This is a genomic window from Leucobacter allii, from assembly GCF_022919155.1.
Lineage (GTDB): Bacteria > Actinomycetota > Actinomycetes > Actinomycetales > Microbacteriaceae > Leucobacter > Leucobacter allii.
Genome location: NZ_CP095045.1, coordinates 679,864 through 735,692, shown reverse-complemented (window position 1 = coordinate 735,692; position 55,829 = coordinate 679,864). Strand labels below are relative to the sequence as shown.

56 protein-coding genes and 2 pseudogenes (2 of these 58 only partly in view) are annotated in these 55,829 nt (G+C 67.4%); 18 read left to right on the top strand and 40 right to left on the bottom strand.

The window, feature by feature from the left end:
- From MUN78_RS03240 to glpK, 8 genes are all read right to left on the bottom strand, one after another.
- A protein-coding gene (locus MUN78_RS03240; protein WP_244728773.1) for an ABC transporter permease crosses the window boundary here: on the bottom strand, positions 1-50 show its beginning. Its footprint begins 958 nt before the window's first position; the window shows 50 of its 1,008 coding nt (coding positions 1-50); its start codon is at positions 48-50; the stop codon falls past the left edge of the window.
- Positions 47-1,603: a sugar ABC transporter ATP-binding protein gene (locus MUN78_RS03235; RefSeq protein ID WP_244728771.1), complete on the bottom strand. Its 1,557-nt coding sequence runs from the start codon at positions 1,601-1,603 to the stop codon at positions 47-49. Before MUN78_RS03235 ends, MUN78_RS03240 begins: the two co-directional genes overlap by 4 nt.
- Before the next feature lie 221 nt (positions 1,604-1,824).
- A complete protein-coding gene (locus tag MUN78_RS03230; protein WP_244728770.1) occupies positions 1,825-2,139 on the bottom strand; it encodes a putative quinol monooxygenase in 315 nt (104 codons plus the stop codon).
- 18 nt (positions 2,140-2,157) lie between these two features.
- On the bottom strand, positions 2,158-3,087 hold the full coding sequence (locus MUN78_RS03225; RefSeq protein WP_244728768.1) for an ABC transporter permease subunit: 930 nt from the start codon (positions 3,085-3,087) through the stop codon (positions 2,158-2,160).
- Positions 3,088-3,152: 65 nt separating this feature from the next.
- A complete protein-coding gene (locus MUN78_RS03220; protein WP_244693125.1) occupies positions 3,153-4,691 on the bottom strand; it encodes a sugar ABC transporter ATP-binding protein in 1,539 nt (512 codons plus the stop codon).
- Between the two features lie 7 nt (positions 4,692-4,698).
- The gene (locus MUN78_RS03215) at positions 4,699-5,646 is read right to left on the bottom strand and encodes a substrate-binding domain-containing protein (RefSeq protein ID WP_244728766.1); all 948 of its coding nucleotides are present in this window, start codon (positions 5,644-5,646) and stop codon (positions 4,699-4,701) included.
- Positions 5,647-5,711: 65 nt separating this feature from the next.
- A complete protein-coding gene (locus MUN78_RS03210; RefSeq protein WP_244728764.1) occupies positions 5,712-6,758 on the bottom strand; it encodes a zinc-dependent alcohol dehydrogenase family protein in 1,047 nt (348 codons plus the stop codon).
- A 128-nt stretch (positions 6,759-6,886) separates the two neighbouring features.
- The gene (gene glpK, locus MUN78_RS03205; RefSeq protein ID WP_244728762.1) at positions 6,887-8,386 is read right to left on the bottom strand and encodes a glycerol kinase GlpK; all 1,500 of its coding nucleotides are present in this window, start codon (positions 8,384-8,386) and stop codon (positions 6,887-6,889) included.
- 289 nt (positions 8,387-8,675) lie between these two features.
- Here glpK and MUN78_RS03200 point away from each other — a divergent pair, with 289 nt between their 5' ends.
- The 5 genes from MUN78_RS03200 to MUN78_RS03180 all read left to right on the top strand — a co-directional run bounded on the left by MUN78_RS03200 (position 8,676) and on the right by MUN78_RS03180 (position 13,843).
- Complete coding sequence (locus MUN78_RS03200; RefSeq protein ID WP_244693119.1) at positions 8,676-9,512, top strand: SDR family oxidoreductase; 837 nt, start codon at positions 8,676-8,678, stop codon at positions 9,510-9,512.
- Positions 9,513-9,514: 2 nt separating this feature from the next.
- The gene (locus MUN78_RS03195; RefSeq protein WP_244728760.1) at positions 9,515-10,615 is read left to right on the top strand and encodes a galactitol-1-phosphate 5-dehydrogenase; all 1,101 of its coding nucleotides are present in this window, start codon (positions 9,515-9,517) and stop codon (positions 10,613-10,615) included.
- Positions 10,612-11,673, top strand: a complete 1,062-nt coding sequence (locus tag MUN78_RS03190; RefSeq protein WP_244728758.1) for a zinc-dependent dehydrogenase — start codon at positions 10,612-10,614, stop codon at positions 11,671-11,673. The genes MUN78_RS03195 and MUN78_RS03190 overlap by 4 nt, the downstream gene beginning before the upstream one ends.
- A 29-nt stretch (positions 11,674-11,702) precedes the next feature.
- Positions 11,703-12,614, top strand: coding sequence for a MurR/RpiR family transcriptional regulator (locus MUN78_RS03185; RefSeq protein WP_244693979.1), 912 nt, complete (start codon positions 11,703-11,705; stop codon positions 12,612-12,614).
- Between the two features lie 188 nt (positions 12,615-12,802).
- Positions 12,803-13,843 carry an alcohol dehydrogenase catalytic domain-containing protein gene (locus MUN78_RS03180; RefSeq protein ID WP_244728756.1) on the top strand — a complete coding sequence of 347 codons (1,041 nt, stop codon included), beginning with the start codon at positions 12,803-12,805 and terminating at the stop codon, positions 13,841-13,843.
- 77 nt (positions 13,844-13,920) lie between these two features.
- On the opposite strand, the pseudogene MUN78_RS03175 reads toward MUN78_RS03180, so the two are convergent.
- The 3 genes and pseudogenes from MUN78_RS03175 to MUN78_RS03165 form a co-directional block, all read right to left on the bottom strand.
- A pseudogene (locus tag MUN78_RS03175) lies at positions 13,921-15,308 on the bottom strand (aldehyde dehydrogenase family protein).
- 246 nt (positions 15,309-15,554) lie between these two features.
- Positions 15,555-16,298, bottom strand: a complete 744-nt coding sequence (locus MUN78_RS03170) for an IclR family transcriptional regulator (RefSeq protein ID WP_244728755.1) — start codon at positions 16,296-16,298, stop codon at positions 15,555-15,557.
- Positions 16,295-17,194, bottom strand: a complete 900-nt coding sequence (locus MUN78_RS03165; RefSeq protein WP_244693109.1) for an IclR family transcriptional regulator — start codon at positions 17,192-17,194, stop codon at positions 16,295-16,297. The genes MUN78_RS03170 and MUN78_RS03165 overlap by 4 nt, the downstream gene beginning before the upstream one ends.
- 76 nt (positions 17,195-17,270) lie before the next feature.
- Here MUN78_RS03165 and MUN78_RS03160 point away from each other — a divergent pair, with 76 nt between their 5' ends.
- The 3 genes from MUN78_RS03160 to MUN78_RS03150 are packed head-to-tail and all read left to right on the top strand — an operon-like array spanning position 17,271 to position 19,924.
- Entirely contained in the window at positions 17,271-18,182 is a 912-nt protein-coding gene (locus tag MUN78_RS03160) for a transketolase (protein WP_244728753.1), read from the top strand.
- A complete protein-coding gene (locus MUN78_RS03155) occupies positions 18,179-19,108 on the top strand; it encodes a transketolase family protein (RefSeq protein WP_244728751.1) in 930 nt (309 codons plus the stop codon). The genes MUN78_RS03160 and MUN78_RS03155 overlap by 4 nt, the downstream gene beginning before the upstream one ends.
- Positions 19,109-19,162: 54 nt before the next feature.
- Positions 19,163-19,924, top strand: a complete 762-nt coding sequence (locus MUN78_RS03150; RefSeq protein WP_244728749.1) for an SDR family NAD(P)-dependent oxidoreductase — start codon at positions 19,163-19,165, stop codon at positions 19,922-19,924.
- Between the two features lie 286 nt (positions 19,925-20,210).
- On the opposite strand, the gene MUN78_RS03145 is transcribed toward MUN78_RS03150, so the two are convergent.
- The 9 genes from MUN78_RS03145 to MUN78_RS03105 all read right to left on the bottom strand — a co-directional run bounded on the left by MUN78_RS03145 (position 20,211) and on the right by MUN78_RS03105 (position 28,906).
- On the bottom strand, positions 20,211-21,236 hold the full coding sequence (locus tag MUN78_RS03145; protein WP_244693103.1) for a LacI family DNA-binding transcriptional regulator: 1,026 nt from the start codon (positions 21,234-21,236) through the stop codon (positions 20,211-20,213).
- 5 nt (positions 21,237-21,241) lie between these two features.
- Complete coding sequence (locus MUN78_RS03140) at positions 21,242-21,538, bottom strand: muconolactone Delta-isomerase (protein WP_244693101.1); 297 nt, start codon at positions 21,536-21,538, stop codon at positions 21,242-21,244.
- Positions 21,535-23,106: a phytoene desaturase family protein gene (locus MUN78_RS03135; RefSeq protein WP_244728747.1), complete on the bottom strand. Its 1,572-nt coding sequence runs from the start codon at positions 23,104-23,106 to the stop codon at positions 21,535-21,537. Before MUN78_RS03135 ends, MUN78_RS03140 begins: the two co-directional genes overlap by 4 nt.
- Complete coding sequence (locus tag MUN78_RS03130) at positions 23,103-24,119, bottom strand: membrane dipeptidase (protein WP_244728745.1); 1,017 nt, start codon at positions 24,117-24,119, stop codon at positions 23,103-23,105. Before MUN78_RS03130 ends, MUN78_RS03135 begins: the two co-directional genes overlap by 4 nt.
- 29 nt (positions 24,120-24,148) lie before the next feature.
- Positions 24,149-25,666 (bottom strand): aldehyde dehydrogenase family protein, encoded by a 1,518-nt coding sequence (locus MUN78_RS03125; RefSeq protein WP_244728743.1) that lies wholly within the window; start codon positions 25,664-25,666, stop codon positions 24,149-24,151.
- 62 nt (positions 25,667-25,728) lie between these two features.
- Entirely contained in the window at positions 25,729-26,562 is an 834-nt protein-coding gene (locus tag MUN78_RS03120; RefSeq protein WP_244728741.1) for an ABC transporter permease, read from the bottom strand.
- On the bottom strand, positions 26,546-27,355 hold the full coding sequence (locus tag MUN78_RS03115) for an ABC transporter ATP-binding protein (protein ID WP_244693094.1): 810 nt from the start codon (positions 27,353-27,355) through the stop codon (positions 26,546-26,548). Before MUN78_RS03115 ends, MUN78_RS03120 begins: the two co-directional genes overlap by 17 nt.
- 7 nt (positions 27,356-27,362) lie before the next feature.
- Positions 27,363-28,403 (bottom strand): ABC transporter substrate-binding protein, encoded by a 1,041-nt coding sequence (locus MUN78_RS03110; protein WP_244728739.1) that lies wholly within the window; start codon positions 28,401-28,403, stop codon positions 27,363-27,365.
- 173 nt (positions 28,404-28,576) lie between these two features.
- On the bottom strand, positions 28,577-28,906 hold the full coding sequence (locus MUN78_RS03105) for a hypothetical protein (protein ID WP_244728738.1): 330 nt from the start codon (positions 28,904-28,906) through the stop codon (positions 28,577-28,579).
- Positions 28,907-29,125: 219 nt separating this feature from the next.
- Between MUN78_RS03105 and MUN78_RS03100 the strand changes: the two genes are divergently transcribed.
- Together MUN78_RS03100 and MUN78_RS03095 are read left to right on the top strand one after the other, a co-directional pair.
- Positions 29,126-31,735, top strand: coding sequence for an Ig-like domain-containing protein (locus tag MUN78_RS03100; protein ID WP_244728736.1), 2,610 nt, complete (start codon positions 29,126-29,128; stop codon positions 31,733-31,735).
- Between the two features lie 316 nt (positions 31,736-32,051).
- Positions 32,052-32,216, top strand: a complete 165-nt coding sequence (locus MUN78_RS03095) for a hypothetical protein (RefSeq protein WP_244728734.1) — start codon at positions 32,052-32,054, stop codon at positions 32,214-32,216.
- 88 nt (positions 32,217-32,304) lie between these two features.
- On the opposite strand, the gene MUN78_RS03090 is transcribed toward MUN78_RS03095, so the two are convergent.
- From MUN78_RS03090 to MUN78_RS03025, 14 genes and pseudogenes are all read right to left on the bottom strand, one after another.
- Entirely contained in the window at positions 32,305-33,237 is a 933-nt protein-coding gene (locus MUN78_RS03090) for a diacylglycerol/lipid kinase family protein (RefSeq protein WP_244728732.1), read from the bottom strand.
- Positions 33,238-33,296: 59 nt separating this feature from the next.
- Positions 33,297-34,403, bottom strand: coding sequence for a fatty acid desaturase family protein (locus MUN78_RS03085; protein WP_244728730.1), 1,107 nt, complete (start codon positions 34,401-34,403; stop codon positions 33,297-33,299).
- Between the two features lie 30 nt (positions 34,404-34,433).
- Positions 34,434-34,979, bottom strand: a complete 546-nt coding sequence (locus tag MUN78_RS03080) for a hypothetical protein (RefSeq protein ID WP_244728728.1) — start codon at positions 34,977-34,979, stop codon at positions 34,434-34,436.
- 272 nt (positions 34,980-35,251) lie between these two features.
- Positions 35,252-36,426 (bottom strand): IS3 family transposase gene (locus tag MUN78_RS03075; protein ID WP_244726688.1). Its coding sequence is split into 2 segments (ribosomal slippage): positions 35,252-36,147 and positions 36,147-36,426, totalling 1,176 coding nucleotides; the frame shifts between segments, so codons are not numbered across the junction.
- A 58-nt stretch (positions 36,427-36,484) separates the two neighbouring features.
- Positions 36,485-36,787, bottom strand: a pseudogene (locus tag MUN78_RS16845) (formylglycine-generating enzyme family protein); the annotation flags it as partial.
- 233 nt (positions 36,788-37,020) lie between these two features.
- Positions 37,021-39,234, bottom strand: a complete 2,214-nt coding sequence (locus MUN78_RS03065) for an arylsulfatase (RefSeq protein ID WP_244728726.1) — start codon at positions 39,232-39,234, stop codon at positions 37,021-37,023.
- Positions 39,235-39,585: 351 nt separating this feature from the next.
- Positions 39,586-40,380, bottom strand: coding sequence for a tyrosine-protein phosphatase (locus tag MUN78_RS03060; protein WP_244728725.1), 795 nt, complete (start codon positions 40,378-40,380; stop codon positions 39,586-39,588).
- Positions 40,377-41,741 carry a hypothetical protein gene (locus tag MUN78_RS03055; RefSeq protein ID WP_244728723.1) on the bottom strand — a complete coding sequence of 455 codons (1,365 nt, stop codon included), beginning with the start codon at positions 41,739-41,741 and terminating at the stop codon, positions 40,377-40,379. Before MUN78_RS03055 ends, MUN78_RS03060 begins: the two co-directional genes overlap by 4 nt.
- A 70-nt stretch (positions 41,742-41,811) precedes the next feature.
- Positions 41,812-42,756, bottom strand: coding sequence for a DUF1214 domain-containing protein (locus MUN78_RS03050; RefSeq protein ID WP_244728721.1), 945 nt, complete (start codon positions 42,754-42,756; stop codon positions 41,812-41,814).
- Between the two features lie 31 nt (positions 42,757-42,787).
- Positions 42,788-43,105 (bottom strand): SHOCT domain-containing protein, encoded by a 318-nt coding sequence (locus MUN78_RS03045; protein WP_244728719.1) that lies wholly within the window; start codon positions 43,103-43,105, stop codon positions 42,788-42,790.
- 1 nt (position 43,106) lies between these two features.
- Positions 43,107-43,331: a DUF6325 family protein gene (locus MUN78_RS03040; protein WP_244728717.1), complete on the bottom strand. Its 225-nt coding sequence runs from the start codon at positions 43,329-43,331 to the stop codon at positions 43,107-43,109.
- Positions 43,328-43,714: a PLDc N-terminal domain-containing protein gene (locus MUN78_RS03035; RefSeq protein ID WP_244728715.1), complete on the bottom strand. Its 387-nt coding sequence runs from the start codon at positions 43,712-43,714 to the stop codon at positions 43,328-43,330. Before MUN78_RS03035 ends, MUN78_RS03040 begins: the two co-directional genes overlap by 4 nt.
- A 61-nt stretch (positions 43,715-43,775) precedes the next feature.
- Positions 43,776-44,453: a GAP family protein gene (locus MUN78_RS03030; RefSeq protein WP_244728713.1), complete on the bottom strand. Its 678-nt coding sequence runs from the start codon at positions 44,451-44,453 to the stop codon at positions 43,776-43,778.
- A complete protein-coding gene (locus MUN78_RS03025) occupies positions 44,453-46,129 on the bottom strand; it encodes a SulP family inorganic anion transporter (protein ID WP_244728711.1) in 1,677 nt (558 codons plus the stop codon). Before MUN78_RS03025 ends, MUN78_RS03030 begins: the two co-directional genes overlap by 1 nt.
- 108 nt (positions 46,130-46,237) lie before the next feature.
- Between MUN78_RS03025 and MUN78_RS03020 the strand changes: the two genes are divergently transcribed.
- Both MUN78_RS03020 and MUN78_RS03015 read left to right on the top strand, forming a co-directional pair.
- Entirely contained in the window at positions 46,238-47,713 is a 1,476-nt protein-coding gene (locus tag MUN78_RS03020) for a LuxR family transcriptional regulator (protein WP_244728709.1), read from the top strand.
- 46 nt (positions 47,714-47,759) lie between these two features.
- Positions 47,760-48,170, top strand: a complete 411-nt coding sequence (locus MUN78_RS03015; protein ID WP_244728707.1) for a phage holin family protein — start codon at positions 47,760-47,762, stop codon at positions 48,168-48,170.
- A 1,172-nt stretch (positions 48,171-49,342) separates the two neighbouring features.
- On the opposite strand, the gene MUN78_RS03010 is transcribed toward MUN78_RS03015, so the two are convergent.
- Positions 49,343-50,305, bottom strand: a complete 963-nt coding sequence (locus tag MUN78_RS03010; protein ID WP_244730001.1) for an aminotransferase-like domain-containing protein — start codon at positions 50,303-50,305, stop codon at positions 49,343-49,345.
- The gene (locus MUN78_RS16795; RefSeq protein ID WP_429952317.1) at positions 50,239-50,661 is read right to left on the bottom strand and encodes a GntR family transcriptional regulator; all 423 of its coding nucleotides are present in this window, start codon (positions 50,659-50,661) and stop codon (positions 50,239-50,241) included. The genes MUN78_RS03010 and MUN78_RS16795 overlap by 67 nt, the downstream gene beginning before the upstream one ends.
- 131 nt (positions 50,662-50,792) lie before the next feature.
- On the opposite strand from MUN78_RS16795, the gene MUN78_RS03005 reads away from it, so the two are divergent.
- The 6 genes from MUN78_RS03005 (at position 50,793) to MUN78_RS02980 (ending at position 53,364) form a co-directional block, all read left to right on the top strand.
- On the top strand, positions 50,793-51,053 hold the full coding sequence (locus MUN78_RS03005) for a benzoate/H(+) symporter BenE family transporter (protein WP_244728705.1): 261 nt from the start codon (positions 50,793-50,795) through the stop codon (positions 51,051-51,053).
- Positions 51,054-51,114: 61 nt separating this feature from the next.
- Positions 51,115-51,576: a GNAT family N-acetyltransferase gene (locus MUN78_RS03000; protein WP_244728703.1), complete on the top strand. Its 462-nt coding sequence runs from the start codon at positions 51,115-51,117 to the stop codon at positions 51,574-51,576.
- Between the two features lie 138 nt (positions 51,577-51,714).
- Positions 51,715-51,939, top strand: coding sequence for a hypothetical protein (locus tag MUN78_RS02995; RefSeq protein WP_244728702.1), 225 nt, complete (start codon positions 51,715-51,717; stop codon positions 51,937-51,939).
- A 41-nt stretch (positions 51,940-51,980) separates the two neighbouring features.
- Positions 51,981-52,211 carry a hypothetical protein gene (locus tag MUN78_RS02990; RefSeq protein WP_244728700.1) on the top strand — a complete coding sequence of 77 codons (231 nt, stop codon included), beginning with the start codon at positions 51,981-51,983 and terminating at the stop codon, positions 52,209-52,211.
- Between the two features lie 38 nt (positions 52,212-52,249).
- Complete coding sequence (locus MUN78_RS02985) at positions 52,250-52,777, top strand: hypothetical protein (protein ID WP_244728699.1); 528 nt, start codon at positions 52,250-52,252, stop codon at positions 52,775-52,777.
- A 50-nt stretch (positions 52,778-52,827) separates the two neighbouring features.
- Entirely contained in the window at positions 52,828-53,364 is a 537-nt protein-coding gene (locus MUN78_RS02980) for an Imm44 family immunity protein (RefSeq protein ID WP_244728697.1), read from the top strand.
- Here the strand turns inward: MUN78_RS02980 and MUN78_RS02975 are convergent.
- The 4 genes from MUN78_RS02975 to MUN78_RS02960 all read right to left on the bottom strand — a co-directional run.
- Positions 53,361-53,522 (bottom strand): hypothetical protein, encoded by a 162-nt coding sequence (locus tag MUN78_RS02975; protein ID WP_244728695.1) that lies wholly within the window; start codon positions 53,520-53,522, stop codon positions 53,361-53,363. The two genes, MUN78_RS02980 and MUN78_RS02975, sit on opposite strands and share 4 nt — an antisense overlap.
- A 379-nt stretch (positions 53,523-53,901) precedes the next feature.
- Complete coding sequence (locus tag MUN78_RS02970; protein ID WP_244728693.1) at positions 53,902-54,531, bottom strand: superoxide dismutase; 630 nt, start codon at positions 54,529-54,531, stop codon at positions 53,902-53,904.
- Between the two features lie 23 nt (positions 54,532-54,554).
- Positions 54,555-55,064 carry a flavin reductase family protein gene (locus tag MUN78_RS02965; RefSeq protein ID WP_244728692.1) on the bottom strand — a complete coding sequence of 170 codons (510 nt, stop codon included), beginning with the start codon at positions 55,062-55,064 and terminating at the stop codon, positions 54,555-54,557.
- Positions 55,061-55,829, bottom strand: the 3' portion of a protein-coding gene (locus MUN78_RS02960) for an FAD-dependent oxidoreductase (protein WP_244728691.1). Its footprint extends 602 nt past the window's final position; 769 of the gene's 1,371 nt are visible here — the last part of the coding sequence; its start codon lies beyond the right edge, outside the window — the gene reads right to left on this strand; its stop codon occupies positions 55,061-55,063. The genes MUN78_RS02965 and MUN78_RS02960 overlap by 4 nt, the downstream gene beginning before the upstream one ends.

Sequence of the window (55,829 nt, the reverse complement as noted above, 5' to 3'; positions counted from 1 at the left end):
CGGTCGGCCCTCGGCTGGGGACGTGTCGGATGCGTTGCGATGTCAGTCATGCGGTCTCTCCCCCGAGCGAGGCTCGGATCAAATCATCGGTCGTGGCGTCGGCCGTCGAGTACTCGGCGACCAGTGCTCCATCGCGCAGCACCGCGACGCGATTGCAGAGCATCAGCGCCTCTTCGGCCTCGCTGGTGATCACCAGCACGGACTTCCCCTGCGCCGCGAGATCTCGGATGATCTCGTAGATGTTCATGCGGGCGCCGACGTCGATGCCCTTCGTGGGCTCGTCGAGCACCACCAGGTCCGGCTCGGTCTCCATCCATTTGGCGATGCAGACCTTCTGCTGGTTGCCGCCCGAAAGCGATCGCGTGAGCGTGGCGCCCCCGCCCTTCACCTGGTACTTGGCGATCAGCTCGCGCACCCGCGCCCGCTCTCGCGACGGGCTCAGTACCCCGCCCCGGCTGTTCTTGCCGAGCGTCGCGAGCGTCAGGTTCTGCCCGTTGGAGAAGTCGGGGATGAACCCCTCCTTCTTCCGATCCTCGGGCACGTAGACGATTCCGGCCCGCAGGGCGCGCTTCACCGAATCCGGTCTCAAGGTCGCTCCGCCGAGTCTCATCGCGCCGCCGGACGACGGCTGATGGCCCGAGAGCGAGCGGGCGACCGAGCTGCGACCGCTGCCGACGAGTCCGTAGATGCCGAGCACCTCGCCCGCGCCGATCTCGAAGGAGATGTCGCGGGCCGATCCCGCGTTCCAGCCGGAAACCTCGACGAGCGGCGGCGCGCCCTCGGGGGGCTCGTACCTCGGCGGCTCGAGCGCGGCGACGGCCTCGCCGATCATGAGCGAGAGGACTTCGTCCTGGTCGGTCTCCCGCGCATCGACCACATCGATGAGCCTCCCACCGCGCAGCACGGCGATGTCGTCGGCGAGCGCGAAGACCTCGGGCATGCGGTGGGAGACGAACACGACGGCGACGCCCGCCGCCTTCTCACGCTCGACGAGGGCCTGGACGTCCTTGAAATGCTCCTCGGTGCTCGACGCGGTGGTCTCGTCGAGCAGCAGCACCCGGTGCGGCTGGATCACTGCTCGACTCAACGCGAGCATCTGCCGTTGACCGGGCCCGAGCGAGCCGGCCAGGCAGGTCAACGGCACGTCTTCCATCCCCACGGCGGCGAGCGCCTCGCGCACCTTCGCGCGATCGGGCTTCTGCACCGTCCGCCAGGCCCGGTTTCCGTCGGCGCCCGAGAGGCCGCGCAGCATCACGTTCTCCTCGATGGTGAACGTGTCGATCAGCACGGGCTCCTGGTGCATGAGCAGCACGCCCGCATCGAATGCCGAGGCCGGTGAATCGATCTCGACGTCCGCGCCCACGACCCGCACGCTGCCGGAACTCGGAGTCTCGATCCCGGCGAGAATCTTCGCGAGGGTCGACTTGCCCGCGCCGTTGGCACCGCAGATCGCGAGCACCTTGCCCCCGTGCCCGCTCAGGGTCACTCCGTCGAGGGCCTGCACTCCCGGATAGCTCCGGCTGACCGCGCGGGCCTCGAAGACGATCTGCCCGCCAGATCCCGGAGCTCCGTCGACCCTCTGCGGATGGTCCTGCTGCGTCATTGCTCCCCGCCCCTTCGCGGCTCTCGTGAACCGTACGAAGACAATTAACCATATTTTGGACGACATGTCCATTTAACAATAAATTAACGCGCCATTCTCAATTTCTGCACCCAAACGAGGCAGGGGAATCCCGAAAATCGGGAAGTCGAGCGGGCGCGCCGAAGCGCTGGTGCCATCGACCTCGATCGACGGCACCAGCGCTTCGGCGTCTCGGCCCAGGGTCAGATGAGCGACTTCTCCGGGTCGCCGATCTCGAGCGGGAGCAGATCCCAGACGTCCGCGGGGTGCGCGAGCAGCGGCGCGAGCGCGGCGTTGAGGCGCGCGTTCTCGGGCTGCGCGAGATGCTCCTCCCAGATCTCGCGGCTCTCCCACCGCTCGACGACCATGAACGCGTCGTCATCGCGGTGCAGGGCGAATTTCTCGCAGCCCCGCTCCAGGAAGACGCCGGGCGAGAACCGACGGAAGACGTCGAGCAGCTCGTCCTCAGCGCCAGCGCGGGGTCGGAGCCGCACGATGACGATCAGCGGAGTCGGCATGTCGGGTGTTCCTTTCGTTCAGGACTTGGCGCCCTTGCGGCGCAGGGTGTCGATGAGCACGGCGAGCAGGATCACGATGCCCTTGATGATCTGCTGGTAGAAGGACTCGACGTTGAGCAATGTCATGCCGTTGGACAGCACGGCGATGAACAGGGCGCCGATGAGGGTGCCGACGAGCGACCCCCGTCCGCCCATGAGCGACGTGCCTCCGAGCACGATCGCCGCGATCGCGTCGAGCTCGTACCCGGTGCCGAGATCGGGAACCGCGCTTTCGAGGCGCGCCGAGACGATCAGCCCCGCGATTCCGGCGCACAGGCCCGCGATGATGTAGACGGTGAAGATCACGCGCCGGACGGGGATGCCGCTGAGTCGCGCGGCCTCTTCGTTGCCGCCGATGGTGTAGACGTGGCGGCCGAAGACGGTCCGCTCGAGCAGGAACCAGCCGACGATGTAGACCGCGAGCATGACGAGTGCGGCGACGGGGATGCCGAGGAGGTGCCCTTGGCCGATCCAGGCGAAGTCGACCGATGGCGGCACCAGGGTCGTCCCCCCGGTGCCCACGTAGACGATGCCGCGCAGATACGTCAGCGCGGCCAGCGTCACGATGAAGGCCGGAAGCGCGAAACGAGCGATGAACACGCCGTTGATGGCCCCGATGGCGGCTCCCGCCGCGAGCGCCACGACGACGGAGACGAACCACGGCGCCCCGCTGTTCGCCGTGACGATGGCGGCCATCGCGGTCACTCCGAGGGCGGACCCCACCGACAGATCGATGCCCGCCGTCAGGATGACGAACGTGCCGCCTGCCGCGAGGATGGCGATGGCGGAGACCTGGCGCACGACTTCGAGGAGGTTGCGGGTCGTACCGAAGTAGGGGGCGATGATGGCCATGACGACGATCAATGCGATGAGCGCGACCAGGATGCCCAGGACGCCGCTGCGGGTCAATGAGCTGAACCTCGACGGCGCGCGATCGGCGGACCGTGGAGCGGTCTCGGGTGTGGTGGTGAGAGTCATGGGGCTACTTCCGTGAGTGAGTGATTCGTCTCGGGCGCCAGGCCGAAGGCGTGCGCCATGATGGTTTCCTCGCTGAGATGCTCGGCGGGCAGTTCCGCCACGAGCTTGCCGTCGCGCATCACATGCACGCGGTCGCTGAGGCCGATGAGTTCGGGGAGCTCGGACGAGACGACGAGGACCGCGACGCCCTCCTTCGCGCACTCGTCGATGATGCGGTAGATATCGGCCTTCGCGCCGACATCCACGCCCCGGGTCGGCTCATCAAGGATGAGCACGCGCGGCTTCGTCTCCAGCCACTTCGCGAACAGCACCTTCTGCTGGTTGCCGCCCGAGAGCGCGACGACGTTCTGCTGCAGCGACGCGTTCTTGATCTTGAGCCGGTCCCTCGCCTTCGCCGCGACCCTCCGCATGGTCGTCGGCAGGATGATGCCGCCCGTCGCCATACCCGGGAGCTCGGCGACGACGACGTTCGACGTGATCGACTGCTCGAGCACGAGACCCTGGGTCTTCCGGCTCTCGGGGAGCATGGCGACCCCCGCTCGAATCGCCGCGCTCGGCGACCCCCGCTTGAGCTCCGCGCCGTCGACCGTCACGGTGCCGGTGACGGCGCGGTCCGCCCCGAAGATCAGACGCAGGAACTCGCTGCGACCCGATCCGATCAGGCCGCCGATGCCGACGACCTCGCCGGCCCGCACCTCGAGGTCGATCGGTCCGATCTCCCGGCCGTCGCCGAGCGATTCCACGCGCAGGACGGTCTCGCCAGGCTCGCGACGACCGGTCGCGAAGAGGCTCTCGATCTTGCGGCCCACCATGCGGAGGACGATCGTCTCGGGCGTCGCCTCCTCCTTGCCGAGTGTGGCGATGTGCGCTCCATCGCGCATCACGGTCACCACGTCCGCGATCTGCTCGATCTCGTCCATGCGGTGGGTGATGTAGATGATCGCGGTCCCGGCGTCCCGCAGTTCTGCGACGATCCCGAGCAGCCGTTGCGTCTCGGTCGCCGAGAGCGCCGAGGTGGGCTCATCGAGGATCAGGATCCGCGGCTTCTGCGCCAGAGCCCGGGCGATCTCGATGAGCTGATGCTCCGCCACGGTGAGCTCGTCGGCGCGCGCGTGCACCGAGAACTCGGCACCGACGCGGTCGAGCTGCTCGCGCGCTCGGGCCGCGGTCGTCGCCCGGTCCAGCAGGCCCCAGCCCTTGCGGTGCTCCCGGCCCATCGCCAGGTTGTCGGCCACGGTGAGATTCGGAGCGACGAGGAGTTCCTGATGCACGATCGTGACCCCGGCCTCGTTCGCGGATCTGACGTCGAACGGACCGCGGCGACCGCCGATCTCCACCCATCCGCTGTCGGGCTGATGGATTCCCGCGAGCAGCTTCGTCAGGGTCGACTTCCCCGCACCGTTCTCACCGGCAAGGATATGCACCTCGCCCGCTCGAACATCCAGATCGACACCGCGCACGACCGTCGTCCCGTCGAAGGACTTGGTCACCGATCTCAGTGAGGCGACGACCGGATGCGACTCATTCGAGGTCATGCGCGATTCATCCCCAGGGCTCGTACTCGGCGACGTTGGAGGCGTCGATGAGGGTCGTGGGAACGAGGATCAGCGGCTCGGCTGCCTGCTCGCCCCCGACCAGCTTCATGCCCGTGTCGATGGCCTCCCGCATCAGCGCGGCGGGATCCTGCGCGGAGGTCGCCGTGATCATGCCCTGGTCCGCGATCACATCCGTGGCGTCGGCGGCCCCGTCGACGGAGGTGATGATGATGTCCGCCCCCTTCTGCTTCGCCGCCAGCATGACGCCGGCGGCCGAGGGATCGTTGATGGCGAAGAAGCCGTCCAGATCGGGATTCGCGGTGAGGATGTCGGTGGCGAGCGGAAGCGCCGAGTCGCGGCTGTTCTCACCGCGCTGGTCGGCGACGATCTCGATGTCGGGGAAGGCCTTGAGCGCCTCCTTGCAGCCCGCGACCCGGTCGTCGACCGCGGACACGGGCGTGCCGTTCAGGATCGCGATCTTTCCCGCGCCGTCGAGCTGCTCGGCGAGCGACTGGCAGGAGATCTCACCCGCCTGCGTGTTGTCGGTGGTGATGTTCACCGAGGCGTTCTTCGACTGATTGTCGACGCCGATCACCGGGATGCCCGCCTCCACGGCGCGTTTCACCGCGGGGCCGACGCCGTCCGTGTCGGCCGCATCCACGACGATGAAGTCGACACCCGAGGTGACGAACTGGTCGATCTGGTTCGACTGCTTCTGCACGTCCTCATCGGCGACCTGCGAGAGCACCTCGAGTCCCTGCTCCGCCCCGTAGGACTTCGCGGTCGCGGTCTCGGCTTGGAAGAACGGGTTGGTGCTGTTGGCAACGGTCACGCCGACGGTCAAGGCGTCCGCATCGCCGCTCGCGCCGCCGGTGCCGGAGCACGCGGTGAGGCCGAAGGCGCCGATCAGGGCGAGGCCCGCCAGGGCCGCTGCAGTCTGTGAGTGATTTCGCATGTGATTTCCTCGTGGGTGTTGTGGAGGACGAGCGACAGTGCTCGCCTCGGACATGGGTGGGACGTCTAGGCGGGGGTGAAGACCGACTTGATCTGCGCCGAATCGTGCAGGTTCTCGAGCGCGGCGCCGAAGTCGTCGAGACCGACTTCGGCGGTGACGAGCCCCTCGGTGCGCACGCTGCCGGACTGCAACGCGAAGAGCGCGCGCCCGATGCAGTTCGCCTGCGCGAAGGAGCCCCGGATCGTGAGTTCGCGGCTGAAGATCTCGTAGGGGCGGATCGCGGCGATCGCCGCCTCCTGGGCCAGGCCGTAGACGAGCACCGTGCCGCCGGTGCGCGTCATCCGCACCGCGAGCTCGAGCACGGAGACGCTACCGGTGGCTTCCACGACGGCGTCGAACCCCTCCGGGGCGATCTCGCGCAGCTGCGCCTCCGCCGCACCGGCGTTCGCGCGATCCATCAGTACCGTGTGCGCGGCGCCGTGGGCGCGGGCGACCTCGAGCTTCGAGGCCGTCGGTGCGGCGACGGTCACGCGCGCCGCACCGGCGACGCGCAGCAGCTGCGCGAGGATCAAGCCCGTCGGCCCCGCCCCGAAGACCAGCACATCGGCGGCGGGTTCGAGCGCGAGCACGTCGACGCCGTGCATGGCGCAGGCGGTGGGCTCGGTCAGCACCGCGACCTCGGGCGCGAGGTCGCCGATCGGGAAGAGCTTCTCGACGCCCGCCGTGAGGTACTCCGCGAATCCGCCGGCGCGATCGCAGCCGAGCGACCCGAAGTCGGTGCAGTAGCCGGGCCGGCCGCGCTTGCAGGCCGAGCAGTTGCCGCAGAAGATCGTCGGATCGACGACGACGCGCGTCCCGACGTCGGGGCCCGTGGTCCCGGGACCGTACCCGACGACCTCCGCGACGATCTCATGACCGGGAACGAGCGGGAACCTCGCGATGAAGCCTCCGTGCAGCAGATGCTCGTCGGTACCGCAGACGCCGACGCGCAGGACGCGCAGGAGAGCTTCCCCGTGCCGAGCGACGGGCTGCGGCACCGTCTCGAGGCCCCAGTCCCCTCCGCCGGTGAACACGACGGCCCGCATCGCGGCCCCAGTGGACGCATCAGTCATGAACTTGCTCCTTTGCACAGTGTGTCTTTCCGCTGAATTCGCATATTGCAGACATGATGTCCACTTGATGCGAATATAACCCGTTCCCCGCCGCGGAGCAAGTCCGCGGCCGAATTCGCAACCGGGGGCTAGTGTTCGACCCAATCGCGCGATCGTTCGACGGCTCGGGTCCACCCCCGATATCGCGCATCCCGCTCCTCCGCCGCCATCGCGGGCAGGTACTCGCGCTCCGTGTCGACGAAGCTCCTGAGCTCATCGACCGAGGCCCACACCCCGACGGCGAGGCCGGCGAGGAACGCCGCTCCGCGCGCAGTGGCCTCCATGACCGAGGAGCAGCGCACCGGCACGCCGAGCTGATCCGCCTGGAACTGCAGATGGAGCGCATTCGTCGCGGCACCGCCGTCGACGCGCAGGCTCGGCAGCGCTCGACCCGACGCCCGCACCATGACCTCGATCACGTCGCGATACGAGTAACTCATCGATTCGATGGCCGCGCGCACGATGTGCGCACGGCCCGCGCCCTGCGACATCCCGATGATCAGGGCCCTGGCGTACGGGTCCCACTGCGGCGAGGACAATCCCGAGAACGCGGGAACGAAGTAGATGCCGCCGCTGTCGGGCACCGTCGCGGCAATCTCCTCGCTCTCCGCGGCGTCCGCGATCACGCCGAGCTCATCGCGGAGCCAGCGGACGGGAGCGCCGGCCGCGAACAGCAGCCCCTCAAGCGCGTACGTCACCTGCCCGCCGAGCTTCCAGGCCACCGTCGTCAGCAGGCCCCCGTCGGAACGGGTCGGCGCAGAGCCGGTGTTCATGACCACGGAGCCTCCGGTGCCGTAGGTCGCTTTGACGGAACCGCTGTCGAAGCAGGCCTGTCCGAAGAGGGCGCCCTGCTGATCCCCCACGAGGGCGGCGAGCGGGATCTCGACCCCGAATCCGGCCTGCTCGCCCGTCACGCCGTACACCTCGCTCGTACCGCGCACCTCGGGCAGCACCGCCCGGGGAATCGAGAACAACTCCAGCAGCTCCTCGCTCCATGCGCACTCCCCGATATCGAAGAGGAGCGTGCGCGAGGCGTTCGACGCGTCCGTGACGTGCGCGCGGCCGTCGGTCAGCTTCCAAGCCAGCCAGGTATCGATCGTCCCGGCAGCGAGCTCGCCGGCCTCGGCGCGCGCCCTCGCCCCTTCGACGTTGTCGAGGATCCACCTGAGCTTGGAGGCGCTGAAGTACTTGTCGATCGGCAGGCCGGTCAGCTCCCTGACCCGGCTCCCCCGGCCGAGCTGCAGCAGGGCTTCGCAGTCCGCGGCGGTGCGTCCGTCCTGCCAGACCAGCGCGCGGTGAACCGGCTCCCCGGTCGCGCGATCCCAGACGACGACGGTCTCGCGTTGATTGGCCACACCGATCGCCGCGATCTCCGTCGCCGGCACGCCCGCGGCGGCGAGCGCTTCGTGCGCCACCGCCCGCTGATGCGACCAGATCTCATTCGCGTCCTGCTCCACCCACCCGGGGTTCGGATAGTACTGGGTGATCTCCCGCTGCGCGATTCCGGCGATCTCGCCGCGCCCGTCGACGATCACGGCGCGAACACTGCTCGTACCCGCATCGAAGGCGATGACATACGGACCAGCCATGGTGTTTCCACTCCCTTGTGCGTCACGGTTGCCCTTCGGGCTCGCGGTCAACGATGACGGATATTTATTCGATTTGCAAGATGATTCTCGAAAAAAGTTCGCCGAACCAATTCTCCGAGCTCGATCCATGAACTTACCCCATCCCCTGAAAGCGCATCGACATTCTGGAAAGTTCACTGATACTGAGCCGAATCAGGAGCCACTTGCGAAAGTTCATCGATTTATGCTTTGCTGTAGAAAATTCTTCGATCATCTTGATCGAGGTGTTCCCGAACGAAGGAGAGTTCACGTGACCCCCGATTACCTGCCCAAGGGCGGCACCGCACTGACCGGCAAGGTCGCCATCATCACCGGGGCCGCTTCCGGGATCGGAGAAGCGGTCGCCCGCGAGTACGCCGCCAACGGAGCGCGCGTCGCCATGATCGACACCGATGCCGCTCGCCTCGCGGAGGTCGTCGCAGACATCCGGGATCGCGGCGGCGACGTGCTCGGCACCGTCGCCGACGTCGTCGACGAAGCGGCGGTTCGGGCCTTCTTCGCCGACACGGTCGCGCGCTGGGGCCGCCTCGACGTCCTGGTCAACAGCGCGGGCCGCGATTCGCTGTCGCCCCCCGTCACCCAGGTCACGCTCGAGGAGTGGAACAAGACCATCGGCCCGAACCTCACCGGTGTCTTTCTCTGCTGCAGGGAGGCGTTTCTCGTCATGGAGCAGCAGCCCTCGGGCGGGCGGATCATCAACATGGGCTCGTCCTCGACGCGCGTCGCCTCCGGCCCCGGCCACAGCCCCTATCGCGCCTCGAAGCACGGGATGCTCGGATTCAGCAAGAACATCCTGCTCGAGGGCGTCGACAAGAACATCGGCGTGACCGTGCTGAACCCCTCGCACGTGCGCACTCCGATGACCGAGATCATCGACCAGGGCCTGTACGACGGTGACCTGCCGGCATACACGGACGGATGGCTCGACGAGAAGGAACTCGAGGAGGGGATCGCCGCGAGCTGCATCGATGTCTCGAACGTCGCTGAGGCTGCGCTCTACATCGCGACGCGGACCCCCGATGTCACGATCCCGACGTTCGCGCTCTACCCGACGCACAAGGCGCATCGCTACGGGATGGAGGTCTGATCATGCGGGCGGCAGTGCTGCGCGGGGTGCGCGAGATCGACGTCGTCGACGTCCCTCGACCGGAACGGACGACCCCCGATGCGATTCGCGTTCGCATCGCTGCGGTCGGGGTCTGCGGCTCGGATGTGCTGCGCTTCGCCGTGGGGAAGGGATACGGCTTCCCGCTCGTCCTCGGGCACGAGCTCTCGGGGATCGTCGCGGAGGATGCGCCGGATCACGGGTACCGCATCGGCGATCGGGTGGCGATCTTCCCCTGCCTGCCCCGGAACGACGACCCCATGTCCGAGATCGGCGAGTACGCGCTCGGCGACGACTACGACTACTTCGGATCGCGCCGCGACGGCGGGCTCCAGGAGGAGTTGAGCGTGCCGCCGCGGAACCTGTTCCGCTTGCCCGAGCACGTGTCCCTCATCGAGGGCGCGATGATCGAGCCCGCGGGCGTGGCCCTCCATGCCGTTCGTCGCGTCGCGATCCCGACCAACGCGACGGCGCTCGTCATCGGGGCGGGACCGATCGGGCTGCTCGCAGCGCAATGGCTCCGCGTGCTCGGCGCCGTGCGCGTCGTCGTCGCCGACCTCGATCCGCGCAAGCGCGCGATCGCCTCGGGGCTGGGATTCGAGACGCTCGAACCGGGGGACCGCGGCACCGACGAGCTGATGATCGAGCTCACCGCCGGGCGCGGCGCCGACATCGCGGTCGAGGCCAGCGGTCGTGCGGTCACGCTCCGGCAGGCGATCACCGCGACCGCGCACCGCGGCCAGGTGGTGCTGCTCGGCGATCTCGCCGATGATCTCGAGCTGCCCAAGGAGCTGGTGTCGCGGATCCTCCGCCGCGAGCTCACGCTGCTCGGCACGTGGAACGCGAAGATCACGCCTCGCGGACAGAGCGACTGGGACATGGTGATCGCCTCGATCGGACGTTCCGTCAACGTACGCGATCTGGTCAGCAGCGTCTCGGAGCTCGAATCGGCTCCCGAGGTGTTCGCCGGGCTCGCCGACCGCAGCGGCTGGTCCAACAAGACGATCTTCGCCGTCGCCCCCGAGGCCGTGGAGGAGATCGCCGAGTTCCGCTCGTCGGCGTCGTGGACGGCGGAGAGGCGATGAAGACCGCGGTGTTCTCGGGGCCAGGCCGGCTCGCCGTCGAGGAGCGCCCGATCCCGGAGCTCGGAGCAGGCGATCTGCTGCTGCGCGTGCGCGCGGCCAGCATCTGCGGCACGGATCTCCGCATCCTCCGACACGGGCATTTCAAGCTCCCCGAGGGCACGCCTCGCGTGCTCGGGCACGAGGTGGCCGGAGAGGTTGCCGCGGTCGGCGATCGCGTCACCGGTTTCGGGGTCGGCGACCGCCTCGCGGTCGCGCCGAACATCGGGTGCGGCGCGTGCGCACTCTGCGCGCGCGGCCGCAATCAGCTCTGCCCGGACTACGAAGCCTTCGGCGTGACGCTCGACGGCGGCTTCCAGGAGTACATGCTGGTGCCCGCGCGCGCCTTGGCGCGCGGCAACGTCTTCCGCGTGCCGAGCACCATGCCGCTCGACGTCGCGCCGCTCATGGAACCCGCGGCCTGCTGCCTGCACGGTCAGCGCGCGGTCGGCATCGGCCCCGGGGACGACGTGGTGATCATCGGCGCCGGCCCGATCGGCTGCCTGCACGCGCTCCTCGCCAAGCGGGCAGGCGCGGCTCGCGTGATCATCGCGAATCGCCGCCAGTCGCGTCTCGATATCGCGGGCAGGCTCGGTGCCGACGTGCTGATCAACGCGACCGATGCCGACGTGCACGACGAGGTCATGGGGCTGACCGACGGTCGCGGTGCCGACGTGGTGCTGACCTGCGTCTCCTCGCCCGAGGTCATCGCGGGGGCGACCGACCTGCTCGCCCGCGCCGGCAGGCTCAACGTCTTCTCGGGGCTCGGCGATGCCGCGCGTCCGCAGATCGATGTGAACGCGCTGCATTACCGCGAGATCGTCATGACGGGCACCACGGGGGCGCGCAACCAGGACTTCGCCGACGGGCTCGAACTGCTCGCCGACGACTCGGCACTGCTCGCCGAGCTCGTGTCGCGACGATTCGGGCTCGAGGACATCGCCGCGGCCGTGGCGCACGCGACGTCGGGGTCGGGCATGAAGCCCATGATCACGTCGCCCGGCGCATCGGATCCGGCGTGACCCGCGCATAGACTCGAGGCGTGGACGACATGGCGAACGACACCAATCTGCTGCACCGCGTCTCGCACGCGTCGGGTTCCCTGAGTCCTGCCCTCCAACGCGTCGCCGAGGTGATCCTCGCGTCACCCGAGCAGACGCAGGCGAGCTCCTTGAGCGAGCTCGCGGCGCGGGCCGGAGTCGCCGATTCGACGGTCTCCCGCTTCATCCGCGAGCTCGGGATGGACGGGTTCAATCAACTCCGCCTGGGAATCGCGCAGGCGATCTACTCGCGCGGCCCCGATCTCGACGAGCTCGGCCCGCAGCACGTCTACGAGGGCGTGCTGCGGGACGACCCGGTGGAGCAGGTCCTCGGGAAGGTCGCCTACAGCAGCATGGAGTCGCTGCGCCGCACGGCGGAGCTCGTCTCCCCCGATGCGATCGCGCAGATCATCGAGCTGATCCATGACGCGTCCGTCGTCCAGTTCTCCGCCATGGGCGCCTCTGCGACCGCTGCGGAGAGCGCCATCATGCGATTCGTGCGCGCCGGGAAGCGCTGCCAGTTCTTCCGCGATCAGACCGTCCAGTCGATGGGCGCAGCCTCCCTGGAGGCCGGAGACGTGCTCATCGCGATCTCGGACTCCGGGGAGTCCGACCCGATCGTGTCCTCGGCGGACATCGCGCGCCTCCACGGCGCCGCCACCGTCGCCATCACGTCGAACGTGTCGTCGAGCCTCGCCCAGGTGTGTGACCTGGTGCTGCCCACCGCCTCCTCATCGGCGAGCAGCGCGGTCTACGGGGAGAGCGTCACCGCGAAGTGGGGGCAGCTCCTCGTGGTCGACGCGCTGTACGCCTCCTACGCCACGCGCTTCTACGACGAGACCGCGGTGTACCTCGAGGAGGGGTACCGATCGGTGATCCGGCCGAGCCGCACCGGGGGCCTCGCCGCAGGTCACGCCGGCTGACGGCAGACCCACCGGGCGCGTCCGGCCTGCGCCGCGCCTCTTCGCCCATCACGACGGCACGGAGGCGCCCAATGCTCGCCGCAAAATAGACAGTTTGTCCGCCATGCAGGAAGTATGATGGTATCGGTGATCGGCTCGGGCGCCGATCCCGCCCACGAGACACGCCACCCGACTCAAGGAGGAAGACAGTGAGCGATTCCCACCGCGCACGAGCGCTGAGATTCACGGACAAGCATCGCGTCGACATCGTCGAGGTCGACGTGGAGCGGCCCGCGCCGGGTGAGGTGCTGATCGAGGTCAGAGCCGCCGGCCTCTGCGGCAGCGACATGCACTACTACCACATGACCCCGGAGGAGATGCAGCAGGGCGCCCAGCCGCGCGACCCGAGGATCAGCCCGGGCCACGAGATCGCAGGCGTGGTCGTCGAGACGGGCCCCGGAGTCGGATTCCCCCGCGTCGGTGACCGCGTCTTCCTGATGCACTACTCGGGATGCGGCTCCTGCGAGTTCTGCCGCGTCGGCCTGCACCAGCACTGCAAGATCGACATGGGGGTGTACTCCCGCACCCGCAACGGCGGCATGCAGGAGCGCGTGATCGCGGACGCCGCCGACTGCGTCTCGCTTCCCGACGACATCGATTTCGCCACCGGTTCGTTTCTCGCTTGCGGCGCGTCGACGGCCTACTGCGCCCTGAAGCATGCGCAGGCGGCGCCCGGGGACACGGTCTTCGTGGTCGGCGCCGGCCCGGTGGGCCTCGCCGTCCTCGCCTGGGCGGCGGCGCTCGGCTTGCGCGCCGTCGCCACCGACATGAGCCCGGAGCGCATCGCGTTCGCGAAGTCCCTCGGGCACGCGGAGGTGTTCCTGGGATCCGAGTTCGACCTCGACGCGGTCATCCCGGGCGGCGCCGATATCGCCATCGACACTTCGGGAAACCGATTCGGCCGGGATTCCGCGGTGCGGTCCGTCCGCGACTTCGGCACCGTCGTCCTCGTCGGCCTGGGCGGCTCCCTCGAGCTCGACCCCGTGCCGGACATCATCCTGCGGCAGCTCACGATCCGGGGCCTGTTCGTCTTCAGCGTGCCCGAGCTCATGGAGGCCTCGCAGCAGGCGGTGGCGCGCGGCGTCGGGCTCTCCGAGATCATCACCCGCGTCGCCCCCCTGGACGAGGGCGCGCGGGCCTTCGCCGACTTCGCGAACGACGCGGTCGGCAAGTTCGTCCTGCAGCCGTAGCCGGTACGCCGACGAGCGAGGGCTCGGCGGGAGAGCTTCCGCTCTCCGGCCGAGCCCTCGCTCGTCGGCCGTTCCGTTCAGCCGCGGATGCCGCGCAGCACGATGCTCTTCACCTGCGTGTACTCCTCGAGCGACGAGAGATATCCCTCGCGACCGAGGCCGCTCTGCTTGTACCCCCCGAACGAACTGCCATCGGGGCGGTAGTTGTTGGAGCCGTTGATGGAGACGAGGGCGGCCTCGAGGCGATCGGCGATCCGGTACGCCCGGTAGATGTCCCGCGAGAACACGGCGCCGGTGAGCCCGAACGAGGAGCTGTTCGACACGCGTACCGCGGCGTCGTCGTCATCGACGACGATCACCGAGAACACCGGGCCGAAGACCTCATCATCGGTGGCGATATCGCAGGTCTCGGGGACCCGCAGGATCGTCGGCTCGTAGTGGGCCCCTCGGCGGACTCCCCGGAGACGATCTCCGCCCCCTGCGCGAGCGCCGCGGCGACCTGGGCCTCCACGCCGGCAGCGGCGTCCTCGCTGATCAGCGGACCGACCTTGACCCCGGGTGCGGGGCTGTCGCCCGTGACGCCGACCTCCGCGAGCCGGGTCCGGAGCCGAGCGATGAATGCCTCGGCGATGCTGCGATGCAGCACGATCCGCTTCGTCGCGCAGCAGACCTGACCGTTGGCGAGCAGGCGACCGTTCAGCGATTCCTCGACGGCGTGATCAATGTCGGCGTCATCGAGGACGAGAAGCGCGTCATTGGCGCTGAGCTCCATGAACGTCCGGGTCATGTTGCGCGCGGCGTTCTCCGCGATCATGACCCCCACGCGGCTGCTCCCGGTGAAACTGATCGCCCGGATCAACGGGCTGGCCGACAGCTCCGGGCCGATCACCGACCCCCGACCGTTCAGCACGATGAGCGCCCGCGTCGGGACGCCCGCGGCGTGCAGCAGCGCGGTCATGCGATTCCCGACGAGGGGATTCTTATCAGCGGGCTTCACGACGACCGCGTTGCCGCCCGCGAGGCCGGCGGCGACCTTGTGCGCGTAGAGCTCGGCGGGGAAGTTGAACGCCACGATCGCCGCGACCACACCCAGCGGCTCGTGCTTCGTGAGCATGAGGTCGCCCTCGAGTCCCGGCTGCCGATCGAGGGGGATGGCATCACCGAAATGCCGCAGGGACTCGCGCGCGAACCCGCGGAAGATGCGCGCGGCTGCCGCGATCTCAGCGCGCGCGTCGGAGATGATCTTGCCCGTCTCGCGGGTCAGCAGTTCGGCGATCTCCTCGTTCTGCTCGTCGAGCGAATCCGCGAACCGCTCGAGGATCGCGGCGCGGCGGTGCGCCGGCAGCCGCGACCACTCGGCGAACCCCTGCTGCGCCTCCTCCAGGGCCCGGCGCGTGCTCTCCGCGTCGTCCGCGGGCACGTGCGCGATCACCTCCCCGGTCCACTTGTCGTGCACCGCGAACATCTCCTGCGGCGCGCCCGTATCGATTCCCGTCATTTCCTCGACTCCTTCGTTGTGCTGGAAACGCAGTGCCCGGCCAGTGATCCGAGCATCGGCAGTTCAGTTTCTCACACAATAGGCAGTTTGTCCGTTTTGCAGAGCGATGCGCCTGAGACCGAGAACCCGCCAGCCGCACGGCACGGCCGCCGGAGTCTGCAGGGCGGTCGGAGCTGGTGGGGCCGGCGGTGCCGGCGAAGCGGATGGGGCCGTTCAGCCGAGCAGGCGATCCGCGGCGCGGGCCACGCGTCGGGCGAGCGACTCCTGCTCCCCGCGAATGGCCTCCGCGAGCCCGCCGACCGAGAGGCAGCCGACGAGCTGCCCGTCTCGCATCAGGGGCACGCCGAGGGCACCGACGCCGACCGTGACGTCCTCATCGGACAGCACGTACCCCCGCGCACGGTTCGTCTCGGCATCGATCCGCAGTGACGCCGTGTCGGCGAGCGTCCGGTCGGTGAACACCGGCCAGTCCCCGTGCTCGAACACCCGATCGGCGAGCGGTCCGTTGAAGGCCAGGAAGCACCGGCCCGCGGCTCCGGCGTTGAGCGGCAGGGACCGCCCCGGCCGCAGCTCGAGCAGATCGATGCCGCTGCCCCGGGCCCAGGCGACGCAGGTGGCCATGTCGCCATCGGGAACGGTGAGGTATGCCGTGAGGCCGGTGTCGTGCGCGACCTCCTCGAGCACGCCCTGCGCCCCGGACCACTCGGTCAGGCCGAGCGCCGCCGCGTCGGCGAGGCGCAGCCAGCGTCGATGCAGCCGCACCCGCGAGCCGGCGGCTGCCGCTGCCGGCTCCACCAGCCGGATGGAGACCAGCGCATCGACCAGGCGATAGACGCTCGACCGCGCGATGCCGGTCGCCGTCGCGATCTCGGCGGGCGACAGCGCCCCCTCGCGCGACAGCAGATCGATGACGGCGGTCGCGTTCGCGAGCACCTTGTTCGGCTTGACCGCACTCATTCCGCCGACCCTCCGATTGCTTCCGCCGACCCTCCGGCTGCTTCCGCCGTGCCGCATCCGAGCGTCGCGCTGATCTCCCTGGCGGTGGCGCGCACCTCATCCACCGCGGCGCCGCCATCCTCGACGATCCACTTGCGCAGCCCGCTGATGGACACGGCGACCTCGAGCTCGCCGCGATGATTGAACACCGGCGCGCTGATCGAGGCGACTCCGGGGGTCGAGCTGCTCTCGGCCAGGCAGTAGCCGGCTTCTCGGATCTCTGCCAACTCCTCGATGAGACTCTTCCCCCCGCGGTCGCCGAGCTCGAAGCGCGAGATCACGCTCCTCGCCTCGGGAGCCGGGAGGTGGGCCAGCAGCACACGTCCCGCCGCACCGCCCCACAGTGGCATCGAATCCCCGAGACGCGAGGCAGCCGTCTGCACGTCCGAACGCGAGATGCGCTCGATGCAGACGGCCGCGTCCCCGCGACGCACCCACAGCAGCACCGTCGCACCGGTGACGCGGGAGAGCGCGTAGAGCATCGGTCCGGCGAGTTCCCGCACGTCGAGTTGGGATTCCAGCATGCCGCCGACCCTCAGCGGCAGAAAGCCGAGGCGGTAGAGGCCGCGCTTGGCCCCCCGCGAAGCGAGGCCGACGGCGGTCAGGCTCGCGAGCAACCGGTAGGTGGAGCTGACCGGCTCCTCCACGGCCTCGGCGAGGCGCTGCACCGAGCATTCCCGCTCCCGCTCGAGAACGCTGAGGACCGCATCCGCCTTGAGCAGGATGTCCATGGAGGGGGCAGCAGCACTGTTCGCCATTGCAAGATCTTCCCACAATTGCCGCACGAGAGACGGCTGCATCGCGTCGAGTCGCCGACGTGACGCAATTACATCCCACAAACTAGACACATTGTCCATTTTAAGATATTTTGAACAGACACACCGGGCCATCCGCCGTCCGCCCGGTGGCCAGCGAGCGGAGTGAGCGGAGCCCATGACACCTGAGAAACCAGCGCGGCCCTCGGACGACGAGCTCGCGGCACTGTCGCGGGAGGGCCGCTGGCGGGTCATCAGCACCGTGGCGGCGAGCGGCGCCGGCCACATCGGCGGACCGCTGTCCGCGATGGATCTGCTCATCTCGCTCTACTTCGGCGAGCTGCGCATCGATCCGGCGCAGCCGCAGCACCCCGACCGCGACCGGTTCATCCTGTCCAAGGGCCACAACGCGATCGGCCTCTACAGCGTGCTCGCCATGCGCGGATTCTTCCCGCTCGATGAACTCGCGACGTTCGACCGGGGCGACTCCCGATTGCAGGGGCATCCGGACATGAAGCTGACCCCCGGGGTGGACGCCTCGAGTGGTTCCCTGGGCCAGGGCCTCTCCGCGGGAGCGGGAATGGCGCTCGCCGCACGCCGTCTCGGGAAGACGTTCCATACCTGGGTCATGCTCGGCGACGGAGAGCTGGAGGAGGGGATGGTGTGGGAGAGCGTCATCTCGGCCCCCCGGTACGGACTCGATAACCTCACCGCGATCGTGGACCTCAACGGGCTCCAGCAATTCGGGTGGCCGAGGCAGGAGCACGATCGCTTCGACCGGAGCGAACCGATGGGGCACACGGACCTCGAAGCCGTCTTCACCGGCTTCGGCTGGCGCCCGATCCGCATCGACGGCCACGACTTCGGGGCCATCCGACGAGCCTTCGACGAGGCCACCGGCGCCCGCGGTTCCGACGGACGCCCGTCGGTGATCCTCGCGGACACCGCCAAGGGGCGCGGCGTCTCCTTCGCCGAGGGCGCATACCGTTGGCACAACGGCGTCGCCACCGATGCGCAACTCGCTGTCGCCCACGCCGAGCTCGGGTTCCCGGACCCGCAGCCCGAGCCCCCGAAGGAGTCGATCCGATGAGATCCCAACGACAGGTCTGGGGCGACACGCTCGTCGAGCTCGTGCGCGGCGACGACCGCGTCGTCGTCATCGACGGCGATCTCGCGACGTCCACGATGGCGAGCAGGGTCGCGGAGCAGCATCCAGACGCGTTCATCCAGGCCGGTATCGCCGAGCAGAGCATGGTCGGCATGGCCTTCGGCATGAGCACGCTCGGGTACCGGCCGTGGCTCTCGAGCTTCGGCGTCTTCCTGACGCATCGCGCACTCGATCAGGTCCGCATGCTCGTCGCCCAGACGGGCGCCCCCGTGCGCATCGCGGCCTCGTACGCCGGGCTGCTCAACGGCTCGAGCGGCAAGACCCATCAGGACATCGAGGATCTCGCCATCATGCGCGCGATGCCCGGAATGACGGTCGTCGCGCCCGCCGACGAGTTCGAGGCGGCAGCGGCGATCCGCTGGGCCGACACCTTCGCGGGCCCGGTGTACCTCCGGCTCGCCCGCGACGCCGTTGCGCCGGTCTTCGACTCCGACTATCGCTTCGAGCTCGGCGCCGTGCGCACGGTGCGCGAGGGCGCCGACCTCGCGCTGGTCTCCACCGGCGTCCAGACCTCGCGCACACTCGCTGCCGCCGAGCTCCTCGAGGCCCACGGCATCTCGGCTCGCGTCGTCCACGCTCCGACCATCAAGCCGTTGGATCCCGCCGGGCTGCTCGCCGCGGCCGGCGGAGCCCCCCTGGTGATCTCCGTCGAGGAGCACACCGTCATCGGCGGTCTCGGTTCGCTCGTCGCCGAGCTCTTCGCCGACCACGGCGTGACGACACCGCTCTTCCGCATCGGCCTCGCCGACGAGTGGTCGGAGTCGGCGCCCAACGACTTCCTGCTGCACAAGCACGGTCTCTCCCCCCGCAGGGTCTGCGAGCAGGTGCTCGCACGCCTGCGGCAGTAGACGATCCCCCGCACGCATCTCCCAGCACGAGTCACACGAGAAAGCACCAGCGCCATGGAAACACCGACCGTACTCATCACCGGAGCCGCGCAGGGCATCGGCCACGCCACCGCCGCGCTGCTCGCCGACCGCGGCCATCGCATCGTGATCGCCGACCTCCAGCAGGAGTCCGCGACGACCGCGGCTGCAGCGTTGAACGAACGGTTCCCCCGCGCCGAGCAGCACCTCGGATTCGGGGTCGACGTCGCCGACGAGACCAGCGTCGCAGCGCTCTTCGAAGCGCTCTCCGCGCAGACGGAGTCCCTCCACGGCCTGGTCAACGGCGCGGGGAATTTGATCCGCGGCGATGCGGAGACGTACGGCACGGAGGCGTGGCGCCTGCAGCTCGAGATTCATCTCACCGGCGCGTTCATGCTGAGCCGCGGGGCGTTCCCCCTGCTCGCCGCCGGCGGCGGCAGCATCGTCAACATCGCGTCCGTGGGGTCGACGTTCGGCCTGCCCGGCAGGGTCGCCTATGCGACCGCCAAGAGCGGCATCCTCGGCCTCACGCGGACCCTGGCCGTCGAATGGGGCGGCAACGGGGTGCGCGTGAACGCCGTCGCCCCCGGGTACGTGGCGACCGAGATGGTCCAATCGGGCATCCGGAACGGCACGCTGAGCACCGAGAAGCTGTTCGCCCGCACGCCGCTCGGTCGCCTCGCCGATCCGCGCGAGATCGCGAGCGCCATCGCGTTCCTCCTTTCCGACGATGCCTCGTTCGTCCACGGGGAGGTGCTCCGCGTGGACGGGGGCGTGACCGTCGACGGCACCTTCTAAACGGTCGCAGGCGGGGTCGAGTCGCTCGCCGAGGCGGAGCACGCGGGCAGCGCACGCGATCCGGGAATGAGCGGCCGCGGTGCACCCACCTGACCGGATCGTCGGCGTGCGGCCCGAATGCACATCATCCCCGGGTTCGCGCCGCCGGCGAGACTCGCCGCCCCATGAGGCGTGCGCGCGCTGATCGAGCACCGGCGGGGTGAAGCGCCGCCGGCTGTCCCATGCCCCGTCCGCCGAGAACGGATCCGGCACCGTCGGTCGGCAGCGTCGAGGAGCGCTTGACGGGCTACCCCTCGCGCACCTCCGTCGACTCGCGGTGCACGATGCGCCGCGAGTGCACGCGAGCCGCGAACGCCGGCTCCCCGGCGATGCCCGCCATGATCGCGTCGAGCGCGTCGCCCGCGATCGCGTTGACGTCACCGCTGAGCGAGGAGAGCGACGGCGTCAGGTACGGGAGCATGTCGACGTCCCCGTAGCCGATCACCATCACGTCCTCGGGCACGCGCAGTCCCAGTTCCCCGAGCGCTCGCAGCGCCCCGAGCGCGAGCTCATCGTTCACGCAGAAGATGAGACCGTACCGACGCAGCTCGTGCGCTCGGGAGGCGGCCTCCGCGTACCCCGCGGCGTAGTCCATCGGGCCATCGAGGACGACGAAGCTCGAGTCGCGCAGCAGCTCCGGCCTCGCCTCGAGGGCGCGTCGCACGCCTTCGCGTCGCTGATCGCTGAGGAAGGATCTCCTCGAGCTGCCGAGGAAGAGCACCGGCCGACCGCGTCGTTCCAGGAGTTCCTCGGTCGCCGCCGCCGAGGCGGCGACGTCATCGAAGGAGACCGTCGGCCACGTCGCATCGTCCAGTCGCTGGCCGATCACGACGAGCGGCATGCTGCCCGCGAGTCGATGCAGGGAATCGCTGACCTCCGCCTCGTCGAGGCGATCGCCCGTGGCGAGGATCATCCCGGCCAAGCGCAGGCGCCGGGCGCTCTCGGTGTGCTCGATGAGCACGCGGCTGCTGTGCTCGAGGTCGTAGACCACGGTCGTCATGCCCCGGGCGGTGACGGCACGACGCAATTCACGGATGAGCTTCACGTACCAGGGCTGCGAGATGCTCGCGACGGCGATGCCGATCGCGTCGCTGCGGCCTCTCCGCAGACTCGACGCCGACGCATTCGGGGAGAACCCGAGCCGCTCGATCACCTCGAGCACGTGGGCACGGGTGTCCTCGGAGACCCGCTCCGAGCTGTTGAGCACGCGGGACACCGTCGCCGTCGAGACACCCGCCTCACGGGCGATGTCGATGACACCGATGGACTTCATGATGCTTAGTCTATGAAGGGATCCACGGCGTGCTTGGCAAGCGGATGGACCGTCACGGTCATGTAGGGCCACACGGGGAGCGCGCTCAGGATCTCATGCAGCTGCGTGGCATCGGTCGCACGCCACAGCCCCCAGTTCTCGCGACGGCCGGGCACCCGCCACATGCGGACCAGATGCCCCTCGGTCGCGCGGACCGCTGCCATCTGCCGCTCTTCGACGGCGAGACGGTGGATCTCATCCTCGGGGAGATCGCGTGGCCACGTGATCTGGATGTTCACGAGAAACTCGTTCAGCTGGTTCATCGGATCGCTTCCTTCGTTCGTGCAATGGTCAATGCGGCTCTCCGCCCGGGGATGCCCGTCACGTAGCCTCCGGGCCAGGATTCGGCCCCGCCGAGGACGATGCCGGCGCGTTCGAGCTGATCGCTGAGCCCGGCGTCCGGCCTGCCGTTCAGCATGCTCTGCGGCGTCATGTCGCCATGGGTGATGTTGCTCGCGGTGAGCCCGAATTCGCGTTCGAGTTCGTGGGGCCCGAGCCACCGTCGATCGGTGATGCGATCGGACAGCCCAGGGAACGCGGTCTCGAGCTGCGCGATGCACCGATCGGCGAATGCTGCGCCGTGCCGCTGCCAGTAGGCTTCGCCGAGGCGATGCGGCGCGTGCCAGACGTTCAGGCTCATGAGGTGGCGCCCCTCGGGGGCGAGTCCGGGAGAGGTGAGGCTCGGGATCAGCCCCCAGATGATGGGTTTTCCGGACGGACGCCCCGCGATGCCGTCTTCCACCGCCTCGGTGATGTACTCAGGATTCGGGCCGATCCGGAACTGGGTCGAGAGCAGCGTCTCCTCCGGGATGCCGTCGGGGGCGCCCGCCACCGACGGCAGGCCGTCGAGCGCGAGCGCGATCTTGAAGGCGGATCCGTCCGGGGCCGCAGGCCACGCGCTCCCGGGGATCGCGGAATCCGGGATCATGCGGTGCAGCCGGGATGCCTCCACCGTCGAGACGACGGCGTCGATCTGCTCGATGGCCTCCCCGGTCTCGAGGACCGCCGCGGTCACCCGCTCGGCATCGTCGAACTCCAGCTGCGCGACCCCGGCTCCGGTGCGGATCGCGACTCCGCGCACGCGGGCGGCCGTCTCGAGCGCGTCGACGATCGCGGACATCGATCCGACCGGCAACCCGACCGAACCGCGCAGCGGGGCATCGCGGATGCCGAGCAGGTCGGCGTCGCCCGACGCCCGGGAGATGGGACGCAGCATCAGCCCGAAGGCCGAGCCGGGTGCCCGCGGGGAGAGCAGTTGACCGTTCAGCGCCAGCATCATCATCAGGCTCTTCACCTGCGGCGAGCGCAGGGACTCGTCCAGGAGGTCGTGCAGCGAACCGTCGATCATGGTGCGTCGGAACTCGGCGCGGGGGCCGGGCGCCATGCGCTCCAGCACCGAGCCCTGGTCCTGCGGCCGCTCCCACAGGGAAAGGCCGAGATCCTCCCCCAGGCGGTCGAGCCGCGACACCAGTGCGCGATGCCTGGCGGACTCCCCCGCCGCCATCCGCTCCATCTGCGCTTCGAGGAGCCTCGGCTCCCGCCACCCGATGAAGAGACCGTCATCCATGGGATGGAGCAGGGTGGCCTCCGGGCGGTGGAAGCGCAGCCCGAAGTCCTGCAGCTGGAGCTCCTGCATGACGATGCCCTCGAAGGACCCGGGCGAGTTCGTGATCGACGAGGAGTAGCCCGGCAGGTAGTCGAAGCGGCCGACGACGCCGCCGAGCCGCTCGCGCTGCTCGATGAGCGTCACCCGGTGGCCGGTCAGGGCGAGGTAGTTCGCGGCGACGAGCCCGTTGTGGCCTCCTCCGATGACGAGGACGTGCGGTGTCATGCCGCGGGCCGGTCGAAGATCTCGTCGAACAGACGCAGCCAATTGCCGCCCATCACGAGGGCGAGATCCCGGTCGGTGAAGCCGGCGCGGCGCATCGTGTCCATGAGCGTGGGGAACGCGGTCGGCGACTTGAACCAGGCGGGCCACTCCACGACGGGGGCGTTCTCGTCGATCGGCACCGGGCTCTCTCGGCCCCATCGTCCCATCCGCCACCACTGCACGGCCTCGACGCCGTACCCGGTGTAGAAGTCGGTGCCCATCGCGACGTGCTCGATCCCGAAGCGATCGACGGTCCAGCTGATCATGTCCACGAACTCCTGCTCCGTGGTGCGAATGCCGTGCCGCAGCATGCGCACGTACGGGCTGAGCCCGACGACACCGCCCCGGGCCGTCAGCTGCGCGAGCACCTCGGACGACTTCGGGCGCCGGCCGAGCTCCACCTCCGCCCCGACGAACTCCAAGGGATTGGCGTGCGTGACGGCCACGGGCGCGGCGCTTTCCGCGATGGTGTCGAGGCACGTGCGCTCGGAGCAGTGGGAGAGGTCGATCAGCATGCCCACCTCGTTGAGCTCGCGGACGAACTGACGCCCGACGTGCGTGGAGAGACCGGCGTCATCGTCCTCCCAGCAGCCCGCGGCGATGCTGTTCTGCGTGTTGTAGGTGAGCTGCACGATGCGGACGCCCAGGTCGTGGAATACCCGGACGAGCCGGATGTCGTCCTCGAACGGCGCGGTGTTCTGAAACCCGAACATCACCGCCGTCCGCCCCGAGGCCACGATGTCCCTGATGCCCTGAGCGCTCGTGGCGTGCGCGACGAGGTCGCTGTTCTCCGCGAAGAGATCGTTCCATCGTCCGAGTACCGACAGCGTCTCGCGCGCGGTCTCCCACACCGCGAGGGTGACATGCACGCAGCCGACCCTGCCGTCGCGCCATTCGAGGAACCGCTCGCGCGAGGGGTTGCTGTACTCCAGGCAATCCACGACGATCGTCGACGTCTGCTCTTCCGTAGTCATTCCATCCATCTCTTTCTCGGTGTCTTCGTTCACTGATCGGCGGGGGCGAGGCCGAAGGGGTCCGCGGCCCTCCCGAACTCCTGCACCACGGCCTTCGTCTCCTGGAACTCCCGGAGGCCCTCGAGGCCGTTCTCCCGACCGATGCCGGAATGCTTGTAGCCGCCGAACGGCGTCTGCCAGTCCATGCCCCGGTAGGTGTTCACCCAGACCGTGCCGGCCTGCAGCAGCCCGCCCACCCGGCGGATGCGCCCCGCGTCCTGCGTCCAGAAGCCTGCCGCGAGCCCGAACTCCGTGTCGTTCGCCAGCGCGATCGCTTCAGCTTCGTCGTCGAACTCGACGAGCGCGAGCACGGGGCCGAACACCTCGGTCTGACAGATCCGCGCGCGGTGGTCGTCGACCCTGAGCACGGTCGGGGCGACCCAGTAGCCGTTCGCGAGCGCGGCGGGCACCGCGGGCGGAGTCGATCCCCCGGTGAGCACCTCCGCGCCCTCCGAGACCGCCTCGTCGATGAGTTTCCGGATCCTCGCGTGCTGCGTCGCAGTCGCGATCGGGCCGAGGTGCGTCTCCGCGACGAGCGGATCCCCCACGCGCAGCCGGGAGATGCGCTGCAGGAGCTCGGCGGTGAACTCGGCGACGACCGCACGGTGCACCAGGATGCGAGAGCCCGCGACGCAGGTCTGCCCGGTGCCCGAGAAGCCGCCTTGCACGACCGCCGTCACCGCGTCGGAGATCCGGGCGTCCTCGAACACGATGTGCGCGGACTTGCCGCCTGCCTCGGCGACGAAGCGGGCGAGCCGCCCGGACACGGCGCGTCCGACCGCCCCGGCCGCCCGCGTGCTGCCGGTGAAGGAGACCATCGCCGTCTCCGGGTGCTCGACGAGGGCGGCGCCCACCTCGACGCCGCCCTGGACGAGCTGCACGACCCCGCGCGGGAGCCCCGCCTGATGCAGCACCTCGAGCAGGATCATCGTCGATGCGGGGGAATCGAGGGGCGGCTTGACCACGACCGCGTTCCCCGCGGCGAGCGCCGGCGCGAGTTTCCAGGTTCCGAGCGAGAAGGCCCCGTTGAACGGCGTCACCAGGGCGACGACGCCGACGGGCTCCTGCACGATCTGCGCCTGCTTGCTCGCCGAGAGCTCGATGCTCTCGTCGCGCAGCGTCCGCAGGAGCGCGGCGTAGTACCCCCACCAGCGGGCGCTGGCACCGACCTCGGCTCGCGTCGCGGCGAGCGGCTTGCCGTTCGCCAGCGTCTCCAGCACCGCGATCTCCTCGACGCGTTCCAGCACCCCGCGCCCGATCGCGTCGAGCACGTCGGCGCGCTCGGCGCGCGGGGCGCGCGCCCACGATCCGGTGCGGAACGCCTCCCCCGCGAGATCGACGGCTTCCCGGACGTGATCGGGCGCCCAGCTCACGGTCCCCCACTCGGCCCCTCGGGCGGGGTCGACGAGAGGCACCCGGTGGGGGCCGACCCGTGGCTGGCCGTCGAGAACCGAATGGAACTCGGTCCGGTCGATCCGAGTCGACGAACCATCGTTGGCTGTGTGCATGAGTGTGGCGATTCCTTTTCTCGATGTGTGTGCGGCGGGGAGAGCGCGGCGAGCGCCCGCGGTCAGCCTCGGCGTCGCAGGAAGAGCTTCCCGAGCAGCTCGACCCCGTAGTAGAGCAGCAGGCCGAGCGCCGTGAGTACGACCAGGGCGGCGAAGAGCAGGTCGGTGCGCAGGTTCCCCTGCGTCACGATCAGCAGGTAGCCGAGCCCGGACTCGCTGCCGACGAATTCACCGACGATCGCGCCGACGATCGCGAACGCGACCGCGAGCTGCATGCCCGTCATGATGTACGGGAGGGCGTTCGGGAAGCGGAGGAAGCGGAACACCTGCCACTTCGTCGCACGCATCGATCGCAGCAGGTCGATCGACGCGTCGTTCACCGATTTCATCCCGAGTGTCGCGTTGACGACGACCGGGAAGAATGCCATCACGAAGGCGATGAGGGACGAGGTGGTGACCCCGGTGCCGATCCAGACCACCATCAGCGGAGCGATCGCGACTTTGGGGATCACCTGCGAAGCGACCAGGATCGGGAAGACCGCCGCCCCCGCGATGGGCCACATGACCATCACGACGGCGAGCGCGACGCCGACGACCACGCTGAGCAGGAATCCGATCATCGTCTCGAGCAGCGTGACGCCCGCGTGCTTCATCAGCACGCTCCAGTTCTCGATCATGGCGTCCCACACGGCGCTCGGAGCGGGGAGCAGGAACTTCGGGATGTCCGCGGCACGGACCGCGATCTCCCAGAGCACGATGAGCAGCGCGAGCGTGAGCACCGGCGCGAGCCAGGGGACGCGTCGCAGCCACGCGGTTCCGGTGCCGGACTTCGCGCCTCGCCGCGAGGGGGCTGTCCGCAATCGCACGGCGACCGTGCCGTCATTCGCTTTCGTCATTGCCGGTTCCTCTCTGTCCGCCGCTCAGTACCCCGAGGGATTCGAAGATCTCCGTCACCTCGGCGACCTTCGCGGTGAATGCCGCGTCGAGCCGATGGTGCAGCTGTCTGGGTTGCGGCATGCTCACCTCGACTTCGGCGGCGATGCGTCCCGGGCGGGGCGACATCACGTAGATCCGGTCGGAGAGGAAGACGGCTTCGGGGATCGAGTGGGTGACGAACACGATGGTCGTCCCCGTGCTCGCCGCGAGCTCGGAGAGATCCATCGAGATCTGATCCCGCGTCATGGCGTCGAGCGCGGCGAACGGTTCGTCCATCAGCAGCAGCCGCGGATGGTGCAGCAAGGCCCTGCAGATCCCCACTCGCTGCTTCATCCCGCCGGAGAGCTCGTTCGGATAGCTGTCGACGAAGCCGTCGAGCCCGACCTGGGCCAGCAGCTCGCGGGCGCGCTGCTCGGTCTGCGGCGACCTCGTCTTGCGGACGTCGACCTGGAGGAGCACGTTGTCGAGCACGGTGCGCCACGGCATCAGCAGGTCGGTCTGGAAGACGATGCCGAGCTCGGGATGCGAGTCGCTCACCTCGGCTCCGTCGATCTGCACGCTGCCGCGCGTCGCGGCCTCCAGCCCGCCGATCAGTCGGAGGAGCGTCGTCTTCCCGCAGCCGCTCGGCCCGAGCAGCGACACGAACTCGCCCGGCTGCACGTGCAGCGTCACGTCCTCGAGCGCGACGACCTCGGTCTTCCGGGCCCGATACCGTTTGGTGACATGCTCGCAGGTGATCTCGATCGGTTTCATGGACGGCTCACTCGCTCGGCAGCAGGTCGTTCGTGAACATCGTTGCCGGATCCCGTGAGCCGGTCGCGTCACCGTAGGTGGTGAGCACGTCGACCGTCTCCTGCCACTCCTCGTCCGTGTTCTCCCCCCAGCCGGCGTCTGCGGGATCGGTCGTCAGCGGCAGCCACAGGTCGAGCTGGGTCTCGCAGGAATCCTGCAGCACCTCGCCGTCGGACCGCTCCACGAGCGCCCGGCACGCGGCGGCCGGGTCGTCGATCGTGATCCGCAGCGCTTCGCGGTATGCGGCGAGGAAGCTGCTGATCGCTTCGGGATCCTGCTCGATGAACGCATCGTTCGCGATGAAGCCGTGGTCGAGCATGTTGAGGCCCATCTCGGAGAACGACAGGCCATGAGCGCTCTGCCCCTCGGCTTCGGCGCTGCTCGCGTAGAAGTACACCTGACCGCTGATCGCGTCGACCTCTCCGGTCATCAGCGCCGGGAACTTCCCGTTGGCGGGGAGGTTCACGATCGTGACCTCGTCCTCGTCGATGTCGTTGGCGTTGAGGAAGGCGCCGATGAGCGTCGAATCGGAGCCTCCCGGAGTCGAGCCGATGCGCATGCCCACCACGTCGTCCGCCGATTCGAGCGTGGTGTCCTCGAGCACCGTGAGGCCGCTGGCGTTCATGTCCTGCACCTTCGCGACCGCCGTGATCGGGACGTCCTGCAGCATCGACGAGGCGGCGGTGGAGAGGTCGACCCATGCGATGTCCGTCTTCGCGGTGCCGACCTCGACCGCCGCGTCGCCCGAACCTCCCGGCAGGGTCTCCGTGACCTGGAGCCCGTGCTCCACCCAGATGCCCTGCTCGGCCGCAACGGCGAACGGAGCGTGGTAGGGGACATAAGTGCTCCAGTCCAGCGAGAGGGCGACCGTCTTCGTCTCGCCTCCCCCGCCGCTCGCGTCGCCGGAATCGGGCGCGGCGGAGGAGCACGAGGCGAGCAGGCCGATGCTCAGCAGTGCTGCCCCGAAGGCGAGTGGCCGTCGCATGGAATGCGCGCGGTAGTCGTGCATATCGATCTCCTTTGATAACGGACGACTGCGAGTGATGTAATCGTGTACATGCGACAGTACGCAGCCGCGACGCGGGAGTCAAGCGCGATTCACAAATTCATGTAAAGGTTTACATTCCCGTGATGCGCAGGGCGCGCGAGACGGCACGAACCCGACACGCGCCCGGCGTCGCTCTACTCGAGAATCTCCCACCGATCCCCATCGAGGCGGTCCGCCTCGAGATCGGCGATCGCCGCCAGGGCCTCGTCGCGGGTGAGGGCGTATTTGCGGGGGTAGTCCACGGCCTGACCCCCGACCGTCAGATCGACGGTGGTCGCATCGTCACCGAGCGCGACGGACGACAGCGCGTTGGCGACGCGATCCCCGGCCTCGCCGATCGCCGTCACGACGTAGGCGTCCGGCCCGCCACCGATCATCAGGTCCCAGGCACCGAGCCGATGCGAGACCAGCGAGTGCGCATTGCCATCGAGATCGTCCAGGCCCCAGCCACTGTCGTCTGCCATGCCGTCAATCCTCCCCCACCATCGACGGCGCGGGGTACCGGCCGGCGCCCGGGCGGACCGGTGCCGGAGCGCGATCTCCCGGCGCGAGCGCCAGATCCGGACCTCGCTCCCCCTCAACGGAGACCGTGATGTTTTCCATTGCGAATGCACGGGACAATCACGGATAATGAACCATCGCCCCTTCGGGGACACGCCGGACCGTTTCCCTGAGGAGCATCGATGCCCGCAACATCACGGACCGCAGCCCGACCGCGCGCGGGCGGGCGTTCACTGTTCCACCTCGGGAGACGCGCCCTGGCCGGCCTCGTCACCGGCGCCGCGGTGGCTGCGGGAGCCGCGCTCGTCGTCGCTCCCGCCGCTCCCGCAGAGGCGGCCGACCAGACGGTCACCTTCACCACGGCCGGAGAGCACCCGGTCACCGTGCCGGCCGGCGCGACCGCAATGGTCGTCGAGGCGCTCGGCGGATCCGGCGGCGAACCCCGCGGCCTGGCGCTGCCCGGCGGCACCGGAGCTCTGGTGACCGCCGAATTGCCGATCACGCCGGGTGCGAGCTACACCGCGGTAGTGGGCGGCAATGGAGGCGGGCCGGACGGCGGCTATAACGGCGGCGCGCCTGGCGACAACCCCGACGCCGCCTCGGTCTCCAAGATGGGCGGCGGGGGCGGCGCCACGGACCTGCGCAGGAACGGGACCGCGCTGAGCGATCGCATCCTCGTCGCCGGAGGCGGGGGCGGGGGCCACCCTTGGGCCGCCGGCGGCAACGCGGGAGGCCTCACCGGGGGCGCGGGCGAGGACAACCCGACGGCAGCGCAGGTCGTTCCCGGCGCCGGTGGCGGCACGCAGTCGGCCGGCGGAGCCGCCGGCCAGGCCTACGACGGTGTGGCGGGTACCGCCGGGTCGTTCGGCGCGGGCGGACTGCCCGGCTATCGCGACGCCGGGAACAACCTGGGCGGCGGCGGGGGCGGCGGCTACTACGGCGGGGGCGGGGGCAGCCCCTACGGCAGCGGCGGCGCGGGATCGAGCTACGTCGATGCCTCGGGGATCAACTCCAGTATGTCCCAGGGCGATCGGGGCGCCGCGCCCTACCTGAAGATCACCTTCCGCATGCAGCCGGTCGCGTATATGCTCTCCGCGATCTCCTCGAACTCGATCGTGGCGAACGGCACCGCCCAGGTCACGGCGACCGTGGTGCTGCGCGACATCGCCTTCAATCCGGTGATCGGGGAGGTCGTGCGCTTCACCTCCACGATTCCCGGGCAGTCGATCACTCCGACGGTCGATCACGGCGACGGCACGTATACGGCGCAGATCACCGCGACGACCGACGTCGCCACGGGGTATGTCACCGCGTCCGTGGTCGGTCGCCCGGACCTTGACCTGGTGCACGTGCTCGTGCAGACGCCGGGCCCGCCCCAGAGTATGCAGCTCCTCCCCTCCGAGACGACGTTCCTCGCCGATGGCACGACCCAGGTGCCGTTCGCGCTGAACGTCTTCGACGCCTGGGGCCACCCGGTCGACGTCGCCGCTCCCCCGACCCTCTCCGCGTCCGATCCGGAGCTCGCCATCAGCCCCCTCGCCCGCGTCGCGGAGGGCCAATATACCGGCACGATCACCTCGTCGCGAGTCGTCGGCCCCGTCACCCTGAGTGCGTTCCAGGCCGAGCACGGCATCTCCGCCAGCGCCGTCGTCACGCAGATCGCCGGGCCGGCCGCGGGGCTCTCCGCCGAGCTGTCCGCGCCCGAGATCGTCGCTGACGGCGCCACGACCTCGCTGCTGACGCTGGGCGTCACGGACTCGGTGGGGCATCCGATCGCCGGTGCCGCGCCGACCGTCACGAGCGACGGCGAGCAGGCCATCTCTTCGGTCACCGACCACGGCGACGGCACGTACACCGCAACAATCGCCGCCTCCGACACGGTCGGCGTCGCCACGCTCACCGCGCGAGTGGACACGGTCGATCCCGCGCTCGTGAGGTCGGTCGAATTGACGCAGACGACCGGCCCGGCCACCGTCCTCGGCCTGGCGCTCGCGGAGACGACGCTGACCGCCGACGGCGTCTCGACCACCACGGCGACGGTCACCGCCGCCGACGCTTACGGCCACCCGCTCGCGGACGAGCCGATCACTCTGGTCTCGAGCGATCCAGATCAGCGCATCTCCTCCATCACCGATCACGGAGACGGCAGCTACACCGCGACCGTCACCGCATCGACCAGCCTCGGGGAGCACACGATCACCGCCGCCGACGCTTCCGTCGACCCCGCGCTCACGCAGACCGCGACGCTCACGCAGATCGTCGGCGCCGCGGTGAGCGCCGATATCGTCCTCGGCGACGATGCGATCCTCGCCGACGGCACCAGCACGACGACGATCACCGTCACCGCCCGCGATGGTCAACAGCACCCCGTACCGGGCATCGACATCCTGCTGTCCTCCACCGATCCGGATCAGCGGCTCGGCGCGTTCACCGAATCCGCTCCCGGCGTCTACGCGGCGACCATCCGGTCGTCGAAGACGGTCGGCACCAGCACACTCACCGTCACAACGCCAGCACCCCGCGTTGACGACACGCTGCTCGCCGAGGATGCGGCCCCGCCCACCGTGCTCGGCACCGTGGAGCTCACGCAAGCCGAGCTCGAGAAGAACCCGATGTCGCCGACCCCGCCGGCAGCTCCGAAGCCTCCATCTCCGGCTCTCGCAGCGGGCGGGCTCGCCGTCACGGGCAACGAAGCCGCGCCTGCGGCGCTCTGGACTGCGCTCGGTCTGCTGCTGGCGGGAGCGGCCGCGTATCCATTGTCCAGGCTCTCCGCATCGCGTTGGGAGCAGTGACCTCCAGACAGGCGGATCGGCTTCCTCTCTCCTAGTCGGCAGAGGTCATGGCGATCGAGGGGTTGCAGAGCTCGTCATGTCACGCATTTTTGTTGCAGCACATGCACCCCGAAATTTGCCCTCGAGGTCCGCCCCGACGACCCTGTCCTTCTGGGTGAATGATGGGTGAATGGCGACCTCACGGAGGCAGCTTCGCGAGAATCATGACTCCACCACTCAAAAGTGTCGCAACCTGGGCAGGGAAGTCTCGGCACGACTTCCTGTGAGTGTAGCCAGGCATGACCCCTGGTCAGGGAAGAGGCGTAGGGTGAGGAACATGTGGACAGTTCTTCTCATCTTGCTTGTGGTATGGGCGGTGCTGTCGATCGTGGGATTCGTGTTCGAGGGCCTGCTCTGGTTGGCCATCATCGGAATCGTGCTCTTCGTCGGCACCGTGATCTTCGGGCTGCTCCGGCAACGCGCGAAGCGCTCGAAAGTGTAACCCGCCCCTCCCTCGCGTGGTTCGGCGGGAGATGCTCTTCTACAGCATGGCTGTGCGTACCGCACACCCCAGCGCTGCTTGCCTGCGCTCAGTCAGTTCGCCGGGCAACCCGGACTTGCAGTGCACCGGGTCTGATACCGACATTGACGCGAGTCACGTGGCCGAAGCTGTCTCCGTCGAGTTCGATCAGGTGCGGAGTGTCGAAGCGTGCCTCGAACTGTCTCCCCCGGACGTAGGCGAGCGCGTGAATATCCGGCGCTCGTTCAAGCATGCGCCGGCTGAGCCGAGAGCGACGTGCGATGCCCTGCAGAGTGAGGCGCGTGCCGATCCGAGCCCACCCGAACCGTCCCTTCGGGCGCATCATCACCACATCGAGGAACCCGTCATCGATGACCGCGCCCGGAATCAGGAGCATGTTTCCGGTGAGCGTGCCGCAGTTGCCCACGATGACCGTGTGCGCTCGAGTGGACCTGACCCTGCTCTGGTCCACGCGGTAGTCGAGATGGAAGAGCCGGTTGGCGATGACCGATCTGGCGATGGGCGTGACGTAGGCCAGCCAGCCGAGGTGCTTCTTCGCGATCGAGCTCGTGTGCTCCGCCATCTCCGCATCCAGGCCGATACCCGCCATGACAGCGAAAGCATGCCGTCGTGAGGCGCCGTCAGCATCGTCGAACTCGGCGACCCCGACATCCACGGCCCGCGTCGCGCCCGTGAACGCCGCCTCGATGTTGCCCTCGACATCGCCGAGCGAGATACCGAGGTCGCGGGCTAGCAGGTTCCCGGTACCGGTGGGGATCAGCGCGATAGGGATCCCCGAGCCGTGGACGACGTCGGCGACGGCTCGGACGGTGCCGTCGCCACCGGCCACAATGATGACTGCCGGGTCACCCGCCAGGGCTTGCTCCGCCGCGGCGCGTCCGGAATCCTGTGCGTTTGTCTCGTACCAGCGTGAAGCTTCCCAGCCCAGCGCTCGCTCCTGCACCTCTACAGCAGCACGGGCACGCTCCAATGGAATCTTCACCGGATGATAGACCACAGCGGCATGCGGTCGCCTCGGCATCCCGTCTCTGCGAGGAAACCTCACGGTGCCGCTGGCATCGTGAGGTGATTGCGCTGCTCGATGAGCGGGCAAGTGAACACGTCACGCTCCCCGAGCCCGACTCGGTTGATGTAGCGCACGACAATGGCGTACGAAGCGAACAGTCCCGTCTGCAGATATGGAACGTCGTGGGTTCGGCAGTACTCGGCGACGATCGGCGCTGCCCTGCGCAGATGCGGGCGAGGCATCGAAGGAAACAGATGGTGCTCGATCTGATAGTTCAGACCACCCATCGCGGTATCGAGCACACGGGTACCGCGAATATTGCGGCTCATCATCACCTGACGCCGCAGGAAATCGAGGCTCGCACCTCTCGGCACGACAGGCATCCCTTTATGATTCGGGGCAAACGAAATTCCCATATACAACCCAAACACGCCGACTTGCACAGCGAGGAACACGAACGCGATTCCCGGCGAGAGCACGATGAACACGAGCACCGGAAACCCGATCAGCCGGATCAGCAGAAACACGATCTCTGCCCAACGCCGCTTCAGCTCACCCCTCGCGAGCACTCGACGCACCCCGGACGCGTGCAGCGAGACCCCTTCCAGAAGCAGAATCGGAAAGAAGAACACCCCCTGATGCGCCCGCAGCCATTTCAGCATCCGGCTCTTCGGAGGTGCTCGATCCGGAGTGACAATAATCACCGGGAGTTCGATGTCAGGATCGGCTCCCAGCTTGTTGGGGTTCGCGTGGTGGCGCGTGTGCTTGTGCTGCCACCACCCGTAGCTCATACCGACCAGCAAATCACCGAGGACGATGCTCACCCAGTCATTCCACTTTCCCGATATGAAGATCTGGCGGTGTGCGGAGTCGTGGCCGAGGAACGCGATTTGAGTGAAGAGGATCGCAAGGAGCGCCGCGGTGAAGAGTTGCCACCAGGTATCGCCGATCCAGACGAACGCGAACAAGCCGCTGGCGAGGATCAGGGGCAGACCGATCAGCTTCGTCCAGTAGTACCCATACCGGCGACGCAGCAATCCCTGCTCTCGGATCGTCTTCGCCAATGTCGTGAACCCGCTCGCACCTCTACCGTTGGCTGACAAGCCCGTCCGAGGAGATCGGGTCGAACGATACTCGTTCATGATGCACCTGAGATCCTGCGGTCTTGGGCGTCAGGAACGTCCGTGACCGCCCTCATCGGTCCAGTCATCGATCTGGGCGCGATCCGACCGGACACGGTTCGCCTCCGCTCCCGCCGAATCCTGACCAGTTGGGGATGGGGCGAAAGTGACGGATTCCGCGAGTGCGATGACCGCGGCGGTACGGGCATTCTCACTCGCAGCCGCGTTCTGGAACAGCACCGCGGCTGCCTCCTGCCGAGCGCTCACCCTCGTGCTGATCTCTGCCAGGCGATCCGCGAGTACGTTTGCGAGTCCGTCGCGCAACTCCTCGAGGTTCGTGTTCGCGATCTCCAGGCGGCGATCCGACACCGTGACCTCCACGGTCGGATAGCCAGCCTTCGCGAGAAAGTCCCGGGTCTCGCTCCCCAAAATCTCGATCACTTCATCCCGTTCGGGGCGTCGCGTGAACACGGCCTCCACCGTGTATCGGTCGGGGGCTTCATCGGTCATCAGGGCAGCAGGCAACGAACCCACCAGCACTGATCCCAGGCCCAGCGTCGCGGCGTCCACACCGCTCGTTCGTGTCTGTGTATCCATGATCTGACGATACGCCCCGTACATGTGCGCCTCACAGCTTCGGCGACCCTGTCAGACGGGTGAGCCTCGGCGCCGACTTGTGAGCGCATGAGCGCTCCCCCGCCGAGGTCCCTGACCATCGAAGAACTGCGCGGATGCGCGCGGAACGAAGGTTGTGCACGATACGCGACTCCGGCGTGCGTGCGAGTCCACCGAAGAGGCCACGCGCGGTAGGAGCTCCGAGAGCATCCGTGCTCATTCGGGTCTGCTGAAGGTTGTGTTGAGTCCGGGGTTTATGCCGCCAGACCGACAGCATCCATCATTATGGCTTCGAACTCGACCGGTGTCAGCTTCCCGAGCCGACGCTGACGCCGCTTCCGGTGATACTTCCCCTCGACCCACGACACGATCGCCAGCCGTAGTTCCTGCCTGGTTCGCCAGGATTGCCGATCGAGAACGTTCTTCTGCAACAGGCTGAAGAAGCTCTCCATCGCCGCGTTATCCCCGCACGCACCCACACGACCCATCGATCCCCGCAGCCGATACCGCCCCAGCGCCTTTTGGAAACGCCGAGACCGAAACTGAGACCCACGATCGGAATGCACGATCACGCCTTCGGGATAGCCGCGCTGCAACAGAGCGTTCTCGAGTGCACGAACCGCGAGCGACGCCTTCATACGCTTATCGATCGCGTACCCCACGATCCGGTTCGAACACACATCCTTGAACGCGCACATGTAGAGCTTGCCCTCGCCCGTCCAATGCTCGGTGATATCGACCAACCATTTCTCGTCTAGACGGTCAGCCGTGAACTCGCGCTGCACGAGATCATCACCGACCGGGGCACCAGCCTCCCTGTAGCGGCGTTTCCGTTTCGAGATGACGGACTGCAGGCCAGCGATCTTGCATAACCGCCACACGCGCCGCTCACTGATCTCGTACCCGAGATCGTGGAGATCATCAGCAAGGACCCGGTACCCGCCCTCGGGATCATCAGCATGCAGTTCACGGAGCACACCGATGAGGTGCGCTTCCTCGATCTCGCGCGGAGACTGGGGTCGGCACAACCATTGGTAGTAGCCCTGATGGCTGAACCCCAGTACCCGGCACGTCACCGCGACCGGCACCCGAACCCGGGCACCGGTCGCAGCAAGCTCTTGGACGAGCGGGTAGATCATTTTGGGGGCGTGATATGCACCTGCGACAGATATGCGGCCGCGCGACGCAGGACTTCGTTTTCCTGCTCGAGTTCGCGGATCCGCTTCAGGGCGGCCGTCATCTCGCGCCGTTCAGCGGGATCCGTTGGTGGGGTGATCCCGTGCGACTGGAACCTCGCATCCCGTACCCAGGCTTGGATCGCTGACCGTGAGATCCCGAGGTCTCTCGAGACTTGTTTCTGCGCGACGCCCGATTCCACGAGCGCGACCGCGTCGCGTTTGAACTCGTCGCTGTAGTTCCTGATGGGCATGGTCCTCATCTTTCCAGCACCGCACTCTGAGCGATGCAATCAAGGACTCAACAAAACCCTCAGCAGACCCAACGCCGTACCACCAGGGGGCGCCACCGACTGGCCCGATGACGTCCGTCGACTCGGCACGTATCGCGGCGTGGAAAACGGCGGAGAACCCCCATCGTTCGGCGTCGGTACGGTATCCGCTCTGTTCGACGAACCGCGCGAACTCTGCATTGGTCACTGTGGTTGCGTCGATTCGAAAAGCTTCGAGCGTGACGAGATGCTGCGGTGTCTCCCCGTCGCCGCAGTTCTCGTCGCCGGAGGAGTCCCCCATGAGGAATGTTCCGGCTGGGATAGCAAGTTGATGAATCGCGTGCTCGCTCTGAGGCTGCATGCTTGTCGGCTGGCCTGTCAAATGCACGGCCGTGCAGGCACGGGTGGCGGCCGACCCTATAGCGTGCACTCCGCGGACGATGCCGTCCGGCATGCGGGAAGGGGCGCAATTGCAGCGCCGGTCTGTGGATGTCTGGGAGTCGCGCATGCGTGTCTTCTTTCAGACCACCGACGGCCCCGGCCTTCGAATCGGCCGGGGCTGCCGGTATCGTTCCCTCAACTCGTGTAGGTGACGTTTACCGACTCGATCATGCCCGTGAACGGGAACGGCGCCCGGTCGGCGTAGTCGTTCGACACCGCCCCTCCGAGGCACGTACCAATATCGAGGCAGTCGTTGGCGCTGAACAGTCCAGGCGCGCTCACCGGCACGGTATCACTCGCCACCTCGGCGCCATTCACGGTGAGGGTGACGGTCAGCGGACCGCCGGGAGCGGTACTGACGGGCTGGGTTTCGACGACGATCTCGGCATTCCCTGCGCCCAACCGCGCGGTTGTGCGAATCTTGGTGCGGTCGATGATGAACAGGTTGTACTCGTAGCAGAGATAGCCGTCGTCCAGGTAGCAGGTCAGCCCACCTCCAACTCCCCCCAACGCGTACAGCACCCCGCTCGCGTTCTCCGGGATCGCCGCATTAATGGTCACTCTGTTTGCTCGGAACCCGAGACGCGGAGCGATAGGTTCGGGCATGCGGCGCAGATCGCCGGTGAAGTTCCAACTTCGATAAGGGGTCGAGATCATGTCCTCGGGATGGTAGATGGGCACCCAGAGCGCCCCGCCCACCGGGAAGACGCTGTTCTTCGCGGCTTCGATCGCGAACATCTCCTTCATCTGCAGCAGCTTCTCGGGATACCGTTCCGCGAGATCGTGCGCCTGAGTCCAGTCTTCGGCGAGGTGGTACAGCTCCCAGGTGTCGTGGTCGGGAGTCCATTCGGTGATCCCTGCGGGAACCCCGGGAACCCAGGGCGCCCGTGGACCGAAGGCCGAAGCCATCCAGCCGTCGTGATAGATCGCGCGGCTTCCCATGATCTCGAAGTACTGCGTCTTGTGCGTCTCTTCCGCTTCAGGATTCGTGAGCATCTCGGCGAAGCTCGAACCGTCGATGGGGTCCTGATGCACGCCGTTCACCACCCGGGGAGGGGTGATTCCGAGCAGGTCGTAGATCGTCGGCACCAGGTCGGTGCAGTGCACGAACTGAGGCCTCGGCGTGGTGTCGGGGACGATCTCCTGCGGCCAACGCACCGCCATCGGGTTGCGAGTACCGCCGAGATGCGAAGCGAGCAGCTTCATCCCCTTGTACGGTGTGCTGCCCGCCCAGGCCCACCCCGCGTGATAGAGATTGTCGACCTTCACCGACCCCAGAGCGTCGAGCCCGCCGAGTTCGTGCAACGCCTCGATGTGCTGCGAGGTGGTCGAAGGAATCCCATTCTGCGCCAGCAACTCGCTGATCGTGCCGTTCTGTCCTTCGCCAGATGAGCCATTGTCGCCCCAGATGTAGAGGATCAGCGTGTTCGCCCCATGTCCGAGGCGCTCGATCTCATCGATCAAACGGCCGGCCTGCACATCGGCGTGCTCGGCAAATCCCGCTGCGACTTCCATCAGCCGGGCCTGGAAGGCGCGTTCGTCCTCGGGGATGTCCTTCCAGGCGGGCATGCGCGGGTCGCGCTCGGTGAGTTCGGCGGTGCCGGGGATCCATCCCTTCTCCTTCGCCCGCTCGAACACGAGCTCCCGGTACTCGTCCCAGCCTCCGTCGAACCGGCCGGCATAGTTATCGGCCCACTCCTTCATGATGTGGTGAGGGCCGTGCATGCATCCGGTCGCCCAATACATGAAGAACGGCTTGTCAGGGTGGTACGCCTGATGGTTGCGCAGCCAATCGATCGCATCGTCGGCGAGATCTTCGCTGAGGTGGTACCCGTCCTCCGGCGTCTTCGGTGGCAGCACGCTTGTCGTGTTCCGCACCAGGTTGGGCTCGTACTGCGACGCCTCGCCAGCGAGGAAGCCGTAGAAGTACTCGAAACCGATGTTCGTCGGCCAATTGTGGAATGGACCTGCAGCCCCGGTTTCGATCGTGGGCGTATTGTGCCACTTCCCGAAGGCCGAGGTTGCGTAGCCATAGTCTCTCAGCACCTCCGGTGCCAGCGCACTCGACTTCGGGATCTCACCGGCGTACCCGTCCCAGTCATTCGCGAGCTCAGTGATCTGCGCATTCCCAATGCGGTGATGGTTGCGGCCGGTGAGCAGCGACGCGCGAGTGGGCGAGCACATCGCAGTGGTATGGAAACGATTGAAGCCGATACCCTCGCCGAGCACGCGCGAAAGGGTATCGGTCTTCACCTCGCCCCCGAATGTATCCGGAAGCCCGGGACCGGCGTCATCGATGAGCACCACCAGAATGTTCGGAGCATCGTCCGGCAACCTGGACGGTTTCACTCGCCGATGGTATTCCGACTCTTGCATCGTACGTCCGGCGATGCTCGCAGAAGGTGTCGGAGGAAACGGGAGAGCGTCTTGCGGGTACATGCTGCACGTCCTTCTCGTACTCGTGATGCCAAGTCATGCCCACGCTATGAGTCGGTTCGACATCGACGCCGACGCCTCATCCTCTACGGATGAGAGCCCGATCATCACTCACGCACGAGCAAACAACCAGACGCCGGGCTTCTCCCTCGTCTCTGGCTGGGAACGCTGCCGGGCACAGCGCGATGAGTGACTCGCACTGCTCGAACGCGGCCGCCGCCCGCGAGGGGCAGCCAGCAACCGGGTTGCAGGGAGAGCTGACTGCTAGGTGAAGAGGACGCGCAGGCGTCGAAGATCGGCACTCCCCAGCCCCAGCCCCTCCATCGCGTACCCGTGGATGCTGCCGAACTGTTCGCGCATCTGCTCGAACGAAGCCGCGAGATAGCTTTCTCGGACGCCGAGCACCGGCATCAGCGCTGCTCGTCCGACACCATGGGACTCGGCCTGCTGCAGCACGGGTTCGAGAGCGGGCAGCAGATCGATGTTCGTCTGCAAGTAATCCTCGTACACCTCGGTCTCCCCGACGCCGAGTAGCGTGAGGAGCGATGCGGCGGCCCACCCGGTGCGGTCTTTACCGGTGGTGCAGTGAAACAATGCGGCTCCCTGACGCGCCTCATCGAGGAGGTTCAGATAGAACGCCCGATAGGCGCCGAGCGCCGAGGGCATTCGCACGAAGTCACGGTACGTGTCCTCGAACAGGCGCTCGGCCCGCCCGTCGCCGAGTGACGCGACGAATGCCTGTGGGGCGGTGGTGAGCTGTCCGACGTTCGCCGCGATGCTCTCCGAACTGTCTGCGAGCACGTCGAGGGGGATCGCGACGGTTCCTGCGGGGAGCCGGTCCGGTGATGTGGCCGCTTCGGCCGCGGTCCGGAGATCGTAGACCGTGCGAATGCCGAGCGTGGCGAAGCGGCCCCGATCAGCGTCGGTCAGCGCCGAGAGTGTCGCCGACCGGAACAGCACGCCTCGCTTCACCTCGCCGACCTCACTCGCCAGTCCGCCGAGATCGCGCAGGTTCGGTGCGCTCTCGAGGGCGATGGTCCGCTTGTGTGCATCGTTCATGTGCGAGTCTCCAGAAGTTCTGCGTGCGGTGTTTCGCCGGCCGGCCGGGACAGCAGTTCCAGGGTAAGAACTGCAGCGACACTGAGAAAGGTGAGCCAGAGCGTCATCGCCGGCGTCAACGGTCTGACGAGGAGCACGAACGCTGCGCACGCGGCACCGACACCGAATCGCAGCGGCCTGCGCCAGTGTGCCAGACGCTCGCCGAATGCCCCGGTGGTGATGCCGCGCCGCTCCATCCCTCGCCTGCGATCCGCAATCAGCCCGAGCACGAGACCGCGCAGCGTTCTGGCCCACGGCCAGGGTCCGGCGATCAGCGTGACCGCAAGTACTACCGCGGCGACGGTGCCGAGCGCGACGAGCAGGTCCGAGACGAAGCCGAGCACGCCGTCGTAGAGCACGACCGCCGCGTCGTGCGGCACGGTGTGTGCTACCGCCAGGGCGAAGACATCCGTGCCGATATCGAGGCCGTTGCCGGTGAGCACCATCGCCAGCAGCACCCCGCCAGACGCCCAGGCGAGCGCGAGCGTACGCCTGGGGGCGATCAGCACCCCGGCGGTGAGCATGAGTAGCATGATCCAAGGAAGCCAAATGCCCGTCGCGACGACCATTTGGTACACCGTGAGGTACAGGTCGATGGAGGTATCCTCGGCGAGCACGATCGAACGGTCGATCACGGGAATGTGCTCGGCCAGAGGGATCCCGTCCGCGACGAGTTCCGTCTTCACGGCCTGGAGGACCGGCCCGAGTTCGAGTTGGAGCTGCTGATTCTGCCCGATGGTGATCGCGGCGTCCTCCGTACCGGCGGCAGTATTCACGAGTTGCCGGTGCGTGACTTCGAGTGCATCCCGCCAGATCACCGAGAATGCGTCGGAGGCGACGAACTCGTGAATCGTGTTCCGCATCAAGCTCTTGACACCCGCAACGGCTGGGGCCTCAAGAAGGTCAAGTGCCTCGACGGCCCGCGGGCCAAGCTCCAAGCTGCCGAGCCCCGCGAAAAGATCGTCGGCGATCTGGTCGATATCGACCTCGGACTCGATCGCAGCAATCACCTCGGCCGCGACCAGGTCCTGCACCGCCGGCTCATGAGACAGCGGCGCAAACGTGTCGACGAAGAACGAAGTGTCGGTGAGTTGATGATGGGCCCACGTCGATACGACGGCGACCGGCGCAAGGACCGCCCCGACCAGGATCAGTGCGGTCGCGAGGGCGCCCCGGGCGAGGCGGCGTGGCCGTGCTCCTCGCTTCCGGGGCCCGGCGTCGCCGCACGCTCGCTGCTGTTCCAGTTCGCGAGCAAGCGCGGCGTTGTCCGCTTTGAGCTCCGCGATCTCAGTCGCGAGCAGGTCCGCATCGGACTGTGCCATGTGGTTCCCTCCGGTGTCGGTGTTGGGTGGACGATCTGAGGGACGGGGCCGACACCCCGTCCCTCCCGGGTCAGATCACCTCGGGGCGAGGTGCCTTCCAGGTGCCGTCGAGCACTGAGGAATGCGGACGATAGAGGCGCAGCACGTAGTTCCAGCCGGGCATGATCGGGATCGCGTTCGGTATGCCATCGACCTGCACGCCGAATCGGATCGTGACGCCGCCATCCTCATCCGGAGTGGCGGTGAGGCTGTTGATGCTGTTTACCCCGAGTGAGTTCTCTTCAAAGTAGCCGGCTGCGTTGTAGAGCGAGACCGACCAGAACGCATCGACCGGGATATCCTTCAACTGCAGTCGGTACTCATCGACGGGGAGATCCTCGTTGACGCTGATGTAGGTCGCCTCGTACTCGGGCAGACCGCCCCATCCGGAAGCAGTGCCGAGCAAGTGCAGAATCGGGTCGACCTCGTCACGGGCGCCGAACGCATGGTCGTATTTGCTCACGCCTTTCGCGAGTGCGAGGATCGCTTCCCGAGTCTCGGTATGCGAAGCCTTGTCGTAGTCGGGCAGCGGATAGGTGCCGGCACCACCACCGGTCAGGCGCAGTTCACGCTGCAATCGGTTCACTTCGGCTATGTCAGCATCATCGGCGGGATCCACCAAGATGCGCACGATTACCCCGGCGAAATCGGTACCCACTGTTTTGCGCGTGATCAGGTGATCGCCTGGTTCCTTCAGGATCGCTTGCCCGTGGTGGTCCTGATTGACCACGAACGCTGAGATGTACCGTCCCTCCGTCTCCGGAAGCGTGAGCGTCACCCCGTCACGCACGTCGAGGATCGTCGTGCTGTAGAGCGTGTCGCGGTTCTGGCGGATTACCGGCTGGTTGTCGAGCGGGGTCGGTTCGAAGGTGTGGTTCCACCTTCCGACGCCGCAGGGCCCGGCGAGACGGGCGAACATGAGGTCGCTCTCGGCCCGCGTGAAGTTCTGGACGTTGACGGGGATCGCGGTCGTCATTTGGTTCCTTTCGTGGGATATGCCTGGCGGCTTACTGGAGCAGCCGGGCCTTCGCGGTCTCGAACTCGGCATCGCTCAGCACACCCTGCGTCTTGAGGTCGCCGAGCTTCCGAAACTCGGTCATTCGTTCTCCGCAAGGCGCTGCCGGAACAGCCTGCGCCTGCTCGGGCTTCGGGGCCATCTGCTGTTGCGCGGCCTCGTACTGGGCCGCCTCGAACGGTGCTCGGGCCGTCTTCCGCTGGTGGGCCGCGATGCCGCGGGTGACCGTGGTGGCGGTGCCGGCGACGACCGCGGCGCGAGCGGCAAGCCCCAGCAGGCCGGGACGACCTCTTCTCGGAACGAGCGGCATCTCAACACCCCGTTTCCGCGACGATCGTGTCGAGCAGTGCGTGCACGACCGGTCCCGGGATCTGCTCGTACGCAAGCAGTTCGGCACCAGACGCCGCCGTCTTCTCAGCGAGGTCGCGCTGGTACACGAGTTCGACCGCGGCCGGATCCGGTTGCGCGGACGGAAGCCCGAGCAGGTACAGGTGGACCGGCCCGAATCGCGCGCCGCCCGTCATCGCGTGGCTCATGCAAGCGCCTTCGCCTTCAGCCGATCGAACTCGTTCTGGCTGATGGAGCCGGCTTCGAACAGCGCGGACGCGGCAGCGATCTCCTCTGCTGGGCTCTTGCCTGCGACGCCGCGAATATAGGTCTGCGCGGCAGTTTCCGCGTCGCGCACAGCTCGATCGTTGCGCTCAGCCATACCGTCGCCGCGAGCGATGACATAGACGAGCGCGGTGAGGAAGGGCAGAAACACCAGGAGGATGATCCAGAGGGCCTTCCACCAGCCGTTCAGTTTGCGGTCGCGAAACAGGTCGCCGATGATCGCGAATAGCGCGAACAAGTAACCGATGAACACGACAGCCCAGAGCATCCAGACGAGAAGCTGCCAGAGTTCGTTCCAGAAGTTCATAGTGGGTTCCTTTTCTGTGAGGGACACGCGCCTATCTGGTGCGCGTGGGGGGATGAAGAAATCAGAGGGAGCCGATGCCCTTACCGAGCATGAGCACGCCGATGACGAGGAGCAGCACCGATGTGATCACTGCGTTCTCGCGGGCGAGCCATGCATGGAGGGCTTCCAGCGGTCTGCGCAGGCGATCGGTCGCGAGGAGGTACGCCATGACCGGGACGAGAACCGTGGAGATCGCGCAGAGAATGAACACAGTCGTCGCGATCGCGGCGGGTCCGATGGCCAGACCTGCGCCACCGATGGTCATGCCGGCGCTTGCCGCCATGAGGAGTGTCTTCGGGCGAGGCAGGGACAGCAGCAAACCGAGCCCGAGCGCTTTCGCGAAGGTGAAAGCGTCGATCGCGGACATCCATTTCGGGAGGATGGGATCCGCGCCGGGTGCGGGGCGGCTCGCCCACTGCTTCACCGCGAGTAGGAGCAGCAGGGCGGCAAGAACGAACTGTACGATCGCACGCGCCAGGTCGGGGGCGTCGTCGGCAGCTCGGGGCGGCAGCGCGCCGCCGATCAGCACGAAGATCACGGACGGTACGGAGATGCCAAACGCCCAGCCAATGAGAAAACCGGGTCCGGTACTCCGGGCTTTCGGTGAGAGCAGCATAAGGATGACCGCCACGATCGACAATGGACTGATCGCGATTGCGAGGGTGAGGGGCAGGATCTCCCCGATGATCTGGCCGAGCACTATCGGCTCCCTTCAGGTGTCTGGTTCGCCGACGCCCTGAGGGACTGGACCGCGGCGCGGTTCGTGTCATAGACGGGATCGCCGTCCCGAATGATGTCGAAGCGGGTGAGGCGAATGCGCTCACCGGGCCTGACACGACTGAAGGCGAGACTGATGCGTTCTCCCGAAAGCCAGCTCCTGAGCCCGCTGAACGCTCCGGCGCCCGTGACATCGACGTCGGTGATCGCCTCCATGTCGACGACGAGGTGGTGCACGCTATCGCTTCCCACCGCTTCGATCGCGTGCTGCACAGCGTTCGCGAACACCGCTCCGTTCGCGAAGAAGAGCGGTGCCGCCATCCGTACCACGATCACTCCGCCCGCCGTCACCGTGCCGCTCGGGGCGCCATCCAGGAGGGACGCGGCGGGGTCGTCGTCCTCGGCGAGCACGTCGATCGCCGGGCTCGCCGCCCGACGGGCAAGGTTGACGAGTGCCAGTACGAATGCGACCACGATGCCTGCGATCGCGCCGACCAGTACCGTGGCCACGAGGCACGAAATCCCGATCCAGAACTCGAACCGTGACAACCGCCACAGTTCGCGGAACTCGTCAAGCCCGAAGAGCGGAAGGACGGCGACGGCGACGATCGCGCCGATTGCCGGAGACGGGATCTCAGCGAGGAGCGCGGTGCCGAACAGCAACAGCAGGATCGTACCCGCAGCCAGGATGAGCGACGGCAACTGAGTGCGTGATCCCGTCTCATCCATCGCCGCGGTCCGACTCGTCGATGCTCCGACCGAGAACGAACCGGACGCGCCGGCGGCGATGTTGGCGGCGCCGAACGCGAGCAGGTCCCGGTTCGCGTTCGTCGGGTAACGGTGCTTCTCACCGTATGAACGGGACACGAGCAGTCCCTCGGCTGTCGCGACCATCGTCAGCGCGATTGCCGAAGGCACAAGCGCCAGCCAGTGCTGCCAGTCGATCACCGGCCAGGTCAGTACCGGTGGGCCGGCGGGCACCTCGCCCAGCACCTTCACCCCAGCGGCATCGGCGTGGGTGACCGCGACAGCGCCCGTCGCGACTACCAGTACGACGAGCGCCCAGGGCACGACGGGGAGGAGCCGACGCCCGAGCAGCAGGATCGCGATCGCGCATGACGAAATCATCAGGGACCACGGGTTCAATGTGCCGAGCCCCGTGAACGTCTGAGCGAGCTTCTCGGTGAACCCGTTCCCAGAGTCGATGTGGACTCCGAGCATCTTCGCCACCTGCGAGACGAACACGTCGAGGGCAAGTCCGGCGACGAAGCCGATCAGGATCGGGCGGGAGAGGAAGCTCGCGAGAAACCCCAGTTTGAGCACCGCCATCGCGAGAAACAGCACTCCGCAGATGATGGCCTGGGCGAGTGCCATCGTGGCATAATTCTGTGAGCCGGCGGCGGCGAGCCCACCGACGGAGGCCGCCACCAGCGCGGCCGCCGATGCGTCGGGCGAGGCGATGAGCTGCCGCGACGACGTAAGGAATACCCACACGATCGTCGGCAGCACGAGCGCGTACAAGCCGGCGGTCGGCGGCAACCCTGCGATCTGCGCGTACCCGATATTGATCGGAATCGCGATCGCAATCAACGTGACTCCCGCGAGAAGCTCACGACAGAGACTCCGGCGGCTCAGGCCGGGCAGTAAACGATTCATCATCGCAAGCATTTCCGACTGCCGCACTCGAAAACGCCGCTCTCATCCTCTGGGGATGAGAGCAGCTGAGAGATCCATCCGCCGAGCGCTTGGCCCCACTACCTTTGAACCATGATCAATGCCATTCGCGGGGCGCTGGCCTCAGCAACGCCGGATGCTGCGGGCGTTCTGCTGCGCAGGAACTGGCTGCGCTTGATCATCGAGTCTCACACCGGTGAGCTCGAGCAACTGTGCGTGATCTATCCCGATCCGCATGACCCGCATATCCTGCTCATCCGAGCCTGCTGCCGCGACCTCTCGGGTGACTCCTACGGTGCGCAGTACCTGCGTGGACAGGGTCTCCGCCTCGCCGACGAGGACTTCGTAGCCTGTTTCACGGACCTCCTTCTCGCCCCGGATGCCGCTTCGAAAGCCGCAGCCGCCGACCGCGCGCACGATGCCCTCGCTCGGTGCGGCCCCGACGACGACTACGCGTCGGCGCTGTTTCTGCTCGGCTGGACGGAGGTCAGACTCCGCAGGGACTTCGCCCGGGCCATCGCGATCCTGCGCTCCGCAGTGGCAGAGGCGGAGCTGCACGGTCATGCCGAGACCCGCCGACTCGCCTTGGGTAATCTCGCGTTCGCTCTCACCCAGGCGGGCCTCTTCTCCGAAGCCGAGCTGGTCCTCGACGCCCTGCCCCGGGGGTCCGAGGAATCCGACTGGGATCGTTTCGAGGGCGGCCTCCCCGCTGCGAACCGAGGGTGCATCGCTTACTGGCGCGGTGACTTCGAGGTGGCCGCCGCATTACTCGAAACTATGGTCGTGGAGGAAAGCCCCGGCAACAACTTCGAAGCACTCGCGCGGCTGTACTACGTGATGAGCATCGTCGCCTTGAAACGCGAGGAACGCTACTACGCGGCTACGGCCCTGCTCCAAGGCATCAGCAAGACCGACAAGCACGGCATCCCGTGGGACACGCTTCGCCGAGCCGCATCAGCCTGGCTCGCCCACGTGCAAGGCCAGGACGAGCGAGCGCGGGCGCTCGCCGCTCCCGCACTGACCCGCACCGGCGCCGCGGTCGCTCATGCCGTTCTCGCAGAGCTGTATCGCGCGATCGGAGAGCCGGGCATGTCGGGTCAGGCGTTCCGTCTCGCCGCGGCGGCCGGGTTGCCCAGATATGCCCGTGTCAGCACTCTCGTCACATCGGCGGCGCTGCACTCCGCGGCCGGACGAGGCGAGCAGGCGCACGAACAACTCGAGCATGCGCTCGAGCACGCGACGGCGGAACGCGTCCTCGCTCCCTTCCTCACCGATGATCCGATCATCGGCGATCTGCTCGGCGCACACGCCCACTGGGGTTCGAAACACCAGGATTTTCTGCACGCGGTCCTCGAGAAGCGGGGCCTCCACAGCACTGCTGTCGCCGGTATTCTCACCGACCGGGAGCAGAACGTTCTGGCATGCCTGCGCACCACGATGACGGCCGAAGAGATCGCAACCCACCTCGGCGTCGCCTATCCGACAGTGAAATCTCACATTCGATCGATCTACCGCAAGCTCGGCGTCGTATCACGTCGTGCCGCCGTCCATATGGCCGACCAGAATTAGCGCTCGCGCTTCCCTACTCCGGCGACTCTCGACCCGAGGCCCAAGAATGATCAGATTCCTCTGCCATATCCTCATCCAACTCGTACTCGGAGCGATCGCGCTCATCGTAATCCACGTCGCGCTCCCAGACGTCGGACTCAGCCTGTCGGGTTTCTTCATCGCGCTCGGGGTGTTCACCCTCGCACACGCCGTTCTCGGGCCGTTTGTGCTCTCCGTCGCTCAACGATACGCCGCCTCGCTTGCGGGAGGCGTCGGACTCGTCGCGACCTGCCTCTCACTCTGGATCGCGACCTGGGCTCCGGGCGGCCTGAAACTTCACGGGCTGCCGACTTGGCTTCTGGCCCCCGTGATCGTCTGGCTCATCACCGCGCTCGGCGGATGGATATTCATGGGACTGATCATCGACCGTCGACTCATGAGACGCAAGGCCTACAAGCTCGCACGAAGCATCGCATAGTCGGGTCTGCGCAGTCCGATGAAATGGCTCAGCGGAACGACCGGAGGTTCAGGGGGTTCGCAGATCCGCGCGCAGCGCTACGCCATCCATATTGCCGCAGGGCTGCTCGTTCACCGCATGCACCAAACGCCGTTCGCACATACCGAGAGAAAGCTCGGGGGAGGCCCGGTGCCGGCTCGCATACGATGCGACTGTGGCCTCGGTGAAACCGACGCACTTCATCTACCTCGAGACTGACGCGGGTACGGACCCCTCTCAGCGTGCCCAGGAGCGCGGGGCTCCCGTTGCCGAGCGTCCTCGTGCCCGCCTCGATCGAGAAGCCCACGGGCCACCTGCACTTCGACCACGGGCAACTGGACGAAGCCGCGAATCTCGCGAGCCAGTTGCCCGCAGACCCCACGAGCCAGTCGGAGGGAATGGAGCGTTTGCGCCGCACAGGACCCCAGATAGAGCAAGCAGGGCACCGTTCCACGGCGTCCCGCGGGACCGATGCATGAAGGCACGCTGAAACTCGCCCACGAGCGTGTCACTATGTGGCCCACTATGTTCGTTCCTCGAGTCGCCGCCCGGGCCGAGACGGGAGCCGTCGGCGGCCCGCTCCCGGACTCGTCCCGCGCTCCTGCGGAGGCCGCCGGAAGCGAGAGAGGCTCCGACGTGAACTGGAGCACGAGCTCTTGCAGGTGCCGTGGCGAACACCCCGATCGGGTTCCGATCCCGGCCATCCTTCCGTGCTCGCCGTTTCGCATCGAGCACGGTCTTCACCCTGCTCCGCACGACAGCGCGCCTGCGCAGATGGGGGCCGCAAGCGCGGGAGTCAGATCGTGGACGGCCGCCGCGATGCCGACGGTCTCAACCTGCGCAATCGCTCCCCATCCGCGCCGGTCGATCCGACACGGGTCGCGGCGACCTCGCGTTCCATGAACTCCATCGCCTCCGTAAACGCCGCATAATGCGCGTCGGCGATCAGGGCCAGTACGCCGGCGCGGCCACCGCCCACCTCGCCGACGCCGGCTTCAGAGTCGAACAGACCGGGTAGGTGCGTCCAGGCGAATCACCGCTCGCTGGGTCTCGGCGCATGTCGATGGGATGTTGCAGGTGTTCCACCGACACCACGTCCCCCGCAGGAGCTGCTCGACGGCGAACGACGCGACCCCAGCGCCGGAACCGTCGCATCAGGCGGGAGGGAGAGCGATTCTTCTGATTCCCTCAACGATCTGCGCCTCTGTCGCAGCGCCGAACGAGAACCGCAGGAAGGGTGCGGGGGCCTCATCGACGAAGAAGTGGCGGCCGTCACCGACGAGCACCCCGGCCCTGTCTGCTGCGGCGCAGAACTGCCGGGTATCGGTGCCGTGCGGAAGCCTAGCCCACAGGTGAATGCCGCCCCTCGGAACTCTTGCGACCCGCACCTCTGGCAGCATCGAGTGCAAGGCGGCTATGAGGGCATCTCTGCGTGCAGTGAGTTCACTGCGAAGACGTTTCAGATGACGAGGCCAGATGCTTGAGGTCAGAAACGAGAGGGCGATCTCCTGCACGAGCGGCGCAACGCAGAGGTCATCCGCCGTGCGCGATGCTCGCAGGCGCTCACCGGCGGGGCCCCGGGCGACGATTGCACCGAGACGCAGGCCCGGCGATACGGGCTTCGAGAGCGTCATGACGGTAACGACGTGCCCGTGGGGATCGTCGGTGAAGAGCGGGCCTGGTGCGGTGCCCTCGAACCCGAGGTGCCTCGCCCAGTCATCCTCGACAACGAACGCCCCGTGACGTGCCGCGAGTTCGATGACTTGCGCGCGGCGTTCTTGGGCCAGCACGGCGCCGGTCGGGTTGGCGTAGCTGGGTTGCAGATAGACCAGGCGGGCTTTCGTGCGGTCGAGTTCGTCGGCGAGGCGTTCGATGATGACGCCGTGCTCATCGGAGGGCACCGAAGCAATATCCAAACCTGCGCTTTGGGCGGCGAGGATCGCTCCGGGATAGCTCGGGCTCTCGGTGATGAGTGTCGCGCCTGGCTCGGCGAGGGTGCGCATGACGAACACGAGCCCCTGCTGCCCGCCTGACACCACGAGTACGTCGTTCACGTCCGCACGGTACTCCGCTGCGAGCACCCGACGGAGTTCAGGCACTCCCGCCGGAGAGGCCATGCCCCAAGCGCGGCTGCTCTTCGCCGCCCGCGCACCGATCCGCTGCAGTTCCTCGGCGGGCACCAACTCCGGCGCGAGGTACCCCCAGGACAGCGGAAGATGCTCGGGGTGCCGTAGCCGCCGAGCCGGGAGGCCCGATCAGCGTCTACCCGTGCCCGGCCGAGCGCTTGCGACTGCCAGGCGTAGTCCGGTTCAGTCAGACGTTCACGAGCCGTCACGAACGTGCCGCGTCCGGGCTCGGCACGCACGAGCCCGAGCGCGTTCAACTCGGCGAGCGCAGCAGAGACGGTTGCAGCGCTCGCCTGGTATTGCTTCGACAACTCCCGCACGCCAGGGAGCTTCTCACCCGGGGCCATGTTCACGATCTGCTGCCGAAGGCGCGCCGCTATCGTCGATGACCTGTTATCGTATGACATGAAGCTATTAGATAACGTTACTCGCAATGCGGCAAGTGCGTTACCGTCGACTCGGCGCTCATCACGTCACGGTGGCAACCAAGCGGTACATCGGCGGGCTCTCAGGCAGAATCGCGTACCTGCTCGTGGGTTCCTTCGGTAGCGTGCTCGCGGCCGGGTTCCAGGCGATCTCGACAAGAGCCGTATCCGTGATCGCCGCCATCGCGCTCCTGAACTCCGCTCTCGCCGTCACCTTGTCCGGCATCGTGCTCCTCGGCGTCGGCGCCGTCCGCCTGGGGGCTCCTCGCACCGACGCGGCCGCTTCACCACGGACGGCAGTGCCTTCCCGGTAGCGGTTCGCGGTTCCCCTCTTCTCCGACGCGTCACCCACCCCTCACAGAAAAGGAGCCATTCATGGCATCAACCACCGCCCCAACCATCCGTTTCCTCGCACCCGCCGACGAGCAGCGCTGGCGCGAGCTGTTCCGCGCCTATCGCATCTTCTACAAGCTCGAGGAGTCAGAAAACGTCGTATCAACCGCCTGGGGATGGTTCATGGATCCGAAGCACGAGTGCAACGCTCTCGTCGCTGAAGTCGATGGCGAGATCCTTGGCTTCGCGCATCACCGGCGAATGGCCTCGCCCTATACCGCGACCAGCGGCATCTTCCTCGATGACCTCTTCACCGCACCAGCGGCTCGGGGCAAGGGTATCGGCCGCGCCCTCATCGGCAAACTCACCGACATGGCGCACGCCGAGGGTCGCGCATTCGTGCAGTGGATGACCGCTGAAGACAACCTCACCGCCCAAGCGCTCTACAACACCCTCGCAACCCGCACCACCTGGATCGTTTACGACGCAGTGCCGACTTCGTAGGCAGAGGAGACGACCGATCGGGCCGTAGCGGAAGGAGGAGCATTTGTGACTCGTTTCGGTACGGCCCTGCGGTCGGATGTGCGCTTTTCGCCTCCCACTGACGGCCCGATCGACCGTCTCCCGGAAATCATCGCAGCGATGACGAGCCTGACATCCCTGAGCATCGGCCCCGGGTGGATCCTCCCGACCGTCGTCGCCCAGCTGCGGCAGGGAGCCCCCCGGAGTCGGGAAGAGCTCTCGATGCACGTGAGCGGGCGGACTCTGCTGCGGCCGGATGTGGTGGTGTCGAATCTGAAGACGCTCCATGTCGGTCGCCCCTTCCGCATCGAGAACGTGCACTCTTCCCGACTCAGGGCGCGCTGACGAGTCTCGACGGGATCAGCGCGTGTGCCCGGTTGGAGTCGGTGCGGCTGAGGCATCCCACCGCCCTGGGGCACATCTCGGAGTTTGCTGCTCTCCAGCGACTCGAGATCGTCAATATCCAGTGCTGCAAGGTGATCACCGGCTTCGCCGCAACCAATGCCCTCCCCCGGCTGCGCAGGCTCACCCCGGCCGAATGCGGGAACATCGGCCTCGATACGATCGAGGCGAAGATGCCGACACTGGAATGGGCCAACGCAGGCGCGACCACGTGACCGTCTGCCTAGAGCAACTGCTCGATAACCTGAGGAGCATGACGGAACTCTTCCGAACGGCCGCCGGACGCTTGCAGGAATCCGGGTGGGTGTACGAGCCACCACTGTCCACGCGAGACGATGTTCCATCCGCGCTGCACACGGCACCCGAAACGGTGATCCGCTGGGTGTCCTCGTTCTCGCTGCTGTCGTATGCAGACGAGACCGTGTGGTTCTTATCCCGCCCCGACTACTCGACCGACGCGGAGGATGCGTTCGCGTGGAACGAGTGCGAACAACTGAGCATCCTGGCTGCGACGACGGATGCCGAGGCGGCCGCGGTCTCCCGTTTCTGGAAGCGCCACCTACCCATCCTGCTCTCCGTCCGCAGCGGATACGAGTACCTCGCAGTGCGAGACGACGGAGCAGTCGTCCACGGAGCAGAGCCAGAATTCGAGGAGGCCGTTGTCGTCTTCTCCCACTTCGAGCATCTGCTGAGGCACATCATTGCATGGCCAGCCCGACGGGACCACGTCGTCGACGGATTGCTGTTCGGTGCCACCGGTATCCGCGACGCTCCGGCCTAACTCGATTTCGTGGGCGCGACACTTGCAACACGAGGGTATACGCTCAGGGAATGCGCTTAGAGGTGACGACTGATATCGGCCGCCTGGGCGATCTGGAGGTGCTCGCCCAAGAGCTCCAGGATCAGGCTGGTACTTTCGCTCGCCGGACACCGTCCATCCACGGCGTACTCGGGCTGTGCCTACGCTCGCTCCCCGCAGAGGTGAATCGACGCTCGTTCACGCGATTCGATCGTCGCGGCGATGCCCTGGACATCGACCTCAGCGTGCCAGAGGAAAGCCTCGGAGGAGCGACCGTCGATCAGCAGCGCGAGCTGATGGGTTCAGAGCTCCGCGGTCTACTCACAAGCGGATTCGCGTCGCGCGCAGCACCATGGACTGCGGAGCAGCGGTCCCTGCTCCGCACAGCCGGGGAGGAACTGCTGCAGTCCATCGGCTGGGTGAACGGGAGACGCCAGCGAGCCACCCGTCGCCTCTCCGCGGGGCACGCACTCGCTGAGGTGTCGAACGACACGGGGCTTCCCCTCGGGGAAGTGGAGGATCTTTACGCAGACCTGATCACACGCACCGATACGACGGTGAACCGCTAGACCGCGACCTCCGGGCCCAAGGGCAGATCGTCCGCACGCCCCGCAGCCGCGGCACGTGCATAGCGCAGCGTGTACGCTTCACGCGCGGCGTCGGCTTGCACTTCGCCCTCCCCTTGGTCCGGCACCGGAATCACCATGGGCACGTTGTCGATTCTCACGAGAGCCTGCGTAGACCCGGGGTGTGGCCGTTGGCTCAGCGCTGTCGCACTCAGCCCCGGCCATCCCGGGTCATCCCGCACGCCGCGCGGTGGGGGCTCGTGGACGAGCGCGGGCATCGCCAAGTCCGCATCGACGACGTCCTCGTCTCCAATTGCTGCAGCCGTCGCGCAAGACCACCGGCACCTCGCGGCTGCCCGTCCATGATGCACAGCCCGCCGCGAGGGTCAGTCGTTACCGATGCGTCTCCAGAAGCGGATGCGCCTCGATCCCTAACGGCGGAGCACCGCCCAACCGCGCCCCACCCCCGCGATCCGGCAACGCGGGCTACCGGAACACAGCCACGCGCCCACCCTACGCCCCCCCCGACCGTGAGGCGGGTCAGTTCGCGACGATGAGACCCCGCGTCCCGGCACGGGCGGCCTCGAAACGGCGCTGCACATCGGGCCAGTTCACGAGCTCCCAGAATGCCTTGACGTAGTCGGCGCGCACGTTGAGATAGTCGAGGTAGTAGGCGTGCTCCCACACGTCGAGCTGCAGCAGCGGCGTCACGCCGAGCGGGGCATTGCCCTGCTGGTCGAAGAGCTGGAAGATGACCGGGCGCGATCCCACGCTGTCCCAGGCGAGCACCGCCCATCCCGACCCTTGCACGCCCAGTGCGGTGGCGGTGAAGTGCGCGCGGAAGGCGTCGATCGACCCGAACGCATCGACGAGCGCGGCCTGCAGTTCGCCTTCAGGAGCACCGCCGCCCTCGGGCGAGAGGTTCTGCCAGAACACGGTGTGATTGATGTGACCGCCCAGATTGAACGCGAGGTCCTTCTCGAGCTTGGTGACGTTCACGAGATCACCCGCGCTGCGCGCCGTGGCGAGCTGCTCGAGCGCGGTGTTCGCGCCGGTCACGTACGCCTGGTGGTGCTTGGAGTGGTGCAGCTCCATGATCTTGCCGGAGATGTGCGGCTCGAGGGCCGAGTAGTCGTAGGGCAGCTCGGGAAGCGTGTACAGAGTGGACATGGTGTGTTCCTTTCGATGGTGGTTCAGTGGTCGGTGTGGTGTGGAAGGGCGTGGAAGCGTCGGTCAAAATAGACGACCGGGCGGCCTGGGGGCCCGGTCAGCACCTCGAGCACCTCGGCAATGACCACCGTCGAGGATCCAACGGCGACGGTCTGCCGTGCGCGGCAACGCAGGGCCGCACGCGCCGATGCGAGGTGCGGCTCCCCCGTCTCGAGTTGCGACCACCCCTGCTCGTCCGTGAACCGCTCGGCCCCGCTCGTCGCGAAGCTCTGCGCGAGCTCGGAGTGCGCGTCGTCGATGAGGTGCACGACGAAGGTGTCGGCACCGAGGATCGCGCCCGCCGATCCGGTAGCCCGGGTGACGGAAAAGACGATCGCGGCCGGATCGACGGCCACTGAGGCGACGCTCGACGCGGTGAGGCCGACCGGACCTCCGGGGGAGGCTGCGGTGATGATCGCCACACCGGCGGGGTGCGTGCGGAAGGTCGCCTTGAGCGCTTCGCCGACCGTGGTCGGCACGGGTACTGCGGTCATCGAATGGTCTCCATCATCTGTTCGTGCTGAGCATGTGTAAGCATTTCCGCGCGGTCCACGAGCTTCGTCCGCTCGCGCCCGCGTTCCGCCCCCGCCGCCTGCTCGGCGGCATCGATGCGCAGCCAGCCGTCGAAGTCAATCGCGTGCGTGAGATGCGCGGTCGGATCGGCTTCGCGCGGGGAACGGTTCGCGTCGGCGTCGGCGTCAGCGAGATCGTCGACGAGGTGGCGGACGGTCTGGGCCGCATCGGACTTGGTCGAGCCGATGAGCCCAACCGGGCCGCGCTTGATCCAGCCGGTCGCATACAGCCGCGGGATCGGCGCACCTGCCGCATCGACGACACGGCCCTCGACGTGCGGGATCACTCCGAGCTCCATATCGAATGGCATCCCCGGAACCGGTGTCGACCGGTAACCCACGGCCCGGTAGACCGCTCCGACGTCGTAGCGCAGCAGCTCGCCGGTGCCGACCATGCGGCCGAGTTCGTCGGATGCGGTGCGCTCCATCTCGACACCGGTCACGCGGTCCGTGCCGAGCAGGCGAACGGGCCGCTGCCGCAGGTGCAGGTGGATGCGGCGTGAGGCCGTCCGGTTCGCTGGGTCGCGTGCGGCCCACTCGCTCATCGTGCGCACGATGATGCGGCGCTGCGAGAACTGAGCGACCATGCGCTCGGCGTGCGCATCTAGGGCGAGCTCTTCCGGGTCGACGATCACGTCGACGTCGTCCTGTTCGGCCAGTTCACGCAGTTCCATCGCCGAGAACCGC

What these genes read in the sequence shown, in the direction of transcription:
- MUN78_RS03235 (WP_244728771.1), bottom strand. Translation starts at nt 1,603, where the DNA reads ATGACGCAGCAGGACCATCCGCAGAGGGTCGACGGAGCTCCGGGATCT.
- MUN78_RS03230 (WP_244728770.1), bottom strand. Translation starts at nt 2,139, where the DNA reads ATGCCGACTCCGCTGATCGTCATCGTGCGGCTCCGACCCCGCGCTGGC.
- MUN78_RS03220 (WP_244693125.1), bottom strand. Translation starts at nt 4,691, where the DNA reads ATGACCTCGAATGAGTCGCATCCGGTCGTCGCCTCACTGAGATCGGTG.
- MUN78_RS03215 (WP_244728766.1), bottom strand. Translation starts at nt 5,646, where the DNA reads ATGCGAAATCACTCACAGACTGCAGCGGCCCTGGCGGGCCTCGCCCTG.
- MUN78_RS03210 (WP_244728764.1), bottom strand. Translation starts at nt 6,758, where the DNA reads ATGACTGATGCGTCCACTGGGGCCGCGATGCGGGCCGTCGTGTTCACC.
- glpK (WP_244728762.1), bottom strand. Translation starts at nt 8,386, where the DNA reads ATGGCTGGTCCGTATGTCATCGCCTTCGATGCGGGTACGAGCAGTGTT.
- MUN78_RS03195 (WP_244728760.1), top strand. Translation starts at nt 9,515, where the DNA reads ATGCGGGCGGCAGTGCTGCGCGGGGTGCGCGAGATCGACGTCGTCGAC.
- MUN78_RS03190 (WP_244728758.1), top strand. Translation starts at nt 10,612, where the DNA reads ATGAAGACCGCGGTGTTCTCGGGGCCAGGCCGGCTCGCCGTCGAGGAG.
- MUN78_RS03185 (WP_244693979.1), top strand. Translation starts at nt 11,703, where the DNA reads ATGGCGAACGACACCAATCTGCTGCACCGCGTCTCGCACGCGTCGGGT.
- MUN78_RS03170 (WP_244728755.1), bottom strand. Translation starts at nt 16,298, where the DNA reads ATGAGTGCGGTCAAGCCGAACAAGGTGCTCGCGAACGCGACCGCCGTC.
- MUN78_RS03165 (WP_244693109.1), bottom strand. Translation starts at nt 17,194, where the DNA reads ATGGACAATGTGTCTAGTTTGTGGGATGTAATTGCGTCACGTCGGCGA.
- MUN78_RS03160 (WP_244728753.1), top strand. Translation starts at nt 17,271, where the DNA reads ATGACACCTGAGAAACCAGCGCGGCCCTCGGACGACGAGCTCGCGGCA.
- MUN78_RS03155 (WP_244728751.1), top strand. Translation starts at nt 18,179, where the DNA reads ATGAGATCCCAACGACAGGTCTGGGGCGACACGCTCGTCGAGCTCGTG.
- MUN78_RS03150 (WP_244728749.1), top strand. Translation starts at nt 19,163, where the DNA reads ATGGAAACACCGACCGTACTCATCACCGGAGCCGCGCAGGGCATCGGC.
- MUN78_RS03145 (WP_244693103.1), bottom strand. Translation starts at nt 21,236, where the DNA reads ATGAAGTCCATCGGTGTCATCGACATCGCCCGTGAGGCGGGTGTCTCG.
- MUN78_RS03140 (WP_244693101.1), bottom strand. Translation starts at nt 21,538, where the DNA reads ATGAACCAGCTGAACGAGTTTCTCGTGAACATCCAGATCACGTGGCCA.
- MUN78_RS03135 (WP_244728747.1), bottom strand. Translation starts at nt 23,106, where the DNA reads ATGACACCGCACGTCCTCGTCATCGGAGGAGGCCACAACGGGCTCGTC.
- MUN78_RS03130 (WP_244728745.1), bottom strand. Translation starts at nt 24,119, where the DNA reads ATGACTACGGAAGAGCAGACGTCGACGATCGTCGTGGATTGCCTGGAG.
- MUN78_RS03125 (WP_244728743.1), bottom strand. Translation starts at nt 25,666, where the DNA reads ATGCACACAGCCAACGATGGTTCGTCGACTCGGATCGACCGGACCGAG.
- MUN78_RS03120 (WP_244728741.1), bottom strand. Translation starts at nt 26,562, where the DNA reads ATGACGAAAGCGAATGACGGCACGGTCGCCGTGCGATTGCGGACAGCC.
- MUN78_RS03115 (WP_244693094.1), bottom strand. Translation starts at nt 27,355, where the DNA reads ATGAAACCGATCGAGATCACCTGCGAGCATGTCACCAAACGGTATCGG.
- MUN78_RS03110 (WP_244728739.1), bottom strand. Translation starts at nt 28,403, where the DNA reads ATGCACGACTACCGCGCGCATTCCATGCGACGGCCACTCGCCTTCGGG.
- MUN78_RS03105 (WP_244728738.1), bottom strand. Translation starts at nt 28,906, where the DNA reads ATGGCAGACGACAGTGGCTGGGGCCTGGACGATCTCGATGGCAATGCG.
- MUN78_RS03100 (WP_244728736.1), top strand. Translation starts at nt 29,126, where the DNA reads ATGCCCGCAACATCACGGACCGCAGCCCGACCGCGCGCGGGCGGGCGT.
- MUN78_RS03095 (WP_244728734.1), top strand. Translation starts at nt 32,052, where the DNA reads ATGTGGACAGTTCTTCTCATCTTGCTTGTGGTATGGGCGGTGCTGTCG.
- MUN78_RS03085 (WP_244728730.1), bottom strand. Translation starts at nt 34,403, where the DNA reads ATGAACGAGTATCGTTCGACCCGATCTCCTCGGACGGGCTTGTCAGCC.
- MUN78_RS03080 (WP_244728728.1), bottom strand. Translation starts at nt 34,979, where the DNA reads ATGGATACACAGACACGAACGAGCGGTGTGGACGCCGCGACGCTGGGC.
- MUN78_RS03060 (WP_244728725.1), bottom strand. Translation starts at nt 40,380, where the DNA reads ATGAACGATGCACACAAGCGGACCATCGCCCTCGAGAGCGCACCGAAC.
- MUN78_RS03055 (WP_244728723.1), bottom strand. Translation starts at nt 41,741, where the DNA reads ATGGCACAGTCCGATGCGGACCTGCTCGCGACTGAGATCGCGGAGCTC.
- MUN78_RS03050 (WP_244728721.1), bottom strand. Translation starts at nt 42,756, where the DNA reads ATGACGACCGCGATCCCCGTCAACGTCCAGAACTTCACGCGGGCCGAG.
- MUN78_RS03045 (WP_244728719.1), bottom strand. Translation starts at nt 43,105, where the DNA reads ATGCCGCTCGTTCCGAGAAGAGGTCGTCCCGGCCTGCTGGGGCTTGCC.
- MUN78_RS03040 (WP_244728717.1), bottom strand. Translation starts at nt 43,331, where the DNA reads ATGAGCCACGCGATGACGGGCGGCGCGCGATTCGGGCCGGTCCACCTG.
- MUN78_RS03035 (WP_244728715.1), bottom strand. Translation starts at nt 43,714, where the DNA reads ATGAACTTCTGGAACGAACTCTGGCAGCTTCTCGTCTGGATGCTCTGG.
- MUN78_RS03025 (WP_244728711.1), bottom strand. Translation starts at nt 46,129, where the DNA reads ATGATGAATCGTTTACTGCCCGGCCTGAGCCGCCGGAGTCTCTGTCGT.
- MUN78_RS03020 (WP_244728709.1), top strand. Translation starts at nt 46,238, where the DNA reads ATGATCAATGCCATTCGCGGGGCGCTGGCCTCAGCAACGCCGGATGCT.
- MUN78_RS03015 (WP_244728707.1), top strand. Translation starts at nt 47,760, where the DNA reads ATGATCAGATTCCTCTGCCATATCCTCATCCAACTCGTACTCGGAGCG.
- MUN78_RS03010 (WP_244730001.1), bottom strand. Translation starts at nt 50,305, where the DNA reads ATGGCCTCTCCGGCGGGAGTGCCTGAACTCCGTCGGGTGCTCGCAGCG.
- MUN78_RS16795 (WP_429952317.1), bottom strand. Translation starts at nt 50,661, where the DNA reads ATGGCCCCGGGTGAGAAGCTCCCTGGCGTGCGGGAGTTGTCGAAGCAA.
- MUN78_RS03000 (WP_244728703.1), top strand. Translation starts at nt 51,115, where the DNA reads ATGGCATCAACCACCGCCCCAACCATCCGTTTCCTCGCACCCGCCGAC.
- MUN78_RS02995 (WP_244728702.1), top strand. Translation starts at nt 51,715, where the DNA reads ATGACGAGCCTGACATCCCTGAGCATCGGCCCCGGGTGGATCCTCCCG.
- MUN78_RS02985 (WP_244728699.1), top strand. Translation starts at nt 52,250, where the DNA reads ATGACGGAACTCTTCCGAACGGCCGCCGGACGCTTGCAGGAATCCGGG.
- MUN78_RS02980 (WP_244728697.1), top strand. Translation starts at nt 52,828, where the DNA reads ATGCGCTTAGAGGTGACGACTGATATCGGCCGCCTGGGCGATCTGGAG.
- MUN78_RS02970 (WP_244728693.1), bottom strand. Translation starts at nt 54,531, where the DNA reads ATGTCCACTCTGTACACGCTTCCCGAGCTGCCCTACGACTACTCGGCC.
- MUN78_RS02965 (WP_244728692.1), bottom strand. Translation starts at nt 55,064, where the DNA reads ATGACCGCAGTACCCGTGCCGACCACGGTCGGCGAAGCGCTCAAGGCG.